Below are 57671 nucleotides of genomic sequence, written 5' to 3' on the forward strand. Positions count from 1 at the left end.
GCTCGACTACGGCGGGGTCTCGCGCAAACTCGCCTTCGGCTCAGACAAGCGCGATCCCTGATCCGCCTACGTCTGCGCTCCTCGGCCCAGCCAGGACGGGGCAATCGGGAACGGGAGCGGGAACAGAAGATAAAAATACAAAGAAGACAAATACAAACAAGGACTCGCCAAGGCGAGTCCTTGTGGTTTTCAGTATTTGGATTTGTATTCCTTCCCCACCCCTTGTGGATGCGCCGAGGAGCGGAGGTTCAGGCGGATCAGGGATCGCGTTGTTTGAGCCGAAGGCGAGTTTAGCGAGACCCCGCCTGAACCGAGCACCGCAGGTTGCCCGTAGCGCAGCGGAGGGACGCAGCAACCAGGGTCGCCTTTTCTTTTGCTTACTTTTCTTTTGGCGAAGCAAAAGAAAAGTGAGTAGCCGCCGGGCTACCCCCGGCCAACCGCCCTCAGCAGAGAGAACAAAAGCACAAAGGCCGGAGCAAACCCAGCCAGCAAGCCTAAGCAAAAAGCAGCAACGCTCATAAGGACAAAGAACATCAGAACCTGTAAGCTACTTCCGTCCACATCCGCATCGCATCCGGCGCCTTGACCAGCTCAGGTGCAGGCCCAAGCGGCGAGGCGAGGTAGGCCCGAGCCCGCCACTGGTTGAACCCGGTCCAGTCAAGCCCGACCCCGGCGCCGCTGAAGCTCGCGGTGTTGACACCGGCCGTCCAGGGCCGCTGGTTGACCTTCAGGTAAGCGCCGTCCCAGAACGCCAGCGCCTGGAGTTTTCCGCCGCCGACCTGCCCCAGGTCGTAGCGCACTTCAATGCTTGCGCGGTAACCGGCATCGCCCGACAGCGCGCTCACGTCGTAGGCGCGCACGGAATAAGGCCCACCCACAGACATTTTTTGCGACGAGTCGAGGTTGGTGTTCGCCCATTGGCCCGCCCATGACAAATACACCGTGCCCTTGTCTCCCCAGCGCTGCAGCCGGGAGAAGTTCAGGTTGGTCTTTGAAAACCAGCCCTCCGTCCTTGCGCCGGCCGCGTCCGCCTGCTGGGCCTCCGCGACATCAAAGCCCACCCGGCCACGGCTCCATACCAGGCTCCAGGTGTTGATGCCGCCGGACATCAGGGTGTCGCGCCAGTCCCCGCTCAGGCTTGAAACCCAGCTGCCGAGGTGCCGGTCGGTCTTCATTCCTGCCATATCGATGCGCTCACGCAACTGCAGGTTGTCGTACTGGACCTGGCCGTAAACGTTGATGGTCTGGCTTCGCAGCAGCGGATGCCTGCCCCACACGCTTTCGGTTTCGGCGGAACCATGCGCGCCGAGCTCCTGCAAGGATCCGCCGATTTTGTAGTTCAGCATGGAATAGGCGGCGCCGCCGCGCGTGCCCTGCCCGTTCAACAAGGACTCGTAACTCACGCGCCCGTAGTTGACCCCGGAGCCAGAACTCAGGCCGCCCACGCCCAGGACATCGCCACGCCGCAAGGGATTGTTGAAGTACACCGTGCCACCGAGCCGGCCCCTGCCTGTGTAGCTGTTGCCGTAGTCGTCCAGAACCAGGCTTCCGGAGACTGCCTGGCCGGGCGCGACCTGGATACTCAGGTCCGAGCTTCCCATGCCGTCGCCGGGCCTCAGGGTTGCCTGCACCACCACGCCGGGTATGTCCGACATCAGCAGCAGGGACCTGTCGAGCAAGGCCTGCTCGACAGGCTGCCCGCCTTGCAGCGGCGCCGCCGTCGCCTGCAGCAGCAGGTCGTTCACGCGGGTCTGGTTGTCAATGCCGACCTTGCCGTAGCGCGCCTCTATCACCAGAAAACGCACAATGCCCGACTGGATCACCTGCGCGGGCACCACGGCGCGCGCAAAGGTGTGGCCGCGGCCGCGGTAGTACCTGCTGATGCGCGTCGCCATTTCATCGAGCTGGTCCAGCGTCAGGGTTTTGCCTTCCGCATCGGCCACCAGCCCATGCAGGGTGTCCGTCTCGACCACGGTGTTGCCGAGGATCTGGATCGATTTGACGTCCACCGAAACCGGGGGACGTACGGGCGGCGCCGGAGCATTTTCCTGGTTGTTGAGGGACGGCCCTTCCCCACGGGGCGGCGGGGCGAAGGGCTGGGACGGCTGGACCTGCTGGAGGATGCTGCCGATATCGACCGGCGGGGGATCGGCCGCCCGGGCCGCCAACAAGGGCGCGGCGGCCAGTAGCAGCACCACGTGCTTTCGGGATAAGAGGCATTTCATGAGAAAACTTCCGTGGAGCGACCGGTTTTATTTTTTGGCGGAGAGCACACCGCTTCGCAGCTGCACGCCGCCGTCAACGATGTGCAGGCGCGGGTCTTTTCTTCCCGTGGCAAGGGGCGTGTCGTCCGCCACCACCTCGGCGGGCCGGCTGGAGAGCTCCAGCGCCTCACCGCCCGACGATGCGTCGGTGCTTGCGCTGTGGGTCACGCGCAGGGTTGACGATGCCTGGGTCGAGCTGGCGTTGGGATTGGATTTGGCGTTGGAGTTGGCGTTGGCGTTGGAGCTGGATGTAGAGCGCTCCGTATCCAGGGCCTGTTGCATGGCCGAACGTATGCCGTCACCATCCACCCCCAATCCCCGCCCGGACGTCGCCGGCGCCGGCCCGGGCGCGGGCACAGGTGCCGCGGGCAAGGGTGTGATGGCAGCCGTCAGCCCGGTGGGCTGCACCACCGTGTAATTGCCGGCGTCGATACCACCCAGGGTAAAGCCGGTCACGGTCACGGCTTTGCCATTGCCTACGTTCGGGTTGCCAAAAGCACCGCGGCCGACACCGCCGACGCTGACCACGTCGCCGGCCAGGGCCGTGACGGCGGCGGTTCCGCCCAGGGTGGCCGCGGTTGTGCCGTCGAACACCTTGTTCTGGGCATTCACACCGGTGACGGCCAGGCTGGCCTGGGTGATGTTCGCGGTGACGCCGCCGGGTTGCGCGATGACGTAGTTGCCTGCGTCAGCGCCGCCCAGCGTATAGCCGGTGACGGTCACCGCCTTGCCATTTCCTGCGTTCTTGTCGGCGAAGCTGCCGCTGCCCGTGCCACCCACAGTCACGACATCACCGCTCAGGGCCGTGACACCGGCCGCACCATTGAGCGTCGCCGTGGTGGTGGTGTCATACACCTTGTTGTTTGCACCTACACCTGTGACCGCCAGGCTGGCCGGTGTGATGTTGGCCGTCACCGCCGTGGGCTGAACCACGGTGTAGTTACCGGCATCGGCGCCGCCCAGTGTGTAGCCGGTGACAGTGACGGCCTTGCTGTTGCCTACGTTCTTGTCGGCGAAGGTGCCGCTGCCACCGCCAACCGTCACGGTATCGCCAGTCAGGGCCGTGACGGCCGCCGTTCCGCTGAGGGTGGCGGTGGTGGTGGTGTCGTAGACCTTGTTGTTTGCGTTCACACCGCTGACAGTCAAGCTGGCGGGTGTGATGTTCGCTGTCACCGCCGTGGGTTGAACCACGGTGTAGTTGCCGGCGTCGGCACCGCCCAGCGTGTAGCCGGTGACGGTGACAACCTTGCCGTTGCCCACATTCTTGTTGGCGAAATTGCCGCTGCCGGTGCCACCCACCGTCACGACATCACCGCCCAGAGCCGCGACGCCGGCCGTGCCATTGAGCGTCGCCGTGGTGGTGGTGTCATAGACCTTGTTGTTGGCACCCACACCTGTGACAGCCAGGCTGGCCGGCGTGATGTTCGCCGTGACACCCGTGGGCTGCACCACGGTGTAGTTGCCGGCATCGGCGCCGCCCAGCGTATAGCCGGTGACGGTGACGGCCTTGCCGTTGCCCACGTTCTTGTTGGCGAAGCTGCCACTGCCGGTTCCGCCCACGGTCACGGTATCGCCACCCAAAGCCGTCACCGCCGCTGTTCCGCTGAGCGTGGCCGTAGCGGTGGTGTCGTAGACCTTGTTGTTTGCACCTACACCTGTGACCGCCAGGCTGGCCGGTGTGATGTTGGCCGTCACCGCCGTGGGCTGAACCACGGTGTAGTTACCGGCATCGGCGCCGCCCAGTGTGTAGCCGGTGACGGTCACCGCCTTGCCGTTGCCTACGTTCTTGTTGGCGAAGCTGCCGCTGCCGGTGCCGCCCACCGTTACCGTGTCGCCACCCAGCGCCGCCACCGCTGCTGTTCCGCTGAGCGTGGCCACGGTCGTGGTGTCGTACACCTTGTTGTTGGCATTCACGCCTGTGACCGTGAGGCTGGCTTGCGTGATGTTTGCCGTGACGCCGATGGGCTGCACCACGGTGTAGTTGCCGGCATCGGCACCACCCAGTGTGTAGCCCGTGACCGTCACAGCTTTGCCGTTGCCCACATTCTTGTCGGCGAAGGTGCCGCTGCCACCGCCAACCGTCACCACGTCGCCGCTCAGGGCCGTGACGCTTGCTGTGCCATTCAGCGTGGCGTTGGTGGTGGTGTCGTAGACCTTGTTGTTCGCGCCTACGCCAGTGACGGCCAGGCTGGCTGGCGTGATGTTGGCGGTCACCGCCGTGGGCTGTACCACGGTGTAGTTGCCGGCATCGGCGCCGCCCAAGGTGTAGCCGGTGACGGTGACGGTCTTGCCGTTGCCCACGTTCTTGTTGGCGAAGCTGCCGCTGCCGGTTCCGCCCACGGTCACGGTATCGCCACCCAAAGCCGTCACCGCCGCTGTTCCACTGAGCGTGGCCGTAGCGGTGGTGTCGTAGACCTTGTTGTTGGCGCCCACACCCGTGACGGCAAGGCTGGCTGGCGTGATGTTGGCGGTCAATCCCGTGGGTTGCACAACGGTGTAATTGCCGGCATCGGTACCGCCTAATGTGTAGCCAGTGACAGTGACGGCCTTGCCGTTGCCCACGTTCTTGTCGGCGAAAGTGCCGCTGCCACCGCCGACTGTCACCACGTCGCCGCTCAGGGCGGCAACACCGGCTGTCCCATTGAGCGTGGCGCTGGTGGTGGTGTCGTAGACCTTGTTGTTGGCGTTCACGCCCGTCACCGTGAGGCTGGCCGGTGTGATGTTTGCAGTCACCGCCGTGGGTTGAACCACGGTGTAGTTACCGGCGTCGGCGCCCCCAAGTGTGTAGCCCGTGACGGTCACGGCCTTGCCATTGCCCACGTTCTTGTTGTTGAAATTGCCGCTGCCGGTGCCGCCCACCGTCACGGTATCGCCACTCAGGGCCGCGACGGCCGCTGTTCCGTTCAGCGTCGCGATGGCCGTTGCGTCGTAGACCTTGTTGTTGGCTCCCACACCCGTCACCGCCAGGCTGGCCGGTGTGATGTTGGCGGTCACTGCCGTGGGCTGCACCACGGTGTAGTTGCCGGCATCGGCGCCGCCAAGGGTGTAGCCGGTGACAGTGACGGCCTTGCCGTTGCCCACGTTCTTGTTGGCGAAGGTGCCGCTGCCGGTGCCGCCCACCGTCACAACATCACCGCTCAGGGCAGTAACACCTGCAGTGCCATTGAGCGTCGCCGCGGTGGTGGTGTCGTAGACCTTGTTGTTCGCGCCTACGCCGGTCACCGCCAGGCTGGCCGGCGTGATGTTGGCCGTGACAGCGGTGGGCTGCACTACGGTGTAGTTGCCGGCGTCGACACCGCCCAGCGTGTAGCCGGTGACAGTGACGGTTTTTCCGTTGCCTACATTTTTGTTGGCGAAGCTGCCGCTGCCGGTGCCACCCACCGTCACGGTATCGCCAGCCAAGGCCGTGACGGCCGCCGTTCCGCTAAGGGTGGCGGTGGTGGTGGTGTCGTAGACCTTGTTGTTTGCGTTCACGCCGCTGACAGTCAAGCTGGCGGGTGTGATGTTCGCGGTCACTGCAGTGGGTTGAACCACGGTGTAGTTGCCAGCATCGGCGCCGCCAAGGGTGTAGCCGGTGACAGTCACGGCTTTACCCGTGCCAACGTTTTTGTTGTTGAAATTGCCGCTGCCGGTTCCGCCAACCGTCACCGCATCGCCTGCCAAAGCTGTCACGCTGGCCGTGCCAGTGAGCGTGGCAGTAGTGGTGGTGTCATAGACCTTGTTGTTGGCTCCCACACCCGTGACGGCCAGGCTGGCCGGCGTGATGTTGGCGGTCACTGCCGTGGGCTGCACCACGGTGTAGTTGCCGGCGTCGGCACCACCCAGTGTGTAGCCGGTGACGGTCACGGCTTTGCCGTTGCCCACGTTCTTGTTGGCGAAGGTGCCGCTGCCCGTGCCACCCACGGTCACAGCATCGCCACCCAAAGCCGTCACCGCCGCTGTTCCGCTCAGCGTCGCCGTGGCGGTCGTGTCGTAGACCTTGTTGTTCGCGCCTACGCCGGTCACAGCCAGGCTGGCCGGCGTGATGTTGGCCGTGAAACCTGTGGGTTGCACCACGGTGTAGTTGCCGGCATCGGCGCCACCCAGCGTGTAGCCGGTCACGGTAACCACCTTGCCGTTGCCCACGTTCTTGTCGGCAAACCGGCCGATGCCCGTGCCGGCCACGTTCACCGTATCACCGACGAAAGCTGCAACGCTGGCCGTGCCGTTGATGGTGGCGGCGTCGTTGGCGTTGTACACCTTGTTCTGGATCGTCACACCGCCAACGGCAAGGCTTGCCGGCGTGACGTTCGCGGTCAGGCCCGTGGGCTGCACGATGACATAGTTGCCGGCGTCGGCGCCGCCCAGCGTGTAGCCGGTGACGGTGACGGCCTTGCCGTTGCCCACGTTTTTGTCGGCAAAGGCGCCGCTGCCGGCGCCGGCCACACTCACCGTGTCGCCGGCGATGGCCGTGACGCTAGCCGTCCCGTTCAAGGTGGTACCCAGGCCCGCGTCATACACCTTGTTGTTTGCGCCTACACCGGTGACCGTCAGGCTGGCGGGATTCACCGTCAGCACGCCATTGACAATGTTGATGTCATAGCCTTGCTGGTTCGAATACAGGCCGGAACCCGTCACCGTGTAGCTGCCGGCATTGACCGCTCCCTGGGCGGTTCCGCCGAAACTGATGCTCCCCGACAAGCTGCCGCAGGCCACGTTGGAGCAACTGATGCCGGTTCCGCCATTCCAGGACAGCTTGTCGTAGGTCTTGCTGGCATTGCCAACGGTGACCGTGGTGGCCTTCATCAGTGATTTGAGCAGGGGGCGGCTGTTGCCCTCATAAATGCGCCAGACGTTGCTGAGGTCCCAATTCGGGTTGACGTTGCCGTTGGCGGCTGTGGCTGAGTTGAAGTTGGCTTGCTGCTGCATCTGGGCCGTGGTCATGCCCGTGCCGCCGCCCGAACTGGTGGCCTGGCCGGTCGTGGTGCTATCCCAAAAGCTGCCGCTGATCGTTCCTGTCGTCCGGCTTCCCACCAACCCGCCAACACTGCCGGCCGTACCGGTCACCTGCCCGGCAGCATAACTGTTGCTGAGGACACCACCGTTATTGCTCATGTCCCCCACCAAGCCACCCGTCTTGGTGGTGCCGGTGACGGTGCCAGTGACGTAACTGTTGCTGATGCTTCCGCCGCTGCCGCTCCACAAGCCAACCAGCCCGCCGCTGGTGTCGCCTGAATTGTTTACGGTGGCGCTTGAATAGCTGCTGCTGATGGCGCCGGTATGGAGCATGTAGCCCACCAGGCCGCCGGCATTGTTTGAGCTGGTCACGGTGCCGGCGGAATAACTGCTAGTGATGTCGCCCTGGTTGTAGCCGGCCAGGCCGCCGGTAAACACCGAGCCGGTCACAGCGCCTGTCGCGTAACTGTGGTCGATTTTTGAGCTGCCGCTGGTTCCCCCCACCAGTCCGCCGGCATCGCCTCCTCCGGATACGGTGGTGCTGGCGTAGCTGTTGCTGATAATGCCGTCGTTCCATCCTGCCAGCGGGCCCGTGTCGCTGTCGGTGCTCTTGACTGAACCGCCTACCAGTCCCACATTGCGGATGACGCTGGTCGAGCCGGTGGAACCAAACAGGCCGGTGAACCGGGTCGTGCGATCTATCGTGAGGCCGGTAATGGTGTGGCCCAGGCCGTCAAAAGTGCCGTAAAAACAGTTGGGGGTGCAGCTGACATTTCCCGTTCCAATCGGTGCGAATCCCGCGCCGCTGTTCCAGGTGCTGGTGGGCGCGGCATTGATGTCGGCGCCCAGCACATAGCGCCCGCCGAGATTGCCGCTGATCCCCTGCAGGTCGGTGGTGGTGGTGCTGCCCGCGGCGCCCAGGTCGGTGATGACGGTATACGCGAGGGTGGCGCCGGTGCTGCCTCGTTTGGTACTGAAGTTGTTGCCCGCCGGCAGATTGACTTTCGCGCCGTTGTTGACGGTGTAAGTGTTGCCGGTACCGCTGGTCGTGCCCTGGCCGTATTCCAGCGCCAGCTTGCCCGTACCCGAAGCATTGAGGTTGGCATTGATGTTGATGTTGTTCTGCGCGTTAAGCGTCAGTTGGTTGGCGCTCCAGCTCACCACGTCGTTGACGTTGACATCGCCCGCCGTGCCCGTGTTCCCGCTGCTGCTCTGGATGACAACGTTGCCCGCGCCCAGGTTGGCACCCAGAGTCGCGCCGGTGATGTTCCCGCCCGAGGCGGCGATGGTGAAGTCCACCGGGTCGATCAGCCAGGTGCCGCTGTTGCCGGCGGAGGCCGCCGTGGAAATCCGGGCGCCGCCGGCAATGTTCACCTGCGCGCCCGAGGTCTCAACGAAGCCGCCGTTGCCGCCGTTGGGCGCCGAGGCGTCCAGCGTGCCCGCAACATTGGCGGTGCCGGCGGCCATGCCGCCCAGCAGGATGATGGTGCCGCTGCGGTTTTCCACGGTGCGCGCCTGGATCACCCCGCTGTTGTTGACCACGCTGGCCAGCAGGGAATCCCTGGCGCCGGCGCTCATGAGCGCCTGCCCGCCGTCGGCCAGGATCAACCCGCCGTTCTCGGCCAGGCTGTTGAGAACGCTCTGGTCCACTTCGATCTTGAGCAGCTGGTTGCCCTGAAATGTCAGGGTGGCGGCGCTGCCGGCCGCCAATGCCACAGTGCCCTTGGCGGCATTGATGCTTCCCTGGTTGCGCACGGTATTGCCGATCAGTGCGACATAGCCGCCCGTGGCGGCATTGATGCTGCCCTGGTTCACCACACTGCCTGTGCCCGCGCCGCTGAAGCTGCGCTTGCCGCCGCCGAGGTCCGCATCCTTGACATCCAGTGTCGACGCCACAAGCCCGCCCACGTTGACTTGCGCGCCGGCGCCGAACAGGATGCCGTTGGGGTTGATCAGGTAGACCTGCCCGTTGGCGTTGAGCTGGCCCAGGATCTGGCTGCCGTGGGTGTCCAGGATGCGGTTGACCGCGATCGCACTGGCCGAGGGTTGCACGAAGTTGACGCTTTCCTGCGCGCCGACGTTGAAGCTTTTCCAGTTCAGGGAAGCGTTTTGGCTGGACTGGGTGATGGTGGTGGCGGAGCCGTTCCGGGAGATGCTGGCGGTACCAGAGGTGACCTGGCCGTCCACCGGCCCGGCCTGCGCCGTTGCGGCGCCGAGCAGCAGAACGGCGGTGACGGGTTTGCGCAAGGTCCATCTGCCCGCCGCGCGACTGGCGTTCCGGCTCAATCCATCAGGGACCGGCGGAGCGGCGGGAAACACCCGCCAGCCAATATTTGTTACAAATTCCGCAGTCTTTGGTGCACTGCCCCTCGAATTTTTTTTGTGCATTTTTCACACTCCGCAAAAACCCTTTTTTCAGCCGATTGCTGGAGAGGGCCGTCAAAGTGATGGTATGCAGAATGGAATCACCGCAGATCAGTGCAAAAAAAGATCTTTTAACGGTTAATAGAAACGGCTCCAAGTGAAGCCTTCAAGTTTCAAATAGTTACTTCTTTTGTAACAACATTCACAAATATGAATGTTGTAAAAAACATACACCCAAGGAAGCAACTTGCCGGACCGATGGGTTTGCCGCGCGCCAATCCGGCGTTTTTCAGTGACCGCGCAGGCCGATTTCCACCGTCGGGTAGCGCAGGCGAAGCCGCAATTCCCGCTTCAGGCGGCTGTTGTCGAGCCGGCGCGATTCGCTCATGAAGCTCAACAGCACGGCAGGCAGTTCTTCATGGGCGCTGCCGCGTGCCAGGCGCGGCGGCCGCGGCAGACCATAGAGATCGGCGGCCAGGTCGAAGTAATCGCCCATCTTGAGCTGGGTGTCGTCGCTGGCGTTGCTCGCGCGCTGCGGCTTGCCGCGCCACAGCGCCGCCAGGCAGGCGCGGGCCAGGTCGTCGGCATGGATGTGGTTGGTGTAGACGTCGTCTTCCGCGCGCAGCACCGGCGTGCCCTTGAGCAGCCGGCCGCGCGGCGTGCCGCCTTCGCGGTCGGGCGCGTAAATGCCCGGGATGCGCAGCAGGTGCACGCGGGTGCCGGTGGCCCGGCCGAACAGCCGCACATGCGCCTCGGCATGCACACGGCGCGCGGCGCGCGGCGTGTGGGGGCTCAAGGGCCGGGTTTCGCGCACCCATTCACCGCCGCAGTCGCCGTAGACCCCACTGGTGGAGGCGTAGACCAGGGAGCGCGGCAGGCTGCGCAGCCGCAGGGCGCGCAGCAGGGCCAAGGTGCGCGGGTCTTTGCGCTCGTCGGGTTTGTCATTGGGGGGCGGCGCCAGGTGCAACACCCGGGTGGCCAGGCCGGCCAGCCGGCGCAGCGAGGCGCCGTCGTCCAGGTTGCCTTGCAGGGGCGTGATGCGGCGGGCCCGCAATTCAGGCGCGCGCGCGGGAGAAGACGTGAGCGCCATCAGCCTGGCGTTGCGCGGCAGTTGCCGGGCGGCGCGCAAGCCCACGTCGCCGCAGCCGACGACCAAAATCCGCTCCCGGCGGAAACGGAAAGGCAAAGCGCCTAGGGGATTCAGGTTTGAGGGCAAAATTGGGGGGTTGCCGGGAAAACCGGCCGAGTCGAGAACAGATACCGCAAGGATACCGAATATGAGCTTTAACGTGACCGTGCAGCCCAGCGGCCGGACTTTCATTGCCCAGGTGGACGAAGCCCTGCTGGCCGCCGCCATACGCCAGGGCATAGGCCTGCCCTACGGCTGCAAGGACGGCGCCTGCGGTTCCTGCAAGTCGAAAAAACTCGAGGGTACGGTGACCCACGGTGCGCACCAGGTCAAGGCCTTGTCGCCCGAAGAAGAAGCCGCCGGCTTCATCCTGACCTGCTGCGCCACGGCCCATTCCGACGTCGTCATCGAGTCGCGCCACGTGACTGATGAAAGCGCCTTCCCGGTCAAGAAGATGCCGGTGCGCATCAACAGCCTGGCCAAGGCCTCGCACGACGTGATGGTGGTGCGCCTGCAGCTGCCGGCCAGCGACGTGTTCAAGTACCACGCCGGCCAGTACGTGGAGTTCTTGCTGCGCGACGGCGACCGCCGCGCTTATTCCATGGGCAACGCGCCGCACACCCAGGCCGAAAACCCGGGCGTGGAACTGCACATACGCCACATGCCGGGCGGAAAATTCACCGAGCACGTGTTCGGCCCCATGAAGGAAAAGGAAATCCTGCGCATCGAGGGCCCCTTCGGCAGCTTCTACCTGCGCGAAGACAGCGACAAGCCCATGGTGCTGCTGGCCTCGGGCACCGGTTTTGCGCCCATCAAGGCGCTGATCGAACACCTGCAGTTCAAGGGCAGCACGCGCCCAGCGGTGCTCTACTGGGGCGGCCGCCGCCCGGCCGACCTGTACATGGACGAATGGGTCAAGGCCAGGGCCGCGGAAATGCCGAATCTGCGCTACATACCGGTGGTTTCGAATGCCCTGCCCGAAGACAACTGGACCGGCCGCACCGGCTTTGTCCACCAGGCGGTGCTGGAAGATTTCGCCGACCTGTCGGGCCACCAGGTGTATGCTTGCGGCGCGCCCATCGTGGTGGACTCGGCCCAGGCCGCGTACACTGCGGCCGGCCTGCCGGAAGACGAGTTTTATGCCGACTCTTTTGTGACCGAAAAAGAAAAAGCCCAGGCCACCGTGCCCGCGGAGACCTGACACCTGAAACTTTAAATCAGGCGGGCACACTCCCGACAAACAAGAAGAATAAAGAAGAAGAACAAGAAACGCCCTGGCTGATGCATCAGCCGGGGCTTTTTTATGTGCGAATTGATCGAGAGGGCAAGGACTGCGTGACAGCGAGGCGCAATAATTTTTTGCAACAATAGGGCATGAACATTCGTCCTCTCACCCTTCCCTCCCTGCTGGGCAAAAGCCTGGCGTTATTTTTCATGGCCGGCGCGGCCCTGTCGCCCGCCCCGGCGCTGGCCCAGGCCAAAATCATGCGCATCATCGTGCCGTATGCGGCCGGCGGCCCCATCGACGCGACGGCCCGCCTGATGGCCGAGCGCGTGAAAGACTCGCTGGGCACCGTGATCATTGAAAACAAGCCGGGCGGCGGCGGCAACATCGGCGTCGACGCGATCGCCAAGGCCCAGCCCGACGGGCTCACGGTCGGCATTTCGGCGGTGGCTACGCATGCCATCAACCCCTGGCTTTACAGCAAGATGCCGTACAACGCGGCCACCGATTTCGCGCCCATCACGCAGATGGTGCGTGTGCCTAATGTGCTGGTGATGAACGCCGACGCCGCGCGGCGCCTGAACATCAACACGCTTGCCGACCTGATCAAGTACGCCAAAGCCAACCCGGCCAAGCTCAACTACGCCAGCGGCGGCAACGGCAGCGCGGGCCACCTGGCCGGAGAGATGTTCAAGGCACGGGCCGGCATCTTCGCGCTGCACATTCCCTACAACGGCGGCAACCCCGCGCAGTTGGCGCTGCTCAGCGGCCAGGTGGACTACAACTTCGACAACCTCGCCACCGCCTCGGCCAATATCAAGGCCGGCAAGCTCAAGGCCCTGGCGGTCACGACGGCCCAGCGCAGCGCCATGCTGCCCGACGTGCCGGCGGTCGCCGAAACGCTCAAGGGTTTTGAGATCGACACCTGGTGGGGCCTGGTGGCACCCGCGGGCACGCCGAAAGACGTGGTGGCCAAGCTCAACCACGCCTTTGTCGCCGCGCTGAACTCTCCCGAAGCCAAGGCCCGCTTCGCCACGCTGATGGCCGAGCCCGTGGGCAGCACGCCCGAACAGTTCGGCGCCTTCATGAAGAGCGAACTCGCCAAGTATGAAAAAGTGGTGAAAGCCTCCGGCGCGAAGGTGGACTGATCCAGGGGCCTGGAGCGATCCAGCGCCCATAAAAAAGGCCGGCATCCATAAAAGGAGCCGGCCTTTTTTAATTACTCACCGCCGTGAGCCCCCGCCTTTTCAAGCAGGGGCCACGGAACCGGCTTTGCCGGGCCGTAGGCGCAGCGGCCCCCGAGGGGGGCAGCGAACCACACGCAGTGGGGAGCGTGGGGGCCACCTCAACGGGTCACGCGTTCACCATACCGGATGCTTGCAAGCGAACCGCCCTCAAACAACAGCATGGTCATGAACTGCCCATAGCCGGGGTTGTAAGTCCACTCTTCGACCTGCACACAGCTATTGACGGTAATGTTGGTGACGTTGGTGCTGTTGCCGGAGACGACGGGCGCGCCGGCCACCGTTTCCTGCACGGGCTTGCAGAAGCTGTCTTTCAGGACGGGCTCGCCGCATTTTTGCAGGATGGTGCCTTTGGAGTTGCCGATCTGCGCGAGGTCTCCCTTGCAGCGCAGCGACTGAGCGGAGGCGCCGGTGAACGCGGAAGAAGCCAGGAGGGCCAGGGTCACGGCGGCGGCGCGGACAAAGATTGGATTCATTTTTTGCATCCCAGGGTTCGGTAAAGATGCGCGTGCGGCGCACCCTTTGAACTTTATGCGCAAAGATTTGGCGCGGCAAGGAATTTATGGCCCCGGGCCGGCCCGCCGGTGTTACGGCTGCAATGCGCATCCCGCGGCGCCGTGCGGCGCGCGGGCTGGCGCAATGCAATGGCTTACTCGCCGAGGTAGGCGGCGCGCACGCGCGGGTCGCTGAGCAGCTGCTTGGCGTCGCCGTTCATGGTGACGTTGCCCGACTCCATGACGTAGCCGCGGTTGGCGATGCCAAGCGCGCGGCTGGCGTTCTGCTCGACCAGCAGCACCGTCACGCCACGCGAAGAGACGTCTTTCACGACCTCGAAGATCTTGTCGACCATGATGGGCGACAGGCCCATGGAGGGCTCGTCGAGCAGCAGCACCTTGGGACGGCTCATCAGCGCGCGGCCCATGGCCAGCATCTGCTGCTCACCGCCGGACATGGTGCCGGCCAGCTGGTCCTTGCGCTCGCGCAGGCGCGGGAACAGCACAAACATCTTCTCGATGTCTTCGGCAATGCCGGCCTTGTCGCTGCGGATGTAGGCGCCCATCTGCAGGTTTTCGGTGATGGTCATGCGGGTGAACACGCCGCGGCCTTCCGGCACCATGGCCAGGCCTTCCTTGACCAGGTCCCAGGCGCCGCGACCCTTGATGCTCTTGCCGAGGTATTCGATGTCGCCGTCCAGCATCGGCAGGGTGCCGGTGATGGCCTTCATGGTGGTGGTCTTGCCGGCGCCGTTGGAGCCGATCAGCGTGACCAGTTCGCCGTCGTGGACTTCGAAGTCGACGCCCTTGACCGCCTGGATGCCACCGTAAGCGACCTTCAGGCCGGTCACCTTGAGGAGTGTGTTTGCTGCCATGTTCTTGCTTTCCTTCAATGACCTGTGCCCAGATAGGCGGTGATCACTTTTTCGTCTTTTTGCACGTCGGCGGGCGCGCCTTCGGCGATCTGCTTGCCGTAGTCGAGCACGGTGACGCGGTCGCACAGGCCCATGACCAGCTTGACGTCATGCTCGATCAGCAGGATGGTGCGGTTGTCCTTGCGGATGCGGTCTATCAGTTCGCGCAGCTGCACTTTTTCGGTGGCGTTCATGCCGGCGGCCGGCTCGTCGAGCGCGATCAGCTGCGGGTCGGTGGCGAGCGCCCGGGCGATTTCCAGGCGGCGCTGGTCGCCGTAGCTCAGGGTGCGGGCCTTGAAGTCGGCGTACTTGCCGATGCCGACGTAGTCGAGCAGTTCCTGCGAGCGCTTGGCGATGGCGGCTTCCTCGTGCTTGAAGCCCGGCGAACGGAACACAGCGCCCAGCAGGCCGGACTTGGTGCGGATGTGGCGGCCGACCATCACGTTCTCGAGCGCGGTCATGTCGGCGAAGAGGCGGATGTTCTGGAAGGTGCGGGCGATGCCGGCCTTCGCGACTTCATGCACGGCGGTGGGCTTGTAGGCCTTGCCGGCGAGCTCGAAGCTGCCGCTGTCGGGCGTGTAAAGGCCGGTCAGCACGTTGAAGAAAGTGGTTTTACCGGCGCCGTTGGGGCCGATCAGGCCGTACACCTGGCCGCGCTCGATGTGGATGCCGACGTCGCTCAGGGCCTGCAGGCCGCCGAAGCGCTTGGAGACACCGGAGACTTTAAGAATGGTTTCGCTCATGTCCATTCTCCTTAAGGGTTGATTGACTGAATGGGGTCTTTGCCGACGACCTTGTTCAGCGACTTGCCGTGTTCCGCGGACGGCCACAGGCCGCGTGGACGCATCAGCATGATGGTGATCATGGCCAGCGCGATCAGCAGCTGGCGCAGGATGGCGGAATCAAGGCGGCCATCGGTCATGGCCTGCAGCGGGCCGGCGACGTGGCGCAGCACCTCGGGCAGCGCGGCCAGCAACAAGGCGCCCAGGATGACGCCGGGCAGGTGGCCGATGCCGCCCAGCACCACCATGGCGACGATCATGACGGACTCCATCAGGCTGAAGGATTCGGGCGAGACAAAACCCTGGAAGGCCGCGAACATCGAGCCGGACACGCCGCCGAAGGTGGCGCCCATGCCGAAAGCCAGCAGCTTCAGGTTGCGGGTGTTGATGCCCATAGCCTTGGCTGCGATTTCGTCTTCGCGGATGGCCATCCAGGCGCGGCCGATGCGGGAGTTTTCGAGGCGGTGGCAGATGACGACCGAGACGATCACCAGCACCAGGAACAGGTAGTAATACATGGACACCGAGTTGACCTCGAAGCCGAAGAACTCATGCGGCTTGCCCAGGTCGAAGCCGAAGAACTTCATCGAGTCGATCTGGTTGATGCCCTTGGGCCCGTTGGTCAGGTTGATGGGGCGATCCAGGTTGTTCAGGAACACCCGGATGATTTCACCGAAGCCCAGCGTCACGATGGCCAGGTAGTCGCCGCGCAGCTTGAGCGTCGGGGCGCCCAGCACCACGCCGAAAAAGCCGGCAAGCGCCGCCGCGGCCGGGATGATGGCCCAGATCGGCAAATGCAGCCCGTTCGGGAACTGCGCAGCGATCCAGGGGAAGGCATCGGCAAGATGCGGCGAGCCCAGCAGCGCGAACAGGTAGGCGCCGACGGCGAAGAAGGCGACATAGCCCAGGTCCAGCAGGCCGGCGTAGCCGACCACGATGTTCAGGCCCAGGGCCAGCAGCACATAGAGCAGCGCCATGTCGACGATGCGCACCCAGGCGTTGCCGCCCTGCTGCAACAAGAGGGGCAGCACCAGCAGCGCCGCCGCGACGACCAGGAAGGTCACCAGTTTTTTGGATTGTGTGGAATTCATCAATATTCTCCTTGTGTACCGGATGGACGGGCCTTACGCCCGGTCCGCCACACGCTCACCCAGCAAGCCCGAAGGCCGCAGCGTGAGGACAAAAATCAGCACGATAAAGGCGAAGATGTCGGAGTACTGGCTGCCCAGCACACCGCCCGTCAGCGGCCCGATGTAGCCCGCGCCTATCGATTCGATCAGGCCCAGCAGGATGCCGCCCAGCACCGCACCGCCCAGGTTGCCGATGCCACCGAACACGGCCGCCGTGAAGGCCTTGAGGCCGGGCAGGAAGCCCATGGTGTGCTGCACCGTGCCGTAGTTGGAGGCGTACATCACGCCGGCCAGCGCGGCCAGGACGGCGCCGATGATGAAGGTGGCCGAAATGACGGTGTCGGGCTTGACGCCCATCAGTGCCGCCACGCGCGGGTTCTCGGCGGTGGCCCGCATGGCGCGGCCCAGCTTGGTGTAGTGCACCAGCCACATCAGCACGGACAGGGAGACAGCGGTGGCGCCCAGGATGAAGAGCTGGGTCACCGTGATGACGGCGCCGCCGACCTGGAAAGGCTCGCTCGGCAGCAGGGTGGGATAAGGTTTGTAGTTGGGCTTCCAGATGATCATGGCCAGCGTCTGCAGCAGCAGCGACATGCCGATGGCGGTGATCAGCGGGGCCAGCTTGGGGGAGTTTCGCAGCGGCCGGTAGGCGATTTTTTCAATCGCGAAATTGAGGGCGCCGCAAACGACAAAGGCGATCAGCAGCGATATCAGCAGGATCAGCCAGCCCGGCGTGCCCGGCATGGCGCTCTGCATCAGGCCGATGATGGTCCAGCTGGTGAGCGCGCCCACCATCAGTACCTCGCCGTGCGCGAAATTGATCAGGTTGATGATGCCGTACACCATCGTGTAGCCCAGGGCGATCAGGGCATACATGCTGCCCAGGACCAGACCATTGATGATCTGCTGAAGCAATATTTCCATAACTCACTCTCCCGTCCGATTGATTGAAATTGCAAACTCCGCCTGGCGGCCACCCTACGCCGGGATCACCGGCGGCTGGCGCGAGTTAACAAAAAGCCCGCCCATCAAAGCCGGTTGGCTGGTGAAGATGGCGAGCTAATCCGCAAATTGTAGCCAAGCGTCTCTAGCGAGAATCGAGCCAGCGCTGCGGTTTACGCGGGGTTTACCCTTGAGAAAGGGGATTTTTTCGGCCGAAGCAGCCTTTATCAGCGGCTTTTGTTTTTTATTAGCCTTTCTTATTGTTCTTTATTTTCAGCTCATTCAACTTATCGGCGATGCGTATCTCCAGCCCCCGGTTGACGGGCCGGTAGAAGCCCGGGGCCTGCATGCCTTCGGGAAAGTAGTTTTCGCCGGCCGCGAAGCCGTCTTCCTCGTCGTGGGCGTAACGGTAATTTTTGCCGTAATCCAGCTGTTTCATGAGCTTTGTTGGTGCATTGCGCAAATGCAGGGGCACCGGCCGGGTGCCGTCCCTGGCGATAAAAGCCTTGGCTTCGTTGAAGGCCTTGTAGACCGCGTTGGACTTGGGCGCCACCGCCAGGTAGATCACGCACTGGGCCAGCGCCAGCTCCCCTTCAGGTGAGCCCAGGCGTTCATAGACTTCAGCGGCATCCAGCGCCATACGCAAGGCCCGGGGATCGGCCAAGCCTATATCCTCGCTGGCCATGCGCACAAGCCGGCGCGCCATGTAGCGCGGTTCGGCGCCGCCGTCGAGCATGCGCATGAACCAGTAAAGCGCGGCGTCGGGGTCTGAGCCGCGCACCGACTTGTGCAGGGCCGAGATGGTGTCGTAGAACTGCTCGCCGCCCTTGTCGTAACGGCGCAGGCGCTCGCCCAGCACCTTGAGCAGCCAGGCGTCGGTGACCTCGGTGACTTTTTCAGCCTTGGCCGCGACGCTGAGCGACTCGAGCGTGTTGAGCAGGCGCCGGGCATCTCCGTCGGCATAGGCCACCAAGCGGTCGGCAGCCTCCGCCGCGATGGTCTCGATGGCCGGCAGCGCTTTTTCGGCCAGGACCTTGGCCACGATCTGCTTCAGGTCGGCTTCGCCCAGCGGCTGCAGCACATAAACCACGGCGCGCGACAGCAGGGCCGAGTTGACCTCGAACGAGGGGTTTTCGGTGGTAGCGCCTATGAAGGTGAAAAGCCCGCTCTCGACATGCGGCAAAAACGCATCTTGCTGGCTTTTGTTGAAGCGGTGCACCTCGTCGACAAACACGATGGTGCGGCGACCGCTTTGCGCCTGCCAGATGCTGGCCTGTTCCACCGCCTCGCGGATGTCCTTGACACCCCCGAGCACAGCCGAGATGGTGATGAAGTGCGCGTCAAAACTGCTGGCCATGAGCCGCGCGATGGTGGTCTTGCCCACACCGGGCGGGCCCCAGAGGATGCAGCTGTGCGGCTGGCCGGACTCGAAGGCGATGCGCAGCGGCATGCCCTCGCCCAGCAGGTGCTGCTGGCCTATGACCTCACCCAGGTTCTGCGGGCGCAGGCGTTCGGCCAGGGGCTGGTGGGTGGAGGAAGCGGCTTTCACGGGAGGGCGGGAAACAGGGGAGACCAGAAAATCGGAAACTGCGATGCCAGAAGTCTAAGCCACCGAGCCGGGTCGGCGGCAGGGTTACGGCAAGTCGTGTAAAACACCATCATCCCCTTCCAAGGAAACGCCATGCCAAGCCCCGAAACACTGGAACGATTTATCGCGCGCGTTGAAGAAAACGCCCATGCCGAAGCCATTGAAGAGTTCTACACCGAGAATGCCTCCATGCAGGAAAACCAGTCCGCGCCACGCGTGGGCCGCGCCAACCTGGTCCTGGGCGAGCAGAAGGTGATGGAAAGGGCGAAGTCGCTGACCTCGACCTGCGTGCGCCCCGCCCTGCTCGACGGCGACCACGTGGTGATCCGCTGGATCTTCCGCTTCGAATGGCAGGACGGCAGCCGCACCGAGATGGAGGAACTTGCCTGGCAACGCTGGGAAGGCGAGCGCATCGCGGAGGAAACGTTTTTCTACGACCCCGCGCAGCGGCTTCCCAAACCTCCGCTGACCTGAAATCCGGAGCTGTTTACTGCCGGATCACGTCAGCGCCCTTGGGCGGCGTAAAGCGGAAGGTGTCGGGCGGCAGGTTGGGATTGACCTCGACCTTGCTGAAACTCAGCACCGAGCGCTGGCCGAAACTGTCGATGATCTCCAGTGCGGCGAGGCCCGAGGATTTTTCGCCGGGGCGAAAACCCACACGCACGGCCTGCAGCTGGCCCTCCTTGCTTTTGGGCGTGGCCACCACCCATTGCAGGCCGTCGGCATCGGGTGCGGCGGCCAGGTTGAAATCGGCCTGCAAGGCGCGCAAATCGGGGGCTGCGGCAATCAGGGCCGCGGGCGTTGAACCCAAGGCGCTGGACTGCTTGCGCGAGGTGACCTGGTTCAGGTCCACATCGTGCAGCCACAGGGTCTGGCCGTCGGCCACGATGCTTTGCTCGAACGGCTTTTTGTAGACAAAACGAAAGCGATTCGGCCGGGAAAACTCGAACGTGCCGGTGGAGGTCTTGCTGCGCGCGGCCTGGCCGTCCCTGGCCGGCGCGGTGACCACCTGGGTGAACTCGGCGCGGCCGCTGCTGACGGTCTTCACAAAAAGTTCCAGGCTGTCCAGGCCATTGGCCCAGGCGGGATGCGCGCAAAGCGCCACCAGCATCGTTGCAATAAATTTCTTCATGATCGTCACTCCGCCCTTGCGGGCACCAGGATGTCGCGCTGGCCGCTGCCGCTCATGGCGCTGACCAACCCGGCTTTTTCCATGTCTTCGACCAGCCGCGCGGCGCGGTTGTAGCCGATCTTGAGATGACGCTGCACCAGCGAGATGCTGGCCTTGCGGTTCTTGAGCACGACCTCGACAGCCTGGTCGTACATCGGGTCTTTTTCGCCGCCGCCGTTGCCGCCACTACCACCATCTCCCAGCAGGTCGCCGTCCTCGCCATCGACGGTGCCGCCTTCGAGCACGCCGTCGATGTAATTGGGCTCGCCCTGCTGCTTGAGATAGGCCACCACGCGGTGCACTTCGTCATCACTCACAAACGCACCATGCACCCGGATTGGAAAGCCTGTACCACTCGGCATGTAAAGCATGTCACCCATTCCCAACAAAGCCTCGGCGCCCATCTGGTCCAGGATGGTGCGGCTGTCGATCTTGCTGCTGACCTGGAAGGACAGCCGGGTCGGGATATTGGCCTTGATCAGGCCGGTGATGACGTCGACGCTGGGGCGCTGCGTGGCCAGCACCAGGTGGATGCCGGCGGCGCGGGCTTTTTGCGCCAGGCGGGCGATAAGTTCCTCGATCTTCTTGCCGACCACCATCATCAGGTCGGCCAGCTCATCGATCACCACCACGATGTAGGGCAGCCGCTCCAGCGGCTCGGGCTGCTCCGGTGTGAGGCTGAAGGGGTTGTAGATGAATTCGCCCTTGGCCTTGGCTTCGTCGATCTTGGTGTTGTAGCCGGCCAGGTTGCGCACGCCCAGCTTGCTCATGAGCTTGTAGCGCTTTTCCATTTCGGCCACACACCAGTTCAGGCCGTGGGCCGCCTGGCGCATGTCGGTGACCACCGGAGCCAGCAGGTGCGGAATGCCTTCGTAGACGCTCATCTCCAGCATCTTCGGGTCTATCAGCAGCAAGCGCACGTCGCGCGCATCGGCCTTGTAGAGCAGGCTCAGGATCATCGCGTTGATGCCGACCGACTTGCCGGAGCCGGTGGTGCCGGCCACCAGGCAGTGCGGCATTTTGGCGAGGTCGGCCACCACGGCGGCGCCGCTGATGTCCTTGCCCAGGCCGATGGTGAGCAGGGACTTGGCCTCGTTGTAGACCTGCGAGCCCAGGATTTCGCTGAGCTTGATGGACTGGCGCTTGGCGTTGGGCAGCTCCAGCGCCATGTAGTTCTTGCCGGGAATGGTCTCGATCACGCGGATCGACACCAGGCTCAGCGCGCGGGCCAGGTCCTTGGCCAGGTTGACGACCTGCGAGCCCTTGACGCCGGTGGCCGGCTCGATTTCATAGCGCGTGATGACGGGGCCTGGCGCGGCGGCGACCACACGCACCTCGACGCCGAAATCCTTGAGCTTTTTCTCGATCAGGCGCGAGGTCATCTCCAGCGTCTCGGGGGCGACGGTCTCCTGTCGGCTCAGTGCACCGTCGAGCAGGTCGACCTGCGGCAGCTTGGAGTCGGGCATTTCGCTGAAAAGCGGCTTTTGCCGCTCCTTGGCAACGCGCTCGCTCTTGGGAATGTCGACCAGCACGGGTTCGATCAGCACCGGCACCGGATGGTGTTCCTCGATTTCGATGCGCTCGTCGATCAGCGTTTCCTCGCGCTCGCGGGCCGCCAGCTTGCCGAAGGCCAGGTCTTCGGCGATCTCGCGCTTTTCGCGGCGCGAATCGATCAGGTTGTCTATCCAGGCGCCGACGCGCAGCGCCACATGGGCCCACGAAAAACCGAACACGGCCGACACGGCGATGACGCCCAGCGCGATGAAGACCAGGCCGGAGCCGGCGAATCCCAGCCAGTTCTCGCCCATCGAGCCGACCAGATAGCCCAGCACCCCGCCCGCATGGCCGGGCAGCTTCAATTCAAAACGGTAGAGGCGCGACCATTCCAGCGCCGTACAGGCCACCAGCAACAACGCCAGGCTGAGCCAGAAACGGATGCGGTGGGACTCCCCGTCCGCCACCGGTTCGCCGCGCAACCACCTCGCCAGTGATCGCAGCCAGGCCTGGCCGCCGGCGGCCAGCGCCCACCAGACCGAAAAACCGAGCAGGTAATAGCTGGCATCAGCCAGCCAGGCGCCCACACGCCCACCCCAGTTGACAAGGGTCGTGGCATGGCCGCCGGCCGCGGCTTGAGCCGTTCCGGAAGTCGACCAGGCCGCGTCCTGCGGCGAATAGCTGAGCAAGGCAGCCAGCCAGAAAACCAGGCCGAGCAGGCCCAGGATCAGGCTGACTTCATGGGCAAAGCGTTTGATGCCGCCGGGCGTGCCCGTGGCGGGGGAGTTTCTGGAGTTCAGGGTGTCAAGTGAGTAAGTCATGGCCCGGCTTGAAGCTTAACGCAGTTGGGCGAGCGCTCTGAAGGGCGCCAGGGGCGCCAAAGCGGATGGCGGGCGGCGGGCTGGGCGCGTTAACCCAGGGTGTGCAGGCGTTCCTTGACCAGCACGGAGCCATCTTCCCGGGTTTCGATGAAACCGCGCTCCTCCAGGTCTTTCATGACCCGGCTGACCATTTCACGCGAGGCGCCGACCATCTTGGCCAGATCCTGGCGCGAGACCTTGTCGCGGATCACGGTGTTGCCGGTGCCGTCGTCGCTGGCAAATTCCAGCAGGGCCCTGGCCACGCGGCCGTAGACGTCCATCAGGGCCAGCGATTCGATCTGGCGATCGGCGTGGCGCAGGCGCTGCACCAAGCCCTTGAGCACGGCATAGGCCATGGAACTGTTCTCGGGCAGGCAGCGCGCGAATTCGAGGCGGCCCAGGATCAGGGCGTCGGTCTGGATCTCGGCGCGCACCGTGGCCGAATGGGGTTCGTTGTCGATCAAGCTCATCTCGCCGACGTAATCGCCGGGGTGCATGGTCGCCAGGATGACCTCGCGGCCACGGGCGTCGGTAGTGACGACACGGGCGCGACCCGTCAGGATGATGGACAGGGCATTGGATTTTTTGCCCTGCTCGACGATGGGCTCGCCCCGCTTGAAGCGGCGCTTGACCACCGTATCGGCGACCGATGCGGCCTGGGCGGCCGTCAACACGGAGAAAAGGGGCACCCGGCGAATCAATTCCAGGTTGGACACCATCGTCGTCATATCTGATATCTCCCAACCTCACAAACAACGGGACGTCGCGTGAGTTCTTACAATGGCACGTAATTTATAAAACCAAATGCCGCAAAAGTATTACCCGACGGTTTTTACCTTGCGCTGCGCTTATGCGGCACGACTCTACCTGAGTTCTTACACTTTCCCAATCAGTTTTTCAACATGAAACATTCAAGAGTCTTAATCCTCGGTTCGGGACCTGCCGGCTATACCGCGGCCGTCTACGCGGCGCGCGCCAACCTCAACCCGGTGCTGATCACCGGCATCGCACAGGGCGGCCAGCTCATGACCACCACCGATGTCGACAACTGGCCGGCCGATGTGCACGGCGTGCAGGGGCCGGACCTGATGCAGCGCTTCCTCGAACACGCCGAGCGCTTCAAGACCGAGATTATTTTCGACCACATCAACAAGGTCGACTTCAGCAAGCGCCCCTTTACCCTGACCGGTGACAGCGGAACCTACACCTGCGACTCGCTGATCATCGCCACCGGCGCCTCCGCCAAATACCTGGGCCTGGAATCCGAAAGCGCCTTCATGGGCCGCGGCGTTTCCGGCTGCGCCACCTGCGACGGCTTCTTCTATCGGGGCGAGGAAGTCTGCGTGGTGGGTGGCGGCAACACGGCCGTGGAAGAGGCCCTGTATCTTTCCAACATCGCAAGCAAGGTCACGCTGGTGCACCGCCGCGACAAATTCAAGGCCGAGGCCATACTGATCGACAAGCTGCACGACAAGGTCGCGGCTGGCAAGATCGAGCTCAAGCTGCACCATACGCTGGACCAGGTGCTGGGCGACGCCTCGGGTGTGACCGGGGTGCGCCTCAAAAGCACCCAGAACGACGCGACGCAGGACCTGACCCTCAAGGGCTGCTTCATCGCGATTGGCCACCAGCCCAATACCGACATCTTTGCCGGCCAGCTGGAGATGAAAGACGGCTACATCATCACCAAAACCGGGCTGCAGGGCTTTGCCACCATGACCAGCGTGCCCGGCGTGTTCGCCGCCGGCGACGTGCAGGACCACGTCTACCGTCAGGCCATCACCAGCGCCGGAACCGGCTGCATGGCAGCGCTGGACGCCCAGCGTTTTCTGGAACAAGCAGAGTAAGCCAAAAATCCCTTATAATTCAAGGCTTTGCTAAATTCGCCCCAAAAAGGCCGGGTTTGGCAGTCTCGGGTTACCGCCACCCTATTCTGGCGAGGTGAGGCAGGAATGACGACAGGCAGCAAATGCCTCCGACACGACTGCTGTTGAAAAGTACTGGAGTGCACATGGCACGCGTATGTGAAGTCACGGGCAAAGGCCCAATGGTCGGAAACAATGTTTCCCACGCCAACAACAAAACCAAGCGCCGGTTCCTCGTGAACCTGCAATACCGCCGCTTCTGGGTCGAGACCGAAAACCGCTGGGTTCGCCTGCGCGTTTCGAGCGCTGCACTGCGCCTGATCGACAAGAAGGGTATTGATACAGTGCTCGCAGACCTGCGCGCACGCGGCCAAGCTTAAGGAGCACCATCATGGCAAAAGGCGCACGCGAAAAAATCAAGCTGGAATCCACCGCCGGCACCGGTCACTTCTACACGACCACCAAGAACAAGAAAACCACGCCCGACAAGATGCTGATCATGAAGTTTGATCCCAAGGCACGCAAGCACGTGGAATACAAAGAAATCAAGCTGAAATAAATAGCTACGAATCCGCGTGTAGTAAAAACTACCACTCGGTCAGTACATCCAATAAAGGACACCTCGGTGTCCTTTATTTTTTGGGATTTAGAAAGCAGGACCCCCACCAAACAAGCGGCTTGCTACGTGGTCCGCTTGAATCCTGTCGAAATCTGACCCACATAAGCCCTGTCTGTGATGTAAGCCCTGCCACAAAGGCGGCACATCACGCACAGCGCCACAGCGCAATCACCGGGCATCCAAATAGGGCCAGAAGGTTATGACACCGGTTGCCGCTGCTGCACAAGCCGCAATTAACACGCCGCCGGCGGCAAGATCCTTTGCGCATTTGACTGCCAATGAATAGTGTGGCGACACAACATCGCAGAGCGACTCCACTGCTGTGTTCATGGCCTCTGCCATCCAAACCATGGTCATCGCGCCAATCAGCCAGCGCCAATCGCCGGCGTTCACTCGGCACCAAGCGGCCAATCCCGTCACCAGCATTGTGGCGATTAGATGCAGCCATGCGTTGTGCTGTGTTTTAAGCATCAAAGCTATCCCCTCGAAGGCATAACCAAAGCTCTTGAGGCGTGCGACCAGAGCGAATCGCTGCGGAGCGCAGGCACGAGGGACTTCTTTCATTTCTCATCCTTCTTATTGACCAGCCGCCAAGCCTGGGCAACACATGAACGTCGAGCAGTGCACGCCCGTATAGCGTGCAACCCATACAAGCAGCCCCATACCGTGGCCATCAAAATACAGCAAGCCATCACAGTGCGCCGGCCGGCTCCAGCGTCAAACAGGTGCGCCCGGCAAGCGGAATCTGCAAGCACACCTTTCCCATGTTGTCAGCCAGAACCTGCGTCAGGCATGCACCTGCAACCCGATAGGGTGCTAACGGACGCAGGCCCGACACACCCAAGTTTTTAATGCCATCGCCGGCTCCGCCGTATAGCACCGCTTGCAAAGAGCTGCTTACATCATCGGAGTGCGCGGCTGCAACCAGCACATCGGGATAGGACAGGGGCTCCAACCTGGGACCTTTTGATGAAGGTGGGTTACTGATCAAGTTTCGAAAACTGTCGCGCCCTCCGGAATGCGCCATCAGCTCGACACCGTGCGCCCATACCGAGGCTTTATTTCTGTGGGCGACCCCATGACTGAGAGTCGTTGGACACTCGTGCTCCAAGGCATCCATGCAGTTTTGATACACACACTCATCGCCCAACTCCATCGCCGCCAAGGCCGTCGCTGCGTAGGCACTGCCTCTTGAGAAACCATAGTTTCCCGTGTCGATGGGCCAGAATTCACTGCGTCGAAGCCGCTCATGTCTATCGAACAGCTGACGTCTCAACAACAGCCATTGGCGACGCGCCAAGTCAGGTTCCAGCGCATTCAAAAAGTAGCAGGGCATCGCCAGAGGCATCGCGCCACCAATGGCGGGTAAGGCCAATCCCGTATACGTGGAACGACATGGCACGTAGCGACCCATGCCATCCAGAAACTCCGCATCCAGATGCCGGCGAAACTCCGGCGCGTGACCGGCCCATTTCATCTGACCGTACTGCGCATCGTGGGCACGCAGTGCCGCGGCTCCCATTGTGTTGCACAGGGGATAGACCCAGTTGGGCTCGCAGGCCATCAGATAAAAGGGTGAACGTTCGTATTCTTTTTCCAACCTGGACAGCAAAGACTCGAAACTGTGTTCGTAGCGTTTTCCGTTCGGGTGCACCAGCGTAAAGGAACCTTTTTTTGAAAATTCCTGACTTCCTGTGCTGGCCTGGAACAGGGCCATCTGCAGCGCCACGAAGCCCGTGTACATGATGTTTTCACGGGCGGTAGGGTCGGGGTTCCACCGCAAGTTTCCCCATAGATTTTCCAGCGACCAGTAGGCCCACGCGCGGTGCTGAGACTGCTTGTTCAGTAGCTTGCTTTGCGCGTCGCTCATGTATCCGCCCAACGCAGGCGTGAAGCGTGCCTGCGTCAAGGCAATGCCATAAGCCAGAAAGTTGACTTGATACCGAAGCGCCGCCGTCTGAAATTGATCGCGTTGCTCGAATCCCGAAAACTCATCGAAAGGTTGCAGAGCTCTATCGAGGGCGAACCTCACACGCTGCAGATGCGCCAACGACATTTCTGGTTTTTGTCTTGATGGTTGGGCTGTGAAGATCGTGTCCAATCGAGCCGTTTGCCGGACCAGGTAATCGTTATCGATGCGCCTTTGCCGGCCTGAAAACATGAACCAGCCCAGCATCAACAGGCAGCCCGCCGCAGCAGACAGCGCGAGCACGTAGTACACATTAAGGACCACGCCTGGCTGAATTGCACCATGGTTCATGCTCGCGGCCCAAAACGCCGAACCGAGCCATACCAACGGAGGCAGCAATACATTGCCCGTGCCAAACCAGACCAATAGCGCAAACGCCAAGGCACCCACCGAACACAACCAGACGGCTAAATGACCTATGCCACTGCCTGTGCAAATATCAGCATGCGCCAGAAATCCACCGCCCGGCACCATCAACCCCAAGCCGAAAATCTGCAAGGCATCGTGATGCGCGAAAAGCAGCAAAGCCGAGCCGCCCGTAATGAGCAGCAGATACAGTTTTAGAAGCCGGACAGTCTTTCTTGTCGTTACCGGACCGAAAATTCGTGTGTGTGGCGGAAGAGTAGCGACGCTACGGATTGAACTCACAGACCGGCCTTTCTTCGAAATGAAGCATCAGATTGATGCACTCGACTTTCGACAGGTGCAGTCTGATACGCGTCTGTGAGGTCTTGATGAGCTATATGAAGTTGAGGTGAAGTCGCCTGCCAGACGGCCATTTACGTTGCGGAACATCGACCCAATCGCCCGTTTTGAGTTGCAGGTGTGTGGAGGTCAGGCTTCAGCGCAATTCGCATGAAAGTTCTCTTCCGTGTGCAGAAGATGACTAATCTCGGACGCTCTGAACAGTACGCTGGTAGCGACCCTGCCCATTATCAAATCTTGAGGCGCTCGATCACGGAGTTCGTACTTTGAGCCGAACAATAAAAAACCGCTCTCGGATTCCTCCGGAGCGGTTTTTAAGAGGTATCGACCTGAAACCAGGCCGGTATGCAACGCCAGGTCAGGCGCGGGCGGCGCGCAGCTTCATCGAAAACTCACGCAGGGCGGCAATGCCGCTCTCTTCCGCACGATGGCACCAAGCTTGCAAGTCGGTTGCAAGCTGCTCGCGGGAGGCAGAGGTGCTCATCCACATCTGGCGCAGCTCTTCGCGCATGGTGACCATCTTGTCGAGCACGGGGTGCTCGGCACGGGCTTGGGCCAACTGCGGCTTGGCGGCCGCGGGCACCTTGTCGTCGTCGCGGTGCAGCCAGCGATTGGCCGCGCGCAGCACGGAGACGTCGGCTTTTTTCGCCTTCAGCACTTCGATCTCGGCCTTGCCGGCACGGCGCAGTTCGCGTGCAAAACCGGCCATCACTTCGTAGCGGTGGGCGATCAGCGCTTCCAGCGTTTTTTCGTCAGCCACGGGCTGGATGGAACCCAGCTGGAGCTTGGGCGGAACCTTCTTCACGGAAGCCAGGCCGACCTTTTCCAGGGCGCGGATGTAGATCCAGCCGATGTCGAATTCGTAGGGCTTGACCGAGAACTTGGCCGAGGTCGGGTAGGTGTGGTGGTTGTTGTGCAACTCTTCGCCGCCAATCATGATGCCCCAGGGCGAAATATTGGTGCTGGCGTCGGGCGCCTCAAAGTTGCGATAACCCCAGTAGTGGCCGATGCCGTTGATGATGCCGGCCGCCGTCACGGGAATCCAGGCCATCTGCACGGCCCAGACCGCCAAACCGGCTACGCCGAAGAAGGCCAGGTCGATGATCATCATCAGGCCAACGCCCTGCCAGCTGTAGCGGGAATAGACATTGCGCTCCATCCAGTCGTTCGGCGTGCCATGGCCGTACTTGGTCATGGTTTCCTTGTTCTTGCTTTCGGCGCGATACAGTTCGGCGCCTTCCCAGAACACCTTCTTGATACCGTGCGCCTGGGGGCTGTGCGGATCTTCCAGCGTTTCGCACTTGGCGTGGTGCTTGCGGTGAATGGACACCCATTCCTTGGTCACCTGGCCCGTGCCCAGCCAAAGCCAGAAGCGGAAGAAATGCGAGGGAATCGCGTGCAGGTCCATGGCGCGGTGCGCTTGATGGCGGTGCAGGTAAATCGTCACGCTGGCGATGGTGATGTGGGTGGTCACCAGGGCGTACAGCACGATCTGCCACCAGCTGGCGGCGAGCAATCCATTTGCCAGCCAGTCGAGGGCGGCATCAAACAAAATCATAAAAGTCCTTTAAACAAGCTGCGCCAGCGCCATCCAAATTTGTCTCCGGGCGCTGCACCAGACGAGGCTCTATTGTAAGGTGAACCCCCATAAATACCAAGTCACTTGAGGCATAGGGCCGACGGTCAAATCGGTGCGAAAAGTCACGAATGAATATGTAACATCAGCCTATCTGTCGTCATTTGCTGGCAAAAATATCAGGACTTTTGCCAAACCGCCGCGAAAAACCCGTCAGTCTTGTGCAAGTAGGGCCAGAGGCGAAGGTAGGGGCCGCGGCACAGTTTTTCCGCATGTTCCACCCCCAGATGGGTCAATAAAGGCCCGGTTTCAAGGACGTTGAACCCCGTATTGGCCGCGCTGAAGGCTTCGGCAATCGCCTCGTTTTCTTCGCGCAAAACGCTGCAGGTGGCATAAACCAACCGGCCACCGGGCTTTAAAAGCCGCGCGGCGCTCTGCAAAATCGCGGTTTGTTTGGCCCTGAGCTCTTCAATCGCCTTGGGGTTTTGCCGCCATTTGAGGTCGGGGTTGCGCCGCAAGGTGCCCAGGCCCGAGCACGGCGCGTCGACCAGCACGCGGTCTATCTTGCCGGCCAGGCGCTTGATACGGTCGTCGCGTTCATGGGCAATGGCCACCGGGTGCACATTGGACAGCCCGCTGCGCGCCAGCCGGGGCTTGAGCGCATCCAGCCTGTGACCGGAGGTGTCAAAGGCATACAGCCGCCCGGTGTTGCGCATGGATGCGCCCAGGGCCAGCGTCTTGCCGCCGGCGCCGGCGCAAAAATCAACCACCATCTCCCCGCGCTTGGCGTCCACCAGCAGAGCCAGCAGTTGCGAACCTTCGTCCTGCACCTCGATGGCGCCGCGGGTGAAAGCGTCCAGCTTGGCCAGCTGGGGCTTGCCGTCGATGCGCAGGCCCCAGGGCGAATACGGTGTGGCGACGGTTTTGATCGCCGCTTTCGAGAGCTCTTTCTGGATTTCGGCGCGCTTGTCCTTCAGCGTGTTGACGCGCAAGTCCAGCCCGGCAGGGGCATTGAGGCTTTCCACCAGCGGCCAGAAATCGTCGCCCAGTTGCTCCTTGAGCGGCTCTACCAGCCACTGCGGCAGGTTGTGGCGGTGCAATTCCATCAGGTCGGCCGGCTTGACCTGGTCGCAGCGCGCCAGCCAGTCTTTCTCCTGGTCGGTCAGCGCGCCCAGCAGGAAGTCGCGGTCGGCCGCAAAGCCGAGGATGGCCAGCCGCCGTTCCGGCGCGCCGCTGCCGTGCTGGGCCAGGTAGGTGTAGAGGTTTTTCTTGCGCAGCACGCCGTAAACCGTTTCGGCCACGGTGGCGCGCTCGCGCGGGCCGAGGCGGTAGTCGCGGAAATAGCGCGACACCACCATGTCGGCGGGATGATCAAATTTAAGGACCTGCTTGAGAAGCTCGGAACAACTGTCGAGTAAGGCTTTAGGATGCATAGCCTCCATTGTCCCACTCCGGTCTTGCCACACCCTTTTTTAATACCCTTCATAGCCCCCGACTGACATGCCCGAAACCCTCGAAGATGCACTGCCGCCCCTGATCGAAACTCCGCCCGGCCTGTACCGCCACTACAAAGGCATGCTCTACGAGGTGGTCGGCACCGTGCGCCACAGCGAAAGCCTGGAGCCCATGACGCTGTACCGCGCGCTCTACGGTGAAAAAGGCCTGTGGGTAAGGCCCGCCGCCATGTTCAATGAAGATGTGGTCATCGACGGCGTGAAACAGCCACGATTTGCCCGTCAGCCCGGTCCGGTGCCTCAATAGGCGCCGTCACCGATAATCGTGGGTTATGTCCGAAACCCAAGCTTCCACCGAAATCGAAAAGCAGGTCAAACGCCGCCGCACGTTTGCCATCATCTCCCACCCCGACGCGGGTAAAACCACGCTGACCGAAAAGCTGCTGCTGTTCTCGGGCGCGATCCAGATCGCCGGCAGCGTCAAGGCCCGCAAGGCCGCGCGCCATGCCACCTCCGACTGGATGGAGATCGAAAAGCAGCGCGGCATCTCGGTGGCCAGCTCGGTCATGCAGATGGAATACCGCGACTGCGTTATCAACCTGCTGGACACCCCCGGCCACCAGGATTTCTCGGAGGACACCTACCGCGTGCTGACCGCCGTGGACGCGGCGCTGATGGTGATCGACGCGGCCAACGGTGTCGAGCCGCAGACACGGCGCCTCTTGCAGGTCTGCCGTGCGCGCAACACGCCCATCCTGACCTTCGTCAACAAGATGGACCGGGAAGTGCAGGACCCGATGAGCGTGATGGACGAGATCGAACGCGAACTCGGCATGACGGTCATTCCCTTCACCTGGCCGGTCGGCATGGGCAAGCTGTTCCATGGCGTCTACGACAGGCGCGAAGACCGCATGCGGGTCTTCAGCCCCGGCGAGGAAAAAGCCGGCGGCGACGACGAAATCCTGGCCGGCCTGGACAACGCCGAAGCCGCCAAACGTTTCGGTGCCGAATACACGCAGGCCCAGGGCGAGATCGAACTGGTGGCCGGTGCCACGCCCGAGTTCAACCGCGCCGAATTCCTGGCCGGCAAGCAGACGCCCATGTTCTTCGGTTCCGCCATCAACAACTTCGGCGTGCAGGAAGTGCTGGATGCGCTGGTCGACCTGGCGCCCGCGCCCGCCGAGCGCGAAGCCATCCAGCGCGTGGTGCACCCCGAGGAGAAAAAATTCTCTGGCGTGGTGTTCAAGATCCAGGCCAATATGGACCCGGCCCACCGCGACCGCATCGCCTTCCTGCGCGTGGCCAGCGGCGAGTTCACGCGCGGCATGCGCCTGAAGGTGGTGCGCAGCGGCAAGGAACTGCGGCCCAACACCGTGGTGAGCTTCATGAGCCAACGCCGCGAACTGCTGGACACCGCCTTTGCCGGCGACATCATCGGCATCCCCAACCACGGCGTGCTGCAGCTCGGCGACACGCTGACCGAAGGCGAGGCGCTCCAATTCACCGGCCTGCCCTTCTTCGCGCCCGAAATGTTCCGCGCCGTCGAGGTGGCCGACCCGCTGCGCAGCAAGCAGCTGCGCGCCGGCCTCACGCAGCTCGGCGAAGAAGGCGCGATCCAGGTGTTCCGGCCCATCGCCGGCTCATTGCTGCTGCTGGGTGCGGTCGGCCAGTTGCAATTTGAAGTGGTCGCTCACCGCCTGGAACATGAATACGGCGTCAAGGCCCGCATCATGGGCAGCAACTTCAACCTGGCGCGCTGGGTCACCAGCGACGACGCCAACGAGCTGAAGAAATTCATGGACGCCAACGCCCACCGCGTGGCGCTGGATGCCGTAGACGCGCCCACCCTGCTGGTGGACCACAGCGCCACCCTGCGCGCCGTGGAGCAGCAATGGCCCAAGATCAAGTTCCATGCGCTGCGTGAGCACGCCGGGCTGGTGTTCCAGTCCAAGATGTAAGCGATTCACCTCGTCCTACCCAGACGCAAAACGGGCGTCAGAAACTATCCCATGGATAGCGACTGACGCCCGTAGCTTTTTAGGCGTTGATGCTTCGCCGGCTTATTTAGCGTTCAAAAGCTCGCCGACTTCAAGCAGGACCAACTCATTGTCGTCGGCCTTGTTCGGCTCACGGCTGCTGGAAAACGGCAAATTGTTGTCATTGCCGACCACGATGTGCGTCGCGTCCACCACGTCCACGTTTTCAATCGTGAAGAAGGGGAATTTGAGCACGCCCTCGTTCAGCGGCTTGCGCGCCAGCTTTTGCGGGTCGGCGATGTTGAGCAGGTCGATGTAGCCGACCTTGCGCACCGGCCCGCCCACGTTGGCGTCCGTCATCTCGATCTTGTAGATGCGCTTGAATTTCGCGATGTCGTGGAAGCAGTCGGCGCGCTTCTGGCCTTCGGGGCAGGCCTTGTCGGCCGTGCCTTCGCCGTTGTCGCGCTCGATGATCAGGCCCGTGGTGCCGTCGATCATGTTGAAGTCGCCGATGGCGTTGCCGTTGGCCTCCAGCGGGTACATCCATGAACGGCCGCTCCACTTGCCGGCCTGCACGTCGAACTCCAGCACGCGCAAAGCTTCCTTGCCGGCCACACGTTCATAGTCTTTCGCCTCGGCATTCCACACCGGGCCTTCGAGCAGAGCGTACAGCTTGCTGCCGTCCTTTGACGACGCCATGCCTTCGAAGCCCTTGGAACGCTTGATCTGGAAGTCGACCGCGCCGCCGGGCGCGCCAGGTGTGGTGACGGCGGGATGGTCGGGCGAACGCACCACCTTGCCGTCCACCAGGGTCTCGAACACCGCCAGCACCTTGCCCTTGAGGTCGGCCTTGATCAGGAAGGGGCCGAACTCGTCGCCAATCCACAGCGCGCCGCCGGCGAACTGGAAGCTTTCGGTGTCGAAGTCGCTGCCCGTCAGGTAGCGTTTCTTGGTGCCTTCGTGGACGATGCGAAACGGCACTTTTTTGTCCGGGTCATGCAGGAAAACGGTTTCCAGCCTCGTCATGCTGCCGGCCTTGAAGTCCACTTTGTAGTGGTTCAGGTAGAGCATGGCATCGGGTGAGTTCGCCTTGGCGCCGAAGCCGTTGTCGGTGAGGATCCAGAAGGTGCCGTCGGCCATCTTCTTGATACCCGAATGGCCTTGCAGCGGCTGGCCCTTGAAAGGCAGCGAGACACCGGTGGGCCGGCCGGCCGACATGCCCTCCACCGTGCCCAGCGCTTCGGTGCGCTGGCCATTGGTGAACTTCCCGCTGACCTGCAGGTCCTGCGGCGCATCCTTGGGCGCGGCGACAAAGGATCTGGCGGGCATCACGGCATGGCCGGCCAGCGTGGCCGGGAAAGCCGTCTGGGCTTGCAGCGGCGACACCAGCGCGGCAGCGGCCAGCGCCAAGAAGAGGGCTTTGACGGGAGCGCTGAAGGCAGGGCGCCGCGTCGCGGAAAAACGGGAAAAAGGCATGTGCAATCCACTGTTGATGAAAAGCGGATGGTGTGCAACTCGTGTGACGCCCTCATTACAGAAGGCGGAGGGCTGCCCCTCAAGGAAATTTTCGGGACGACGCTGATTTCCGGTTTAAACAGCTGTTCACGGTATAAATTGCCCGAATCGGCCAGCCGTCGGTTGTGGTCACGCCGCTCTTTTGCCATAAGCTATGCCCATGTCCTTCAAAGCAAGCCTGCGTGGCCTCCTCTTCATGCTGCTCTGCGCCATTTTTGGCGCCAGCCATGCGCAGGTGTTTGACCGCCTGTATGAAAACAGCCCCCAGATCACGTTGGCCCAGCCGCTGCAATGGGTCGCCGTACCCAAGGACTCCGTCACCTCGCCCGACGCCTTCAGCAGCGCGGAATCCGGCGCCGAAAAACGCGTCTTCCAGCCCTATACCGACGACACCATCCTGCCGACCTCGGACAAGCAGGAAGTCTGGGCCAGCTTCGCCTTGCCGGTCACCGAGAACCTGCAGACCTGGTACGTCCGGCTGCCCGCCCAGGCGGTCTTCAAGGTCAGCCTTTATGCGCGCGACCCGCAAGGCGGCTGGCAGGTCCACGCCGCGGGCGAGGCGATCGCCCCGGCCTACTGGGCCTTGCGCACCCGCGTCCCGAGCTTCGAACTGCAATCGCGCGCCGACCAGCCGCAGGTCTATTACCTGCGTTTCGAGCACCGCCGGCCCATCACCGAACGGCCCATGCTGCTCACCCCCATCGAATACATAGACGGCGCCTCGCGGGTCGGCGTGGTGATAGGGCTGATGTGGGGCATGTTCAGCGTGCTGGCCCTGCTGTGCCTGGCCGCGTTCAGCCTGTCGCGCAGCAGGGTTTTCCTGTCGTTCGGCGCCGTGGTGGTGACACTGATGTTCACGCAGCTGGTGCTGATCGGCTATGGCGGCTGGCGCATCTGGCCCTACAGCGTGCACCTGAACCAGGTCATGGGCTGGGTTTCGGCCACGGTGACCATGGCTGCGGCCGCCTGGTTCTGCGCCCAGGCCAGCTATGCCCGGGACGGTCATCCGCGCCTGTACCGGATGCTGGCCGCCGTCACGGCGGGCAGCCTGCTCATGGCCTGCGTGATGATGGTCCGCCTGGACTTCGTGCCGCGCGACCTGCGCAACCTGTGGCTGGCGCTGGCCACCATGGCGATACTGGCAAGCCTGGTCTGGATATCCCTGCGCGGCCAGGCCTGGAACCTCCTGTTGCTGCTCGGTGCCGCGCCTATCGGCCTGGCCGCGCTGGCGCGGCTTTCCTACAACGCGGGCTGGGTGCTGAATGTGGAATCGGCGCAGGCCGCGGGCGTGCTGTCGGCCATGGTCGGCCTGCTCTGGGTTTTCGGGGTGCTGGCATGGCGCAGCCGGGCGGCGCTGTTCTCCAACCACCGCGGCGCCACCCTCGCAACCTATGACGCCGCCAGCGGCTTGATGCTGCCGCGCATCATCGAAGCCAGGCTGCCGGCCATGCTGCTGCGCGGCCGCCGGCAGAAGCTGGCCTGCGGCGCGCTGATGCTGCACTGGCTCAACCAGGCCCCCAGCCATGACGAGGTGGGCGACCAAAAGCGCGGCGCCGCACTGTCACGCATCGGTGAGATTCTTCGCCGTGCCGCGCGTGACGTGGACACCGTGGCGCGCTGTGACGAAAACCATTTCCTGGTGCTGGTCGAAGGGCCCGTCAGCCGCGCCGTCCTGTCGGAGGTTTCCACCAAAATCCTGGCGGACTGCATACGCGCCTCCGAAAAATTCGCCGATGCGGGCGCCTTCAGCCTGCACATCGCCATATGGCACGACACGCCTCGCGATCAAACCGCCGCGGATGTGACCGATTCACTCAAGGTACGCCTGCACCACATGGCCTCCGGCACCAAACGGCCGGTGCAGTTTGTCGATTCGCCGCTGGAGCCCGGCAGCGCTGCGGCCGAAGGCGCCAACCGGCGTGAGGACCTGCTGGCCAAGATCAATGCGATTGAAACCTCGCATCCCTCGCTGGCGGGCGAGCGCGGCTCACGCTGAAAGCCCGGTCAACGTTTGGGCAACGGCAAGGCTGTCTTGTACCGAACCTGCTTGAGCGCAAAACTCGAGCGGATTTTTTCAATCCCCGAGATCGGCGACAGCTGCTCGAGGATGAATTTCTCCAGTGCGCCTATGTCGGCCACCGCCACGCGGATCAGGTAATCGCTGTCGCCCGACATCAAATAACACTCCATCACCTGGTCGTGCTCGGCGATGCGCCGCTCAAAGTCGGCCAACGACTCCTTGCTTTGCGTGCGCAGGCTGATGGAGATAAAGACATTGAGGCCCAAACCCAGCGCCGCGGCATTGGCGATCGCCACATAACGATCAATCACACCACCCGCCTCCAGTGCCTTGACGCGGGCCAGGCAAGGCGAGGGGCTCAGGTGCACACGCCGCGACAGCTCCACGTTGGACAGCGAGCCGTCGCGCTGCAATTCATCGAGGATTTTCAAATCAAGGGCGTCAAGCTGCATCATCTGTAAAAATCCATTTCTACGGCATTTTATGCCTCTGAATCGCCTGAAACCCCGATATTGAGGCTACACCTTCCGGGAAAAGCTGCGTACAGTCGTTTCTGCCATGAACGATTCCACCCCCCACCATTTGCTGATGCAGGCCGCAACGCCCGCCGACCCGGACCCACAGGAAACCGCCGAATGGCGTGAAGCCTTTGAGGCGCTGGCCCTGACCCACGGCCCCGCCCGCGCGCGGCACATGCTGGGCGAACTGAGCCGCGTCGCCCGCAAGCAGCGCATAGGCTGGCAGCCCGAGCTGGCCACGCCTTATATGAATACCATCGCCGTGGACGAGCAGCCCGTGTTCCCCGGCGACCTCGCGATGGAAGAGCGCCTGGCTTCGCTGATGCGCTGGAACGCGCTGGCCATGGTGGTGCGCGCCAACCAGGCCGAAACCGGCGGCTCCGCCGAACTCGGCGGCCACATCGCCAGTTACGCCAGCGCAGCCGACCTGTTTGAAACCGGTTTCAACCACTTCTTCCGCGCGCGTGAAGGTGTGGGGGAAGGCCAGCACCGCGGCGACCTGGTGTTCTTCCAGCCGCACAGCGCGCCCGGCGTCTATGCACGAGCCTATCTCGAAGGCCGCCTCAGCGAAAAAGACCTGGGCTTTTACCGCCAGGAACTCAGCGCGCCCGGCCAGGGTGCGCAAGGCCTGTGCAGCTACCCGCACCCCTATTTGATGCCGGACTTCTGGCAGTTCCCCACCGGCTCTATGGGCATAGGCCCCATCAGCTCGATCTACCACGCGCGCTTCATGCGCTACCTCACGCACCGGCGCCTGCTCGACTGCACCGGCCGCAAGGTCTGGGGCGTCTTCGGCGACGGCGAGATGGACGAGCCCGAATCCATGAGCGCGCTGACCCTGGCCGCGCGCGAGGGCCTGGACAACATGGTCTGGGTCGTCAACTGCAACCTGCAGCGCTTGGACGGCCCGGTGCGCGGCAACGGCCGCATCATCGACGAGCTCGAAAAGCTGTTTGCCGGCGCCGGCTGGAACGTCATCAAGCTGGTCTGGGGGAGCGACTGGGACGGCCTGTTCGCGCGCGACCTGACCGGCGCGCTGACCCAGGCCTTCGCGCAAACAGTGGACGGCCAGATGCAGACCTTCGCAGCAAAAGACGGGCGCTTCAACCGCGACAACTTCTTCGGCCAGAACGCCGAACTCGCGCGCCTGGCCCAGGGCATGACCGACGAGCAGATAGACCGCCTCAAACGCGGCGGCCACGACCTCGTGAAAATCCACGCCGCCTACGCCGCGGCCGCGAATCACCAGGGCCAGCCCACCGTGATCCTGGCGCACACCAAAAAAGGCTACGGCATGGGCAGCGCCGGCCAGGGCCGCATGACCACGCACTCGCAAAAAAAGTTTGACGGCGAAGACCTCATCGAATTCCGCAACCGCTTCAACCTGCCCCTCAGTGACGAGCAGGCCAGAAACCTGGCCTTCTACAAACCCGCCGCCGACAGCGCCGAGATGCAGTACATGCACGCCAGGCGCGCGGCGCTGGGCGGCTACCTGCCGCGCCGCGAAACCGCGGCAAACATCGTGGACATCCCGGCCTTGCCCTCCTACGCCCAGTTCGCGCTGGCCGCCGACGGCAAGGAGATGAGCACCACCATGGCCTTTGTGCGCATGCTGGGCGGCCTGCTCAAAGATTCAGCGCTCGGTCCGAAGATCGTGCCCATCGTCGCCGACGAGGCACGCACCTTCGGCATGGCCAACCTGTTCAAGCAGGTCGGCATCTATTCCAGCGTGGGCCAGCGCTACGCACCCGAAGACATAGGCTCGGTGCTGAGTTATCGCGAGGCGCTGGACGGCCAGATCCTGGAGGAAGGCATCAGCGAAGCCGGCGCGCTCGCCAGCTGGACGGCCGCCGCCACCAGCTACAGCGTGCACGGCCTGGCCATGCTGCCCTTCTATATCTATTACTCCATGTTCGGCTTCCAGCGCGTGGGCGACCAGATCTGGGCCGCCGCCGACCAGCGCGCACGCGGCTTCCTGCTGGGCGCCACCTCAGGCCGCACCACCCTGGGCGGTGAAGGCCTGCAGCACCAGGACGGCAGCAGCCACCTGATCGCCGCCACCATCCCCAACTGCAAAGCCTATGACCCGGCCTTCGCCGGCGAACTCGCCGTGATCCTGGACCGCGGCATGCGGGAAATGATGGTCGAGCAAAAAGACGTGTTTTATTACGTCACGCTGATGAACGAGAACTACGCCCAGCCCGACTTGCGACCCGGCGCCGAAGCCGACATCATCCGCGGCTGCTATCGCTTCGACAGTTTCCTGCCCGCCGGCAAGAAGGCCGCCGGCGAAGTGACGCTGATGGGCTCGGGCGCCATCCTTACCGAAGTCATCAAGGCCGCGCAACAGCTCGCGCAGCAGGGCATCGCCGCCACGGTGTACAGCGTGACCAGCTGGAGCGAACTCGCGCGCGACGGCGCGGCCAACCAGCAAGCGGCTCTCAGCGGCGAAGCGCACGCTGAGACCTTCGTCGCGCAGAAGTTGAAGGCCAGCACCGGCCCCATCATCGCCGCCACAGATTACGTGCGCGCCGTTCCCGAAAGCATCCGCGCCTTCCTGCCCGAAGGCCGGCGCTACCTGACGCTGGGCACCGACGGCTTCGGCCGCAGCGACACACGCGCCGCGCTGCGGGAGTTTTTCAGCGTCGATGCGCAAAGCATCGCCAAGGCCGCGCTGCACCTGCTCAAGCCCGCCTGAGCGGCCTCTCCTGAGTCCCAAACCCGGCGGGGCTTGCTTCGCCCGGGAGCGGACAAGCCTCGCGCATTCCACACTTGCCTGCACCTCCCAGCTGAGGTGACCGGCAATGCCGGCTTCGCCACGCGCGTGCCCGCAAGACACGCCCTCTTTTTCCCCAAGCATCCTTTTCGTTGCCGCGCAAGCCGACACCTGCGGGTAATGCGTCTTTTCGACGCATCACAAGGCTCATCGACATAAAACCAAAGAAGTAAAAACATCACACAAAGATTGTCCGTACAAAGACGATCTCTCACTTCTTCGAGGGATGCGCTCATTAAGCTTCACAACATTCCGTATCGCAACTATTACGACTCCTTACTGATTTCCCCCTGCAACAACATGAATTGCAAGCACGCCGCGCCCAGCACAATGGAGGCCTCTCACGCCACCATGCTGCGCACGGCAGGCCTCCCGCGCGAAGCCGGACGATTCGCAAACCACGTTCTTCACATCGCACCCGGCCCGCGTGCCAGTGGCCAATTCAAGCATCGCTCCCGCCTGCTCATCCGCATGACGCTTTTCGCGCTGATGGGTTGCGCCTTGCCTTGCGGCGCGGTCAACCTCGGCGACGCCACGCTGCTTTCCGGCCCGGCGCAGCCGCTACGCGTGGAGATTGAGCTGGCATCCGAGATCCAGCCCGGCCTGCAGGTGAAGCTCGCCTCCGAGCAGGCATTCCGCGAGAACGGCATCGCCTACCCGGCATGGCTGGGCAATGCGCAAGTCTCCTTGTTGCAAGTGCAAGGCTTACGCCGGCGCGCCGCGCTACTCCTGCAGGCCCCCCAAGCGGCGCAGACGCAGCTGCTTGAGCTGGTACTGGAATTTTCATGGCCCACGGGCAGCTCACAGCAGCCTTATGTATTGCTGCTGGATGACGCGAGCAATTCCAGGCAGCCCGCCCCTCAGTTTTCTTCTCCCGCCCCGGTAGTGATGGCCGAGGTTGCGGAACTCCCCACCGCAGCGCAAACGCAAACAGAAGCCCCGGAGCCCCTCGCCGAAAGCGTCAAACCCGCACCGACAGTCAAGCCAAGGGCGATACCGGGCATGCGGACTGAAGCAGCGCGCCCAGCCGTCAAAAAAAGCGAGCATGCGGGAGTGGTTTCAACGCGCCGCTCCGCACCCGCTGCCAGGCCGGCGCAAGACCGCCTGCGGCTCGCCAAGGCCAAATCGGATCAGGCTGACCGCATCGCGCAACAGCGCCGCGAGGCCGACCAGCAGGCGCGCATGCAGGAGCTGGAGCACAACGCGCGGCAAATTCGCGATCTGGCCGACCAGGCCGCGGCCGCTGCGCCGCCGGCGCCTCTGCCGGAAACCCCGGCATCCGCCACGGCAACCGCACCCGTTCCATCAGCTGTGGTGTCGGCGCCCAAAGCCGCAAGCCTGCCGCCCATGCAGCCCACCCGCCGTGACGGCCATGCATCCATCTGGCTTTGGGTGCTTGCGGGGTTAGCTGTGCCACTGTCCATCTTCGGGGCCCTGCGTTTCAGGCGCGCCCGGCGCCGCCCCCAGTTCACCGACAGCGTAGGCGCCGCGGGCTCCGTCTTCGAACTCACCCCGGCCGAAGCCGAACGCGCCTACGGTGACTACATGCAGCAACGGAAAGCGCCGGCGCCGGCAGATACATCCCAGTTGGACGAAGCCCGCGCCCTGCTGGCCCTCGGCCACCTGGCCGACGCGCAACAGCTGCTGGACACCCAGCTCCGCCAAAACCCGCGCAGCCACGAGGCCTGGTTCCTGCTGGCGCGCGTGCTGTACACCAGGGGCGACAGCGCCGGCTTCGCGCAGCGCATACACCTCTTGCGCGAGCTGACCGGCGAAAAAGGAGAACTCTGGGACCGTGTTCTGGTTCTAGGCCATGAACTGGACCCCGGCAATCCGCTCTACCAGTCCGCGGTGCTCCAGGCCCAACCGCAAGAGCCCCCCATTGCGCCCACAACGCAAGCAGCGCCGCCAGCCGCTCACAAACTGCCCGTATCCACCGCCAGCAGCGCCGTCGACGACGCATTGCGCATGGCCACGGCTTATGGAGTACGCACGGCATGAACTGCGCATCCGTAGCGTCCATCTCAAACGTTCGACCGGCGCGGTCATCGTCCGGGCCCGATCACCGCTTTTGCTTTCCCGTCAGTCCCCTCGTCATCGCAAACATCCACAGGAGCCAAGCATCATGAAACGTCCATTGCCTTCACGCCGCCAACGCGGCTTCACCCTCGTCGAAATCGCCATTGTGCTGATGATCGTCGGCCTGCTGATAGGCGGCATCCTGCGCGGCCAGGAACTGATCCAGTCGGCGCGCGTGCGCAACATCATCGACCAGAAGTCTGGCATCCAGACGGCTTACATCGGGTTTATGGACCGCTACCGCATGCTGCCAGGTGACTTGACGGCGACCCAAGCCACGACCGTCGGAAACGGCGTGCTGTGGTCTGGGGCAGGTGGTAACGGGCAAATCGCGTTTGACACCGAATCCACGTTGTTATTCCAAAACCTCACGGCCGCGGGTTTTATTTCGTGCGGTGCCTGCATGACGGTGACACTTGCTGGCGGCGGTGGAACCGGCCCCTTGCCAGTGATCGGCAACAGTCCGGTCAATGTCTATGGAGAGCTTCTTGTGATAGGGAACTTGCTGAGCAGCAACACTGGTGGTAACTGGTTTGATGCGGTCGCCAACATCAACCGTCTGGCCTTGTACACGGGGGCCTCCATTCCTTCGCAAGTGCTGGCGGAAGTGGACCGCAAAGCCGATGACGGACTGCCCGGCACCGGCCAACTGCGTGGCGCCTTTGGCGGCGGGGCCGGACTCGCGTTATGCACTCCTGGTTTAGCCACAGCTACGGCAACCACGGCTACCTGGGCCAATCCCAGCCAATCCAATTGCATGGGCGGTTGGTTGTTCTGACCCCACCGCAAGAGCTGCATTTTCACGTCAACCTTTTTGTCTTCATAGCCTACCCAAGGAGTCCAGCATCATGAAACACCACCTTGCATCTCAGCGTCAACGCGGCTTCACCCTCGTCGAAATCGCCATCGTGCTGATGATTGTCGGCCTGCTGATAGGCGGCATCCTGCGCGGCCAGGAACTGATCCAGTCGGCGCGCGTGCGCAACATCGTCGACCAGAAATCAGCGATTCAGACGGCCTACATCGGCTTTCTGGATCGCTACCGTATGCTGCCCGGGGATTTGACGGCAGCTCAGGTCCTGGTCGTCGGAAACGGAGTGCTGGCATCTGCAACGGGTGGCGATGGGCAAATCGCTTTCGGGACCGAATCCACTTTGTTCTTTCAGAACCTCACTGCCGCAGGCTTTATTTCATGTGGGGCTTGCATGACGGTGGCACTGGTCGGCGGGGTGGGCCCCGCCGCAAACACTTCTAACAGTCCGCTCAACGTGTATGGTGATTTCCTTGGCACAGGCAATGCGAATAGCAGCACCACCGGCGCGTCCTGGTTTGATCCCTCCAACCCAGCCATCAACCGATTTGTCGTGGACACCGGGGCATCCATCCCGTCACAAGTGCTGGCGGAGGTGGATCGCAAAGCCGATGACGGGCTCCCTGGCACTGGCCAACTTCGGAGTGCCGAGGGCGCTCCGCGCGGATCACCCGCCGCGACTTGCGCCCCAACCATGATCGCGACCCCAGCGACAGGCGGCTGGGCCAACCCCAGCCAGGCCAACTGCATGGCGAGCTGGCTGTTCTAAATCAAACACCGGGAAGCCCGCACTTTCAGGTTCATCCCTGACCATCAGATCACTTATCCGAGGACCCCAGCATCATGAAACAACCCATCACACCCCAACGCCAAGGCGGCTTCACCCTCGTCGAAATCGCCATCGTGCTGATGATCGTCGGCCTGCTGATAGGCGGCATCTTGCGCGGCCAGGAGCTGATCCAGTCGGCACGCGTGCGCAACATCATCGACCAGAAGTCAGCCATTCAAACGGCCCACATCGCTTTTATGGACCGCTACCGCATGCTGCCGGGTGATCTGACGACGGCCCCTAACGGCGGCCAGGCGGCGATCGTTGGGAACGGCGCGGTAGGTTCTCCCAATAGCGGTGACGGACAGGTTGCCATGGGCAACGAATCCATACTGTTTTTCCAGAACCTCACGGCTGCGGGCTTTATCTCCTGTGGCGCCTGCATGACCGTGGCAGCCGCCGGCGCGCCAAGCATCAACAACAGTCCAGTGAATGTGTATGGCAACTACTTGACTGCGGGCAACGCCATGAGCAACAGCGCCGGCCTGTCCTGGTATGACCCGTCCGCAACGGGCATCAACCAATTCGTGCTCTACACAGGAAGCGGCACCCCCTCCCAGGTGCTCGCTGAAGTGGATCGCAAAGCCGACGACGGACTGCCTGCCACCGGCCAGCTGCGCGTTGCCGTGGGCATAGGCTCGGCGACTGCCGTGACGTGTGCCCCTAACCTGTTCAGCCCTCCGGCGGCAGTCAGTTGGGCCAACCCCGCCCAGGAAAACTGCTTGGCCGCCTGGCTGTTCTAAGGATCGGGAAGGCTTCGCCATGACAGTCACTCACACACCAGCTTATGCTGTTGCATTGGCGTTGCTGGCCGGCTGCGCGGTGCCCCCACCGCCTCCCAGCACGCAGCACATAGGCGTTGTTGAGCCGGCGAAGCCACCTGCGCCACCCGGTGCACTTCGGCCGGTGCGCCTGCCGGCACTGCCGGCGGCGCCGCAACCGCAGGCGCAGCAGGAATTGTTCAGCGTGGTGGTCAGCGAGGTGCCGGTCAAAACCCTGCTGTTCGCACTGGCGCGCGACAACCGGCTCAACGTGGACATCGCCCCTTCGGTGGCCGGCCAGATCACGCTCAATGCGACCGACCAGACCTTGCCGCAGCTCTTCGAGCGCATCGCGCAACAGGCCGATTTGCGTTATGAGATGAGCGGCAACACGGTGCGGCTGCAGCGCGACACACCTTACCTCGCCCACTACGCGGTCGACTATGTCAACCTGAAACGGCAGTCGTCCAGCCAGACTTCCGTGTCCTCTCAGCTCACCGGCAGCACGGCGGGCTCGTCGAATGCCAGCATCAGCAATGCCGCCGACAACCAGTTCTGGGACACGCTGATCAACAACGCCTGCCTGATCGTCGGCGCGGCCAATCTCGAATTCAAGCAAAAAGACGATCTGGCCCAGAAGCAGGACCGGGAACGGGACCGGGACGAGCGGCTGCGCATCGCGATGGAGCTCACTCGCGCCGCACCGCCAAGTGTTTCCGGCACCGGTGCCGTCACGACTCGACCAGCAAACAGCGAAACCTCCGACGTCCTCAAGCAAGTGCTCGGAGCAAAAGATACCGTGGACAAGGTCGAATGCGGTAGCGGTTCAAGCGCTTCGTCGGGTACTTCCGGAAGCGCCTCCGCAGCCAACTCCAGTTCCAGCACCAACAACATCGTGGTCAATCGCGAAACCGGCCAGTTGTCGGTTTACACCACCTCGCGCGGCCATGACCAGTTCCGGCAATTCCTGGACCGCATCAGCGCCAGCGCGCGGCGCCAGGTACTGATTGAGGCCACCATTGTCGAAGTCACGCTGTCCAATGCGTCCCAGCAGGGCGTCAACTGGCAAAAAGTCGTGCAGGGCGGGCTGCTGCGCGGCCTGAGCTTCCAGATGCTGCCTTCCGGCACGGGTTCGTTCTCCGGTTCGCAGGATGCCTCGCTGCTGCGCATGAGCTACACCAGCGGCAGCGGCGACTGGAGCGGCATCCTCACGCTGCTCGAATCCTTCGGCCAGGCACGGGTGTTGTCCAGCCCCAAAGTGTCCGTGCTGAACAACCAGACGGCCGCGCTCAAAGTGGTGGACAACTATGTCTACGTCACCGTCACCTTCACCCCGGGCACGCGTACCCTCAGTTCCGCCGGCCAGCTGGTGCAGACCTCTCCCGACAGCTACACCTCCAACATCAATTCGGTACCCGTGGGTTTTGTGATGACCGTGACACCCCAGGTGGCCGAGAGCGGCGAAGTCACGCTCAACGTGCGGCCCACCATTACCCGCGTGGTGCGCGAAATCATCGATCCCAACCCCGCGCTGCTGGGAGCCACCCCACCCATCGTCAACCGCATTCCCGTGGTGCAGTCGCGCGAACTGGAGTCCGTGCTGCGCGTGCAAAGCGGCGAAATCGCCGTGCTGGGCGGCCTGATGCAGGACGCAAGCAACGACGGCGAGGACGCGGTGCCGGGGGTCAGCCGTATCCCTCTGCTGGGCGAGGCCTTCAAGCAGAAACAGCAGACGCGCAGCAAGACCGAGCTGGTGGTGTTTTTGCGGCCCGTGGTGGTGGGCGATGCCTCGCTGAACGGCGACTACAAGGCTTTCAAACCCTTGTTGCCCACCTCCAGCTTCTTCAAGGATGCGGCGCCGGAAGCCCTGGGCCGAAAGCCGATTGAGCCTCCACCAGCTCGATCCGCCAGCCCCTCAACCCGATAAGAGCCCATGAAGCCCTCCCTCAAACTCCTGCCCTTTTTGCTATGCGCCGCCACCCTGGCCTGGGGCCAAGCCAAGCCGGGTGCCCACCCGTCAGTAGCGGCTGCCCAGGCCGCGGCCGCATCGCGCGAGCCGGACATCCGCATCAGCCGCCGCAAGCCCGCGCCCACCGTGGACGCCGACGTCAAGCGCGGCTATGAAGCCCTGCAGGCCGGGCGCTACGGCGAGGCGCGCGGCGCCTACGAGCAGGCCTTGAAGCGCGACGGCGCCCTGCGCGACGCGTTGATAGGCATGGCCTGGTCCATGGAAGGACTGGAAGACCACCAGGGCGCCCAGGCCGCGCTGCGCCGCCTGCTGGAGCTTTATCCCCGCGATGCCGAGGCGCTGGCCGCGCAGTACCTCGTGGGCGGCGGCATTCCCGGCGATGCGGCCGCGCGCTTCAAGCAACTGGCCGAGCGCAGCGAACGCAACGCACCCCTGCATTTCGCCCTGGGCGTGATCCATGCCGAACAGGGCCGCTGGGGCGAGGCGCGCCTGTCCTTTGAGCGTGCGGCGGCGCTGGAGCCCGGCCAGCCCGACTACCTTTACAACCTGGCCCTGTCGCTGGACCGGCTGGGGCAGGGACCTGAAGCGATGCGGGCCTACGTCAAAGCCCTGAACCTCTCCTTCCGCCAGTCGGCCGCCTTCAATCAGGAAATGGTGCGCAACCGCCTGCGCGCTCTGGCCGCGCCGGCCTCCTGACCTGATCGGCCGCACATGTCCATGGCACCCACCTCCCATCCGCAAGACCAGCCGATGGCCATGCGAAAGGCCGAGCGAGAGCTGGCCGAAGCCCTGCTCCAGCAGCGGCGGCTCACCTCCTCCCAGCTGGCCATCGCCCTGGCCGAAAAACGCCTGCGCGGCGGCAGCCTGCATGCGCAGCTGGCCAGCCTGGGCTTTGTGGGTGAACTGGAGTTGCGCGCCCTGCGCGCGCAATTGCACAAGCTACCCGAGGTTGATCTGGTCACCCATCGCACCGATCCGACACTGCTGCAATTGCTGGCCGCACCGCTGGCGCGCAAACACGGCGTCCTGCCGGTAGAGATGACGGCCGAGGGCGAGCTGTTGCTGGCCGTCGACGAGGCTGACGACCTGGTGGCGCTGGACCAGATCGGCGCGCACCTGCGCGCCAAGGGCGTGCCCCGCGTTCGCCTGGCACTGGCGGCACCCGGTGACCTGGTGCGCGAGATCGACCGCGTCTACGGCGACCGGCCCAGTGTGGACGCCCTGCTTGCCGCCGGCGGCAAAGAGCCGGCCGTGGACAAGCTCATTGAAGCCATTGTTCACAACGCCTACGACAGCCTCGCCTCCGACATCCACTTCGAGCCCGAGGAACACCTGTTGCGCGTGCGCATACGCGTCGACGGCGTGCTGATCCAGGCGCACCTGCTGCATGCCTCGATGTGGCCGGCCCTGGCGGTCAAACTCAAGGTCATGGCCGGCATGAACATCGCCGAAAGCCGCGCCGCGCAGGACGGCCGCTTTGGCATGGTCATAGGCGCCAGCCAGATCGACTTTCGCGCCGCCTGCCTGCCCACCGCCCACGGTGAAAACATCGTGCTGCGCCTGCTGGACCGGCGCCGCAGCATTGTCCCGCTGGAGCGGCTGCAACTGACGCAGACCACCATGGACAGGCTGCATTCGCTGATGAACCGGCCCGAGGGCATTGTGCTGGTCACCGGCCCCACCGGCAGCGGCAAGACCACCACGCTGTATTCCATGCTGGCCGAGATCAGCACCGAAGCGGTGAACGTCATGACGCTGGAAGACCCGATCGAATACCCCTTGCCGCTGATACGCCAGACCCAGGTGACGGACAAAATCGGTTTTGCCGAAGGGGTACGCGCCCTGATGCGCCAGGACCCGGATGTGATCCTGGTCGGTGAAATCCGCGACTCGGAAACCGCCGAAATGGCTTTCCGCGCCGCCATGACGGGCCACCAGGTGTTCGCCACGCTGCACACCAACTCCGCCCTGGGCGCGGTGCAGCGCTTGCGCGACATCGGCGTGTCGGCCGAAATCCTCGCGGGCAATATGACCGGGGTGATAGGCCAGCGCCTGGCCCGCCGCCTGTGCACGCACTGCAAGCTGCGCCGTGTGCCCACCGCGCAGGAAAAAATCCTGCTCGAACTGGCCGAGGACGAGCACCCGCTGTACCAGGCCGTGGGCTGTGCCCATTGCAGCCAGCGCGGTTTCCTGGGCCGGGTGCTGCTGATGGAAGTGTTGTGTTTCGACGAAACGCTGGACCACCTGGTGGCCAAGCACGCCAGCCACATCGAACTGGCGCGCCATGCCCGCGCGGAAGGTTTTACCTCGCTGCGCGACGACGCGATCCGCTACGTGCTGGCCGGCCAGACCACGGTGGAAGAAGTCAGCCGCGTGGTCAACCTCGCGGCGCATTGACGGACTACAGGGAAGAAAGCCGCCATGCCGCGATACAAATGGACCGCACTGGCCGCCGACGGCGCCCGCCTCAACGGCCAGACCACAGCGGCCGACGCCGGCGCCCTGGCCGCGCAGCTCGAGCAATCGGGCTTGCTGCTGGTCAAGGCGCGCGCGCAGGGCGGCTCATTTCGCCTCATGCGCGCCCGCATCCGCCTGCTGGACCTCGTCAACTTCAGCTTCCAGGCGACCATGATGCTGCGTGCCGGCGTGCCGCTCATGGAAGCGCTACGCGACATGGAAAGCGCCGAAGGCAACCCGGCGCTGCGCCAGGTCATCAGCGGGCTGGCGGAGGGCCTGAGCTCGGGCAAGACACTCTCGCAAGCCATGGCGGCACATCCCCTGGCCTTCGATGAGGTGTATGTGAGCCTGGTGCGCGCCGGCGAGAGCAGCGGCCAGCTGCCCGAGGTCTTCGCCAAACTCACCGAGACCCTCAAATGGCAGCATGAAATCGCCTCGCAGACGCGCAAGGCACTGATCTACCCTTGCGCCGCGCTGGTCATCATCACCGGCGTCACGCTGTTCCTCATGAGCTACCTGGTGCCCCAGGTCGCCAGCCTGCTCAAGGTCATGCGCATCGAGTTGCCCTGGCAGACGGTGCTCATGATCAAGATATCGGAAGTCGTCGAGGCTCATGTGGGCAAGATCGTGGCGGGCCTGGTTTCTCTGGTGGTGCTGCTGCCGACGCTGGCGCGCATCCCCGGGCCTATGCGCGGCGTGGTCGACGGCATCAAGCTCAAGCTGCCCATCGTGGGGCCGGTGCTGCGCCAGATCGCACTCGCGCGTTTTGCTTATGTCCTGGCGCTGCTCTACGCGGCCGGCATCACGGTGGTGGAGGCGCTCAAGGTGGTGGAGATCGCGGTCGGCAACCGCGCCGTGGCGCAGGCCGTGGCGGTTGCGCATGGCAGCATCGTCCAGGGCCGGGGCCTGAGCGCCGCGTTCTCCGGCATGACCATGTTTCCGCCCATGGTGGTCAGCATGCTGCGCGTCGGCGAGGCCACTGGCTCCCTTGACGCGGCGCTCGAAAACGTCAGCTACTTCTACACCCGGCAGGCGCGCGAATCCGTGGAAAACCTGCAGGCGACGCTGCAGCCGGTGCTCACCGTCGTGCTGGGCCTCATGCTGGGCGCCGTGATCTTCTGCACGCTGGGGCCCTTGTACGACTCGGTGATCACCAATGCCAAATTCTGAATTCGTTCCCGCGCCGTTGCGCGTGCTGCACCTGGAGGGAGAGCAGCCGCGCGTCTACGCCGTCGCGGGCCACGGCCTGGTGGAGGAGTTCGGCCCGCAACAGGGATGGACGCAGCCGCAGGCGCTGACCGAGCACGCGAGCCGCGATCCCGGTTGCCGCTGGCTGGTACTCGCCGACTATGCCGAGGAAGAATTCTGGGGCGACGTGATGCCGCCACTTCGCGGCGCGGCGCGCAAGGCCTGGCTGGCGCGCATGCACCAGCGTTTTGCGATGGAGTCGCCCTTTCGCTGGGTTTCTTTGCAGGGGCCAAGCCGATCCCGTCCCGGCAAGCTGCGCGTGTTGGGCTACAGCCTGGGCAATGCCGGCCGCGTAATGCCCTGGCTGGAGGCGCTGGAAGGCGCGCAGGCCCGCCTGGGCGGCATCTATGCCCCGGTCATGCTGGCGGCGCCACTGCTGCGCCGGCTCAGCGTCCCTCGCCGCGGGGCTGTGGTGCTGGTCACATCGCATCCGTCGGGGCTGCGGCAATGCGTGGTGATCGACGGCCGCCCCTGCTTCTCACGCCTGGCCCTGCGCACCGATGCCGTGGGCGCGGGCTGGCTGGCCGCGGTGCGCGAGGAAACCTCGCGCCTGAAGGATTACCTGCTCGAAAACGGCATCCTCGTGCGCGACAAAGCCCCGCTGCACGTCGTGAGCATATGTCCCCGGGGGGTGGACAGCCAGGCCGCCGCCGGCCTGGACGCGGCAAACAATATGTACCACCTGCTGCAGGCCGATGTGCTTGCCAGGGCTCTCAAGCTGCCGCCGGCCTGGGCCGATTCGCCAGAATTGTCCCGGCTGCTGTTTGTGCATGCGCTGGCCCGCGGCGCGCCGCCGGGGCAATTGGCGCCGGCCGCGCTGCTGCACAGCGACTGGGTGGCGCGCACCGCGCGCAACACGCGACTGGCGGGCTACGGCCTCTGCGGCGCGTGCCTGCTGTATACGGCCGGCCTGGCCGTGTCGTTGTGGCCGCTGGCCGACCGGTTGAACGAAGCGACCGCCAGCACCCGAAATTTCGATGCCCGCTACCAGCGCGAAGCGGCAACCTTTCCCGCATCCGCATTAAAAGCGGACGAACTGGTCGCGCTGGAACAAAAGGCCAAAACCCTCGCGGCAAGCGCGGCCGGCCCGCGCATCCTGCTCGCCGCGGCAGGTGGCGTATTGGAGAAACACCCTGAACTCCAGCTGGACCAGTTGCTCTGGGAGCGAGGCGCCTCTGGGCCCACGGCCCCGCCCACGCTGCAGGTACGCGGCGCGGTGCAAGGCCTGCAGCCCGACGACCTGCGCGGCGCGCGCGATGCGATGACACGCTTCACCGCCAGCCTGGTCTCGGCGGGCTTGTCGGCGGAAGTCATCAAGGCTCCCCTGGACCTGCAAAGCAGCGCCAGCATCAGCGGCTCAGGCCAGCAGGACAAGACCGAACTGGGCTTCGAGGTAAAAGTATGGAACAAATAACCTCACGCCAGGCCTGGCATCCTGGAACCTGGCCCGCACCATTGCGGCACGCCGCCCGGCAAGCCAGCGCCATGGCGGCGGCCGGTTTGCTGCTGGCGGGCGGATTCCATTGGTGGCGCGCCGACATGGCCGGCAGGCTGGAACGCCAGTTGAAGGCCGAACAAACCAGCAGCCAGCGCTTTCTCAACAGCGGCCGCGAAAGGGCTGACATCGAGCGTCTCTTGCCGCTGCTGCAAAACCTGCAGTCGCAAGGCCTTTACGGCGAAGAAAAAAGGCTCGAATGGATAGAACGCCTGCGCGGCATGGAAAGACGCTGGCCGGGCCTCAAGCTGCAGTACGCCATTGAAGCCCAGTCGATGCAGCCGGCCACAGCCAATACCGCCGCCCCTGCCATGCCGGCCCCGCCCGCCGCCGCTGGAGGCTCGCGACGCATCGAACTGTTCGCCACACACATGCGCCTGAGCATGACGCTGGTGCACGAGGAAGACATGCTGCGTGTGCTGGAAGACCTCGCGGCCTCGCGGCTGGGCCGGGTCAGCGTGGAGCGCTGCGAGATGAACCGTGCCAACGGCGCGGCGATCAAGGCGGAATGCACCCTGGTCTGGAACACGCTGGGGGCCTCCGAGCCGCCGGCGCGCACGGTGGGAGCCAGGCCATGAAGTTGATCCCAAAAGCCCTCGCAGCCCTTTTGCTTGGCGGTTGCATGCTCCCGCTATTGGCCCTCGCCGGGCAGGACGGTCTGGGACGGCTTTTCTACACGGCAGCCGAGCGGGCCGAGATGGAAGCCAGGCGTTTCGGCCAGCCCGCGCCGCAGGAAGCCGCCGCACGCGCGCTGGCCTCCGTGCTGCGCATAGACGGCATCGCACTTCGCCCCCAGGGCAAAACCACCGTCTGGATCAACGGCACGCCCTACCTGGAACGGGACCTGCCCTATGGCGTGCGCGTGCGCCGCGACGCCGCGGGCCGCGTGCTGGGGGTGGAAATGCCGCTGCAGGATGGAGAGATAGAGCGTGCGGCGATTGGCGAGACGCTGATGCGCCCGCTCGCCAGCGCGGCCGCAGCGGCTTCGGCGCCTTCGGGGACGGCAGTCAAACCGGGGGTGGCGAAATGAAGCCGCATCGGGGTTTTGTCGCGCTGCTGATGGTGGTGCTGGTCGCGGTCGGCGTCTTTGGTGCGATGGCCGCGTGGGTGGCGAGCAATCCGCCGCGCTCGAAGCAATCGATCAACCAGGAGGTGCTGATGCAGGCCAGGGAGGCGCTGCTGGCGTATGTTGCGGTGGGCAGCGACCCGGCCAATGTTCTAACCCGGAAAACACGCTTGCCGTGCCCCGACAGGGACGGTGATGGTGTTGCCGACACAGCCCCGGACACCAGCAACTGCGGCATGGCGCGGCAACCGGCGATTGGCTTGCTTCCCTGGAAAACTTTGGGGCTTGCGCCATTGCGCGATGCCGATGGCGGATGCCTTTGGTATGCGGTCAGCGGAGATTTCAAAGATGCTGCAGATCTCGCGGCCACAACGCCTGTCAACGCAGATAGCGACGGCGCCATCACGGTGGTCAATGAAGCCGGAAACAGCTTGGCGGCAAAGCTTGTCGCGGTGGTTTTTGCGCCGGGTGCGAAACTGGGATCGCAGGTACGCACCGACCCCACCATGCTCAGTGCCGACAAGCCTTGCGCCACGCCTACCAGCGCCGCGTCCAGTGGTGGTGCGGCCGCTGATGTCGCCGGCTACCTGGACTCCGGCGAGATCAACGCCGGAGCCATCCCTCCCACTATTACCTTCAAGCAGCTGACAGGGACGGTCGACAAACAATCGCTGGTCAATGACCAGCTCGCCTGGATCATGGCAGACGACTATGCAGCCATCGCTACGCAGCGCAATGCCGATGCGTTAAAACAGGCACTCATCAATGCCTCCGCCGCAGTGGATCAACGGATGCCGTTTGCCGCGGCCGCGCCGGGCGAAATATGCGAGCAGAACCGGTACACCGGATTTCTGCCGAAGAGCTGCTCCTACATCTATGGCGTCGATACCAATGGCGCACCCCTTACACGGACATTCGATCTGGCGTTGATCGCGCCGCAGGCCACACTTGACAATTGGCATCAGCTGGCTTTCTATGCGGTCGCACCAGGCTGCGCTCTCGATGCCGCAAGCTGCAATGCGGCAACTGCGCCGGTATTGAAGCCGCCCGTCGCGTCCGCAGCCAGAGCGGTGCTGCTCATGCGCGGGAAACAGCAACCGAGCTGCCGGTTGACGGATTCCAACCTCACCGTCCTCGATCAATGGCTGCCGTGTATCGAGAGCCAGTCCAACCGAAGCGCGCTGTCCAACCCCATGGTTTCGCAGGCCAGAACATTCGCCACGCCTGACAAGCGTCCCACCTCCAATGACATCTTGAGGGAATTGCCATGACCCCTGTCCGGCGACGCTGCGGCACGCGCCAAGGCGGCTTTACTCTGGTGGAACTGGCCCTGGTGGTCGGCATCGTGGCGATTTTGCTGGGAGGCTTGCTGGTGCCAATAAGCCGCTCCATCGAGCAAAAGGCGATAGCTACCACGCAAGCAAATCTCGAATTGGCTCAACAAGCCTTGTTGGGGTACGCCCTTATCAACGGAAGCCTGCCATGCCCTGATCCGGGTATCGACCCGAACACCGAGGGTCAAGCCTCATCTGCCGATGCGAGCGGGTGCTCAAGCACAAGTGTGGGCCGCTTGCCTTGGGCCACTCTGGGCATCCAGGGTGTTGACGGCTGGGGCAACCGGCTTGACTATGCCGTCTACGCGCCTCTGGGTGCGAGCGTCTCCACGGTCACCGCGAGCAACCTGGAAGTCTGGTGCACCAAGCTGACGGTGGCTGACGTTCCTGCTGGTATTCCAGGCTGCCTGACCACTGGAGGCGCTGTGGTCAAGCCGTCAACGAAAGCCAGCTTTGTTGTCTATTCGCGCGGCAAGAACGGCTCGGGTGCATATCGCCCGGGAGGGTCGATCAACTCTGCCCCCAGTACGACCTTGATAGATGAAACCCAGAACCAATCAACCTCGGGAGGCGTCTTCATCTCCCGATTTCAGACCGACGCCAAAAGCACTACCGGCGAATTCGACGACCTCATGGTCTGGATGCCCTCCTCCCTGCTGGTCGCCAAACTCTTCGCCGCCGGAAAGTGGCCATAACAATGCAAACACTGTCGCGCCAGCTCACTCCCCTCGCCGCCATCATCCGCCTGACCCTCATCGAAGCCTGGCGCGGCCGCAGCGCGCGCCTGCTGCTGCTCTTCCTCGCGGCGGTCTACGCGTTGGGGGCTTTTGCCGCCTCCATGGCGGTGACCGAAGGAGCGGAAACCCGGCTGGCGCTGGCCGCGCATCTTTACCGCCTGGGCCTGGTGCTGGCACTCGCGCTGATCGTGGTGTCCAGCACGGTGCGCGACATGGAGGGCGGTTTCTTCCAGGTACTGCTCGCCTTTCCCTTGTCGCGCGCGCAATTCGTCGTCGGGCGGCAAGCCGGTTACATGCTGCTGGCCCTGCTCGCCGCGGCGGGAGCCACGGGTGTCATGCTGACCATGACCGTGCCCGGTGGCCGTGCCGGCGTACTGGCCTGGGGTGCATCCCTGGCGTTGGAGCTCAGCATCGTCGTGGCGGCGGCCCTGTTCTTTTCACTGGGCTTGCGCCGTGTGCTGCCGGCTTATGCGGGCTGCTGCGCTTTTTACCTTTGGGCGCGGCTGCTCGACGTTGCGCGCTTCATGGCCGCGCACCCCGTCGGCCAGGATGCCGCCTCCTGGGACGTGGTGGCGGGCCGGGCCACCTTCGACCTGCTGGGCTGGCTGTTGCCGCCGCTGGCAAGCTTCGCTCCCACATCCTGGACGCTGGGCGGGCCGGTGCAAGCCACGCTGCTTGCGCTCCAATGCGCTTGGGCGCTCTGGTATGCGGCGCTGTGCGCGGGCGCCTCCTTGATAGATTTGTACCGCCGTGAAGTTTGATTGGCGCCGTACCAGCAGCACGCGCCGCGCGCCTGCGCGCGTGACGGCCGTGTTCGCGCTGCTGCTGGCCGGCCAGGTCGCGCTGGCGCTGTGGCGCGGCGTGCCCGAAGCGGGCGCACAGCCGCTGGGGCGGCCTCCCGGCATGGCCGCCTCGCGCCTCATGTCGCTGGACGATACAGTGCCGCTGGCCAAGATGCTGGACTTGTACCTGCAGGCGCACGACGTGCAACCCGGCCTGAGCCTGCCCTGGCGCGAGCTCGACTACGGCCAGGTGGTCGCCTGGCTGGAGCACATCCTGCAACTCGATCCGCAGGGCCAGTACCCGCTGCTGGCGGCCGCGCGGCTTTACACCCAGGTGCCCGACCCGGAACGCCAGCGCCTCATGACCGACTTCGTCGCCAGCCAGTACCCGCAAGACCCACTGCAACGCTGGCGCTGGATGGCGCATGTGGCCTACGTCGCCAAAGTTCAGATGAAGGATCCGGAACTGGCCGTGCGCTACGCAGCCGAACTGCGGCACTACGCGGAAGGCTTGTCGCAGGTGCCGGCCTGGGCGCGGCAGATGGAGATTTTCCTGCGCATGGGCCAGAACGACCTGGACACCGCCAGGGCGTTGCTGGGCGCGCTGCTGGCCAGCGGGCAAATCCACGACGACAACGAGCTGCGCTTTCTGACGCAGACCCTCAAGGAACTGGAACAGAAATGAACGCCCTTCAACAGCCGGCGCTGCAGGCACGCCAGGTCTACAAAAACTACGGCGCATCTCAGGCTCGCGCGGCGCTGGCCGATGTTTCGCTCGAGGTCCATCCCGGCGAATGCCTGGCTTTGCTGGGAATGAACGGCGCGGGCAAGACCACCTTGATCAAATGCCTGCTGGACCTGGCCGCCCCCACCTCGGGCGCCCTGACCCTCTTCGGCCAGGACCACGGCCGGCCGCTTTCACGTGAGCAGCTTGCCTATGTGCCTGAACGTTTCTCGCCGCCCGGCTGGCTGCATGCGCGAGATTATTTCCGGCTCGCGGCGCAATTGCACGGCCTGGTGTTTCCGCAACGGGAACTCATCGGCATGCTGGCCGAGCTGGACCTGGAAGAAGACATCCTCGACAGGCCGCTGCGCGAATGCTCCAAGGGCATGGCGCAAAAAATCGGCCTGGCGGCGGCTTTCCTGGCGCGGCGCCGGTTGCTGGTGCTGGACGAGCCCATGAGCGGCCTGGACCCGCTCTCCCGCATCCGCGTGCGGCAGCAACTGCGCCTGCAACGCAAGGCCGGCTGCGCGGTGCTGATGAGCACCCATTCGCTCGCGGATGTCGAAGACCTGGCCGACCGCGTCGCCATCCTGCACGCCGGCAGCCTGCGTTTTATCGGCACCGTCGACGAATGGCTGTCGCAGCACAAGACCTGCGACATGGAAGAGGCCTACCTGGCGGTGGTGGAAGCGGCCAGGGAAGCGCCGGACATTCCCCAGCCCCCAACCCACTGACCCCTTCGAAGCGGACGCAACAAGGCCCGCGCACAGCCATGCCGCGCGCGGGCCTGAGAACTTTGCCCTTTCCTCGAGTCGCTTACTTGGGCAACAGCACCTTGTCGACCACGTGGATCACGCCGTTGGACTGGTAAACGTCGGCGATGCTCACGGCGGCCACGCCGCCTTTTTCATCGGTCACCGTGATCTTGCCGCCGCTTGATTTAGCCACCAGCGTGCCGCCAGCTACTGTCTTGATGGAGGCCATGCCCTTGCCGTCGGCAATCATCTTGCCGATGGCGGCGGCGTCCCATTTTCCGGCCACCACGTGGTAGGTCAGAACGCCGGTCAGCATGCCCTTGTTCTCGGGCTTGAGCAAGGTGTCCACCGTGCCGGCGGGCAGCGCCGCGAAGGCCGCGTTGGTGGGGGCGAACACCGTGAACGGGCCCGGGCCTTTGAGCGTGTCGACCAGGCCCGCGGCCTTGACCGCCGCGACCAGCGTGGTGTGGTCCTTGGAATTGACGGCATTGTCAATGATGTCCTTGCTGGCCAGCATGGGCGCGCCGCCCACCATGACTTGCGCGAACGAAGGAATCGCGGCGAGCGACAGGGCCAGCGCCACACCGAGGGAAGCGAGTTTATGTTGGGTCTGCATGTGAAGTCCTTTGAAAAAGTTGAACCGGGATGAACCAAAAGCCGAAATCACAGGGATTCAAGCGGCTGTGATGAATACGGGGCGCAGGCCCCGCTGGATTCAAAACAGATCCGGTTTCAACTTTTTTTCAAGGCCATCACTGGCGACAAGAAGCAAGCCCGCTTGCCTGCGAGCCGGAAAACTTCAGTCGCCGCGTTCGAAAAACCCACGCACGGCTTGCGGAAAGATCAGGTGCTCCTGCGTGAGTACACGCGCGGCCAGGGTTTCGGCCGTGTCACCCGGCAGCACCGGCACCACGGCCTGGGCCAGGGTGGCACCGTGGTCGAGTTCGGCCGTCACCTGGTGCACCGTGGCGCCCGCCACCTTGCAGCCGGCGTCAATCGCGCGCTGGTGCGTGTTAAGGCCAGTGAAGGCCGGCAACAGCGAGGGATGGATGTTGATGAGCCGCCCCGCGTAGTGCCGCACAAAGCCGGGCGTCA

Annotated in this window: 46 protein-coding genes (1 of these 46 running past the window's edge); 26 read left to right on the forward strand and 20 right to left on the reverse strand. The window is 63.7% G+C overall.

All coding sequences use genetic code 11. The features are described 5' to 3' along the window. Nucleotides 1-533: 533 nt before the first annotated feature. The 3 genes from AC1D1F_RS17535 to AC1D1F_RS17545 all read right to left on the reverse strand — a co-directional run bounded on the left by AC1D1F_RS17535 (nucleotide 534) and on the right by AC1D1F_RS17545 (nucleotide 10779). Nucleotides 534-2225 carry a ShlB/FhaC/HecB family hemolysin secretion/activation protein gene (locus tag AC1D1F_RS17535; protein WP_477678071.1) on the reverse strand — a complete coding sequence of 564 codons (1692 nt, stop codon included), beginning with the start codon at nucleotides 2223-2225 and terminating at the stop codon, nucleotides 534-536. 27 nt (nucleotides 2226-2252) lie between these two features. Beyond that, nucleotides 2253-9446, reverse strand: a complete 7194-nt coding sequence (locus AC1D1F_RS17540) for a YDG domain-containing protein (protein ID WP_477700791.1) — start codon at nucleotides 9444-9446, stop codon at nucleotides 2253-2255. Nucleotides 9447-9852: 406 nt separating this feature from the next. Further along, nucleotides 9853-10779 (reverse strand): NAD-dependent epimerase/dehydratase family protein, encoded by a 927-nt coding sequence (locus AC1D1F_RS17545; protein WP_477678993.1) that lies wholly within the window; start codon nucleotides 10777-10779, stop codon nucleotides 9853-9855. 61 nt (nucleotides 10780-10840) lie between these two features. Between AC1D1F_RS17545 and AC1D1F_RS17550 the strand changes: the two genes are divergently transcribed. Both AC1D1F_RS17550 and AC1D1F_RS17555 read left to right on the forward strand, forming a co-directional pair. Beyond that, nucleotides 10841-11893, forward strand: a complete 1053-nt coding sequence (locus tag AC1D1F_RS17550) for a CDP-6-deoxy-delta-3,4-glucoseen reductase (protein ID WP_477700792.1) — start codon at nucleotides 10841-10843, stop codon at nucleotides 11891-11893. A gap of 173 nt (nucleotides 11894-12066) precedes the next feature. Beyond that, the gene (locus AC1D1F_RS17555; RefSeq protein WP_477677341.1) at nucleotides 12067-13065 is read left to right on the forward strand and encodes a Bug family tripartite tricarboxylate transporter substrate binding protein; all 999 of its coding nucleotides are present in this window, start codon (nucleotides 12067-12069) and stop codon (nucleotides 13063-13065) included. A 197-nt stretch (nucleotides 13066-13262) separates the two neighbouring features. Here AC1D1F_RS17555 and AC1D1F_RS17560 read toward each other — a convergent pair whose 3' ends face one another. From AC1D1F_RS17560 to AC1D1F_RS17585, 6 genes are all read right to left on the reverse strand, one after another. Further along, nucleotides 13263-13637 carry a DUF2845 domain-containing protein gene (locus AC1D1F_RS17560; RefSeq protein WP_477677342.1) on the reverse strand — a complete coding sequence of 125 codons (375 nt, stop codon included), beginning with the start codon at nucleotides 13635-13637 and terminating at the stop codon, nucleotides 13263-13265. Nucleotides 13638-13810: 173 nt separating this feature from the next. Further along, on the reverse strand, nucleotides 13811-14530 hold the full coding sequence (locus AC1D1F_RS17565; RefSeq protein ID WP_074578237.1) for an ABC transporter ATP-binding protein: 720 nt from the start codon (nucleotides 14528-14530) through the stop codon (nucleotides 13811-13813). A gap of 14 nt (nucleotides 14531-14544) precedes the next feature. After that, nucleotides 14545-15312: an ABC transporter ATP-binding protein gene (locus AC1D1F_RS17570; RefSeq protein WP_477652693.1), complete on the reverse strand. Its 768-nt coding sequence runs from the start codon at nucleotides 15310-15312 to the stop codon at nucleotides 14545-14547. A gap of 11 nt (nucleotides 15313-15323) precedes the next feature. Beyond that, on the reverse strand, nucleotides 15324-16442 hold the full coding sequence (locus AC1D1F_RS17575) for an ABC transporter permease subunit (RefSeq protein WP_477652692.1): 1119 nt from the start codon (nucleotides 16440-16442) through the stop codon (nucleotides 15324-15326). Between the two features lie 33 nt (nucleotides 16443-16475). Beyond that, entirely contained in the window at nucleotides 16476-17405 is a 930-nt protein-coding gene (locus tag AC1D1F_RS17580) for a branched-chain amino acid ABC transporter permease (RefSeq protein ID WP_477652691.1), read from the reverse strand. 265 nt (nucleotides 17406-17670) lie between these two features. Next, nucleotides 17671-18972, reverse strand: coding sequence for a replication-associated recombination protein A (locus AC1D1F_RS17585; RefSeq protein ID WP_477677343.1), 1302 nt, complete (start codon nucleotides 18970-18972; stop codon nucleotides 17671-17673). A 132-nt stretch (nucleotides 18973-19104) separates the two neighbouring features. Here AC1D1F_RS17585 and AC1D1F_RS17590 point away from each other — a divergent pair, with 132 nt between their 5' ends. Beyond that, nucleotides 19105-19485, forward strand: coding sequence for a nuclear transport factor 2 family protein (locus AC1D1F_RS17590; RefSeq protein WP_477677344.1), 381 nt, complete (start codon nucleotides 19105-19107; stop codon nucleotides 19483-19485). Nucleotides 19486-19498: 13 nt separating this feature from the next. Here the strand turns inward: AC1D1F_RS17590 and lolA are convergent, their stop codons facing one another. From lolA to AC1D1F_RS17605, 3 genes are all read right to left on the reverse strand, one after another. After that, nucleotides 19499-20143 carry an outer membrane lipoprotein periplasmic chaperone LolA gene (gene lolA, locus AC1D1F_RS17595; protein ID WP_477677345.1) on the reverse strand — a complete coding sequence of 215 codons (645 nt, stop codon included), beginning with the start codon at nucleotides 20141-20143 and terminating at the stop codon, nucleotides 19499-19501. Between the two features lie 5 nt (nucleotides 20144-20148). Beyond that, nucleotides 20149-22497, reverse strand: coding sequence for a DNA translocase FtsK (locus AC1D1F_RS17600; RefSeq protein ID WP_477696497.1), 2349 nt, complete (start codon nucleotides 22495-22497; stop codon nucleotides 20149-20151). A gap of 89 nt (nucleotides 22498-22586) precedes the next feature. Further along, nucleotides 22587-23264 (reverse strand): Crp/Fnr family transcriptional regulator, encoded by a 678-nt coding sequence (locus AC1D1F_RS17605; protein WP_477652686.1) that lies wholly within the window; start codon nucleotides 23262-23264, stop codon nucleotides 22587-22589. A gap of 174 nt (nucleotides 23265-23438) precedes the next feature. Between AC1D1F_RS17605 and trxB the strand changes: the two genes are divergently transcribed. The 3 genes from trxB (at nucleotide 23439) to rpmG (ending at nucleotide 24960) form a co-directional block, all read left to right on the forward strand. Beyond that, complete coding sequence (trxB, locus tag AC1D1F_RS17610; RefSeq protein WP_477696498.1) at nucleotides 23439-24383, forward strand: thioredoxin-disulfide reductase; 945 nt, start codon at nucleotides 23439-23441, stop codon at nucleotides 24381-24383. 164 nt (nucleotides 24384-24547) lie between these two features. Further along, nucleotides 24548-24781, forward strand: a complete 234-nt coding sequence (rpmB, locus tag AC1D1F_RS17615) for a 50S ribosomal protein L28 (RefSeq protein WP_092128623.1) — start codon at nucleotides 24548-24550, stop codon at nucleotides 24779-24781. A gap of 11 nt (nucleotides 24782-24792) precedes the next feature. Next, entirely contained in the window at nucleotides 24793-24960 is a 168-nt protein-coding gene (gene rpmG / locus AC1D1F_RS17620) for a 50S ribosomal protein L33 (protein WP_007863188.1), read from the forward strand. 228 nt (nucleotides 24961-25188) lie between these two features. On the opposite strand, the gene AC1D1F_RS17625 is transcribed toward rpmG, so the two are convergent. From AC1D1F_RS17625 to AC1D1F_RS17640, 4 genes are all read right to left on the reverse strand, one after another. Next, nucleotides 25189-25584 (reverse strand): diacylglycerol kinase family protein, encoded by a 396-nt coding sequence (locus tag AC1D1F_RS17625; RefSeq protein ID WP_477679246.1) that lies wholly within the window; start codon nucleotides 25582-25584, stop codon nucleotides 25189-25191. A gap of 127 nt (nucleotides 25585-25711) precedes the next feature. Beyond that, nucleotides 25712-27637: a linalool dehydratase/isomerase domain-containing protein gene (locus AC1D1F_RS17630; RefSeq protein ID WP_477696499.1), complete on the reverse strand. Its 1926-nt coding sequence runs from the start codon at nucleotides 27635-27637 to the stop codon at nucleotides 25712-25714. 415 nt (nucleotides 27638-28052) lie between these two features. Then, on the reverse strand, nucleotides 28053-29252 hold the full coding sequence (locus tag AC1D1F_RS17635; RefSeq protein ID WP_477678727.1) for a DesA family fatty acid desaturase: 1200 nt from the start codon (nucleotides 29250-29252) through the stop codon (nucleotides 28053-28055). Nucleotides 29253-29449: 197 nt separating this feature from the next. Then, on the reverse strand, nucleotides 29450-30703 hold the full coding sequence (locus AC1D1F_RS17640) for an RsmB/NOP family class I SAM-dependent RNA methyltransferase (RefSeq protein WP_477678726.1): 1254 nt from the start codon (nucleotides 30701-30703) through the stop codon (nucleotides 29450-29452). A gap of 67 nt (nucleotides 30704-30770) precedes the next feature. Here AC1D1F_RS17640 and AC1D1F_RS17645 point away from each other — a divergent pair, with 67 nt between their 5' ends. Beyond that, entirely contained in the window at nucleotides 30771-31031 is a 261-nt protein-coding gene (locus AC1D1F_RS17645) for a DUF1653 domain-containing protein (RefSeq protein ID WP_477678725.1), read from the forward strand. 25 nt (nucleotides 31032-31056) lie between these two features. Continuing rightward, nucleotides 31057-32682 carry a peptide chain release factor 3 gene (locus AC1D1F_RS17650; protein ID WP_477696501.1) on the forward strand — a complete coding sequence of 542 codons (1626 nt, stop codon included), beginning with the start codon at nucleotides 31057-31059 and terminating at the stop codon, nucleotides 32680-32682. 102 nt (nucleotides 32683-32784) lie between these two features. On the opposite strand, the gene AC1D1F_RS17655 is transcribed toward AC1D1F_RS17650, so the two are convergent. Next, entirely contained in the window at nucleotides 32785-34176 is a 1392-nt protein-coding gene (locus tag AC1D1F_RS17655; protein ID WP_477678512.1) for an esterase-like activity of phytase family protein, read from the reverse strand. A gap of 199 nt (nucleotides 34177-34375) precedes the next feature. Here AC1D1F_RS17655 and AC1D1F_RS17660 point away from each other — a divergent pair, with 199 nt between their 5' ends. Beyond that, entirely contained in the window at nucleotides 34376-36211 is a 1836-nt protein-coding gene (locus AC1D1F_RS17660) for a 7TM diverse intracellular signaling domain-containing protein (RefSeq protein ID WP_477696502.1), read from the forward strand. Between the two features lie 8 nt (nucleotides 36212-36219). Here AC1D1F_RS17660 and AC1D1F_RS17665 read toward each other — a convergent pair whose 3' ends face one another. Continuing rightward, nucleotides 36220-36687 carry an Lrp/AsnC family transcriptional regulator gene (locus AC1D1F_RS17665; protein ID WP_436155369.1) on the reverse strand — a complete coding sequence of 156 codons (468 nt, stop codon included), beginning with the start codon at nucleotides 36685-36687 and terminating at the stop codon, nucleotides 36220-36222. Nucleotides 36688-36793: 106 nt separating this feature from the next. Here AC1D1F_RS17665 and mdeB point away from each other — a divergent pair, with 106 nt between their 5' ends. From mdeB to AC1D1F_RS17750, 17 genes are all read left to right on the forward strand, one after another. Next, nucleotides 36794-39451, forward strand: a complete 2658-nt coding sequence (mdeB, locus tag AC1D1F_RS17670) for an alpha-ketoglutarate dehydrogenase (protein WP_477696503.1) — start codon at nucleotides 36794-36796, stop codon at nucleotides 39449-39451. Nucleotides 39452-40000: 549 nt separating this feature from the next. Further along, nucleotides 40001-41530 (forward strand): type IV pilus assembly protein FimV, encoded by a 1530-nt coding sequence (locus AC1D1F_RS17675; protein WP_477696504.1) that lies wholly within the window; start codon nucleotides 40001-40003, stop codon nucleotides 41528-41530. Nucleotides 41531-41654: 124 nt separating this feature from the next. After that, nucleotides 41655-42386 carry a type II secretion system protein gene (locus AC1D1F_RS17680; protein ID WP_477696505.1) on the forward strand — a complete coding sequence of 244 codons (732 nt, stop codon included), beginning with the start codon at nucleotides 41655-41657 and terminating at the stop codon, nucleotides 42384-42386. A 70-nt stretch (nucleotides 42387-42456) separates the two neighbouring features. Next, a complete protein-coding gene (locus AC1D1F_RS17685) occupies nucleotides 42457-43188 on the forward strand; it encodes a type II secretion system protein (RefSeq protein ID WP_477676014.1) in 732 nt (243 codons plus the stop codon). Nucleotides 43189-43262: 74 nt separating this feature from the next. After that, nucleotides 43263-43991, forward strand: a complete 729-nt coding sequence (locus AC1D1F_RS17690) for a type II secretion system protein (protein WP_477676015.1) — start codon at nucleotides 43263-43265, stop codon at nucleotides 43989-43991. Nucleotides 43992-44010: 19 nt separating this feature from the next. Next, a complete protein-coding gene (locus tag AC1D1F_RS17695; RefSeq protein WP_477676016.1) occupies nucleotides 44011-45936 on the forward strand; it encodes a type II secretion system protein GspD in 1926 nt (641 codons plus the stop codon). Between the two features lie 6 nt (nucleotides 45937-45942). After that, on the forward strand, nucleotides 45943-46674 hold the full coding sequence (locus AC1D1F_RS17700) for a tetratricopeptide repeat protein (protein ID WP_477676017.1): 732 nt from the start codon (nucleotides 45943-45945) through the stop codon (nucleotides 46672-46674). 15 nt (nucleotides 46675-46689) lie between these two features. Then, nucleotides 46690-48375 (forward strand): GspE/PulE family protein, encoded by a 1686-nt coding sequence (locus tag AC1D1F_RS17705; RefSeq protein WP_477676018.1) that lies wholly within the window; start codon nucleotides 46690-46692, stop codon nucleotides 48373-48375. Between the two features lie 24 nt (nucleotides 48376-48399). Then, nucleotides 48400-49605: a type II secretion system F family protein gene (locus tag AC1D1F_RS17710; protein WP_477696506.1), complete on the forward strand. Its 1206-nt coding sequence runs from the start codon at nucleotides 48400-48402 to the stop codon at nucleotides 49603-49605. Continuing rightward, entirely contained in the window at nucleotides 49592-51097 is a 1506-nt protein-coding gene (locus AC1D1F_RS17715; protein ID WP_477676020.1) for a hypothetical protein, read from the forward strand. The genes AC1D1F_RS17710 and AC1D1F_RS17715 overlap by 14 nt, the downstream gene beginning before the upstream one ends. Continuing rightward, nucleotides 51085-51756 carry a hypothetical protein gene (locus AC1D1F_RS17720; RefSeq protein WP_477676021.1) on the forward strand — a complete coding sequence of 224 codons (672 nt, stop codon included), beginning with the start codon at nucleotides 51085-51087 and terminating at the stop codon, nucleotides 51754-51756. Before AC1D1F_RS17715 ends, AC1D1F_RS17720 begins: the two co-directional genes overlap by 13 nt. A gap of 44 nt (nucleotides 51757-51800) precedes the next feature. Further along, nucleotides 51801-52208: a hypothetical protein gene (locus AC1D1F_RS17725; protein ID WP_477676022.1), complete on the forward strand. Its 408-nt coding sequence runs from the start codon at nucleotides 51801-51803 to the stop codon at nucleotides 52206-52208. After that, a complete protein-coding gene (locus tag AC1D1F_RS17730; protein ID WP_477676023.1) occupies nucleotides 52205-53515 on the forward strand; it encodes a hypothetical protein in 1311 nt (436 codons plus the stop codon). Before AC1D1F_RS17725 ends, AC1D1F_RS17730 begins: the two co-directional genes overlap by 4 nt. Further along, entirely contained in the window at nucleotides 53512-54273 is a 762-nt protein-coding gene (locus AC1D1F_RS17735) for a type II secretion system protein (protein ID WP_477676024.1), read from the forward strand. The genes AC1D1F_RS17730 and AC1D1F_RS17735 overlap by 4 nt, the downstream gene beginning before the upstream one ends. A 2-nt stretch (nucleotides 54274-54275) precedes the next feature. Beyond that, the gene (locus tag AC1D1F_RS17740) at nucleotides 54276-55076 is read left to right on the forward strand and encodes a hypothetical protein (protein ID WP_477676025.1); all 801 of its coding nucleotides are present in this window, start codon (nucleotides 54276-54278) and stop codon (nucleotides 55074-55076) included. Beyond that, complete coding sequence (locus tag AC1D1F_RS17745) at nucleotides 55066-55782, forward strand: hypothetical protein (RefSeq protein ID WP_477676026.1); 717 nt, start codon at nucleotides 55066-55068, stop codon at nucleotides 55780-55782. Before AC1D1F_RS17740 ends, AC1D1F_RS17745 begins: the two co-directional genes overlap by 11 nt. Beyond that, a complete protein-coding gene (locus tag AC1D1F_RS17750) occupies nucleotides 55779-56555 on the forward strand; it encodes an ABC transporter ATP-binding protein (protein WP_477676027.1) in 777 nt (258 codons plus the stop codon). Before AC1D1F_RS17745 ends, AC1D1F_RS17750 begins: the two co-directional genes overlap by 4 nt. An 82-nt stretch (nucleotides 56556-56637) precedes the next feature. Here AC1D1F_RS17750 and AC1D1F_RS17755 read toward each other — a convergent pair whose 3' ends face one another. Together AC1D1F_RS17755 and purN are read right to left on the reverse strand one after the other, a co-directional pair. Next, entirely contained in the window at nucleotides 56638-57192 is a 555-nt protein-coding gene (locus AC1D1F_RS17755) for a fasciclin domain-containing protein (protein WP_477676028.1), read from the reverse strand. A 183-nt stretch (nucleotides 57193-57375) separates the two neighbouring features. Further along, nucleotides 57376-57671, reverse strand: the end of a protein-coding gene (purN, locus tag AC1D1F_RS17760) for a phosphoribosylglycinamide formyltransferase (protein WP_477676029.1). 310 nt of this gene lie beyond the right edge of the window; 296 of the gene's 606 nt are visible here — the last part of the coding sequence; its start codon lies off the right edge, out of view; it ends in the stop codon at nucleotides 57376-57378.

It is taken from the genome of Polaromonas sp. P1_H6, from assembly GCF_056405195.1.

Excerpts from the sequence above, each read along its gene's own strand:
- AC1D1F_RS17535 (WP_477678071.1), bottom strand. The coding sequence starts at position 2,225 with ATGAAATGCCTCTTATCCCGAAAGCACGTGGTGCTGCTACTGGCCGCC.
- AC1D1F_RS17550 (WP_477700792.1), top strand. The coding sequence starts at position 10,841 with ATGAGCTTTAACGTGACCGTGCAGCCCAGCGGCCGGACTTTCATTGCC.
- AC1D1F_RS17555 (WP_477677341.1), top strand. The coding sequence starts at position 12,067 with ATGAACATTCGTCCTCTCACCCTTCCCTCCCTGCTGGGCAAAAGCCTG.
- AC1D1F_RS17560 (WP_477677342.1), bottom strand. The coding sequence starts at position 13,637 with ATGAATCCAATCTTTGTCCGCGCCGCCGCCGTGACCCTGGCCCTCCTG.
- AC1D1F_RS17565 (WP_074578237.1), bottom strand. The coding sequence starts at position 14,530 with ATGGCAGCAAACACACTCCTCAAGGTGACCGGCCTGAAGGTCGCTTAC.
- AC1D1F_RS17570 (WP_477652693.1), bottom strand. The coding sequence starts at position 15,312 with ATGAGCGAAACCATTCTTAAAGTCTCCGGTGTCTCCAAGCGCTTCGGC.
- AC1D1F_RS17575 (WP_477652692.1), bottom strand. The coding sequence starts at position 16,442 with ATGAATTCCACACAATCCAAAAAACTGGTGACCTTCCTGGTCGTCGCG.
- AC1D1F_RS17580 (WP_477652691.1), bottom strand. The coding sequence starts at position 17,405 with ATGGAAATATTGCTTCAGCAGATCATCAATGGTCTGGTCCTGGGCAGC.
- AC1D1F_RS17590 (WP_477677344.1), top strand. The coding sequence starts at position 19,105 with ATGCCAAGCCCCGAAACACTGGAACGATTTATCGCGCGCGTTGAAGAA.
- lolA (WP_477677345.1), bottom strand. The coding sequence starts at position 20,143 with ATGAAGAAATTTATTGCAACGATGCTGGTGGCGCTTTGCGCGCATCCC.
- AC1D1F_RS17600 (WP_477696497.1), bottom strand. The coding sequence starts at position 22,497 with ATGACTTACTCACTTGACACCCTGAACTCCAGAAACTCCCCCGCCACG.
- AC1D1F_RS17605 (WP_477652686.1), bottom strand. The coding sequence starts at position 23,264 with ATGACGACGATGGTGTCCAACCTGGAATTGATTCGCCGGGTGCCCCTT.
- trxB (WP_477696498.1), top strand. The coding sequence starts at position 23,439 with ATGAAACATTCAAGAGTCTTAATCCTCGGTTCGGGACCTGCCGGCTAT.
- rpmB (WP_092128623.1), top strand. The coding sequence starts at position 24,548 with ATGGCACGCGTATGTGAAGTCACGGGCAAAGGCCCAATGGTCGGAAAC.
- rpmG (WP_007863188.1), top strand. The coding sequence starts at position 24,793 with ATGGCAAAAGGCGCACGCGAAAAAATCAAGCTGGAATCCACCGCCGGC.
- AC1D1F_RS17625 (WP_477679246.1), bottom strand. The coding sequence starts at position 25,584 with ATGAAAGAAGTCCCTCGTGCCTGCGCTCCGCAGCGATTCGCTCTGGTC.
- AC1D1F_RS17635 (WP_477678727.1), bottom strand. The coding sequence starts at position 29,252 with ATGATTTTGTTTGATGCCGCCCTCGACTGGCTGGCAAATGGATTGCTC.
- AC1D1F_RS17640 (WP_477678726.1), bottom strand. The coding sequence starts at position 30,703 with ATGCATCCTAAAGCCTTACTCGACAGTTGTTCCGAGCTTCTCAAGCAG.
- AC1D1F_RS17645 (WP_477678725.1), top strand. The coding sequence starts at position 30,771 with ATGCCCGAAACCCTCGAAGATGCACTGCCGCCCCTGATCGAAACTCCG.
- AC1D1F_RS17650 (WP_477696501.1), top strand. The coding sequence starts at position 31,057 with ATGTCCGAAACCCAAGCTTCCACCGAAATCGAAAAGCAGGTCAAACGC.
- AC1D1F_RS17655 (WP_477678512.1), bottom strand. The coding sequence starts at position 34,176 with ATGCCTTTTTCCCGTTTTTCCGCGACGCGGCGCCCTGCCTTCAGCGCT.
- AC1D1F_RS17660 (WP_477696502.1), top strand. The coding sequence starts at position 34,376 with ATGTCCTTCAAAGCAAGCCTGCGTGGCCTCCTCTTCATGCTGCTCTGC.
- AC1D1F_RS17665 (WP_436155369.1), bottom strand. The coding sequence starts at position 36,687 with ATGCAGCTTGACGCCCTTGATTTGAAAATCCTCGATGAATTGCAGCGC.
- mdeB (WP_477696503.1), top strand. The coding sequence starts at position 36,794 with ATGAACGATTCCACCCCCCACCATTTGCTGATGCAGGCCGCAACGCCC.
- AC1D1F_RS17675 (WP_477696504.1), top strand. The coding sequence starts at position 40,001 with ATGACGCTTTTCGCGCTGATGGGTTGCGCCTTGCCTTGCGGCGCGGTC.
- AC1D1F_RS17680 (WP_477696505.1), top strand. The coding sequence starts at position 41,655 with ATGAAACGTCCATTGCCTTCACGCCGCCAACGCGGCTTCACCCTCGTC.
- AC1D1F_RS17685 (WP_477676014.1), top strand. The coding sequence starts at position 42,457 with ATGAAACACCACCTTGCATCTCAGCGTCAACGCGGCTTCACCCTCGTC.
- AC1D1F_RS17690 (WP_477676015.1), top strand. The coding sequence starts at position 43,263 with ATGAAACAACCCATCACACCCCAACGCCAAGGCGGCTTCACCCTCGTC.
- AC1D1F_RS17695 (WP_477676016.1), top strand. The coding sequence starts at position 44,011 with ATGACAGTCACTCACACACCAGCTTATGCTGTTGCATTGGCGTTGCTG.
- AC1D1F_RS17700 (WP_477676017.1), top strand. The coding sequence starts at position 45,943 with ATGAAGCCCTCCCTCAAACTCCTGCCCTTTTTGCTATGCGCCGCCACC.
- AC1D1F_RS17705 (WP_477676018.1), top strand. The coding sequence starts at position 46,690 with ATGTCCATGGCACCCACCTCCCATCCGCAAGACCAGCCGATGGCCATG.
- AC1D1F_RS17710 (WP_477696506.1), top strand. The coding sequence starts at position 48,400 with ATGCCGCGATACAAATGGACCGCACTGGCCGCCGACGGCGCCCGCCTC.
- AC1D1F_RS17715 (WP_477676020.1), top strand. The coding sequence starts at position 49,592 with ATGCCAAATTCTGAATTCGTTCCCGCGCCGTTGCGCGTGCTGCACCTG.
- AC1D1F_RS17720 (WP_477676021.1), top strand. The coding sequence starts at position 51,085 with ATGGAACAAATAACCTCACGCCAGGCCTGGCATCCTGGAACCTGGCCC.
- AC1D1F_RS17725 (WP_477676022.1), top strand. The coding sequence starts at position 51,801 with ATGCTCCCGCTATTGGCCCTCGCCGGGCAGGACGGTCTGGGACGGCTT.
- AC1D1F_RS17730 (WP_477676023.1), top strand. The coding sequence starts at position 52,205 with ATGAAGCCGCATCGGGGTTTTGTCGCGCTGCTGATGGTGGTGCTGGTC.
- AC1D1F_RS17735 (WP_477676024.1), top strand. The coding sequence starts at position 53,512 with ATGACCCCTGTCCGGCGACGCTGCGGCACGCGCCAAGGCGGCTTTACT.
- AC1D1F_RS17740 (WP_477676025.1), top strand. The coding sequence starts at position 54,276 with ATGCAAACACTGTCGCGCCAGCTCACTCCCCTCGCCGCCATCATCCGC.
- AC1D1F_RS17750 (WP_477676027.1), top strand. The coding sequence starts at position 55,779 with ATGAACGCCCTTCAACAGCCGGCGCTGCAGGCACGCCAGGTCTACAAA.
- AC1D1F_RS17755 (WP_477676028.1), bottom strand. The coding sequence starts at position 57,192 with ATGCAGACCCAACATAAACTCGCTTCCCTCGGTGTGGCGCTGGCCCTG.